The 47,028-nt window shown below is 62.5% G+C and carries 43 protein-coding genes and 1 tRNA gene; 24 read left to right on the top strand and 20 right to left on the bottom strand.

Annotated elements, in window-relative coordinates; genetic code table 11:
* From ACRECS_RS21330 to ACRECS_RS21315, 4 genes are all read left to right on the top strand, one after another.
* Nucleotides 1-227, top strand: a 227-nt coding sequence (locus ACRECS_RS21330) for a hypothetical protein (RefSeq protein ID WP_431584974.1), incomplete at its 5' end; no start/stop codon positions are given.
* Between the two features lies 1 nt (nucleotide 228).
* Nucleotides 229-1,413 carry an acyl-CoA dehydrogenase gene (locus tag ACRECS_RS21325; protein WP_431584973.1) on the top strand — a complete coding sequence of 395 codons (1,185 nt, stop codon included), beginning with the start codon at nucleotides 229-231 and terminating at the stop codon, nucleotides 1,411-1,413.
* A 2-nt stretch (nucleotides 1,414-1,415) separates the two neighbouring features.
* Nucleotides 1,416-2,561, top strand: coding sequence for a CaiB/BaiF CoA transferase family protein (locus ACRECS_RS21320; RefSeq protein ID WP_431584972.1), 1,146 nt, complete (start codon nucleotides 1,416-1,418; stop codon nucleotides 2,559-2,561).
* The gene (locus ACRECS_RS21315; RefSeq protein ID WP_431584971.1) at nucleotides 2,558-3,679 is read left to right on the top strand and encodes a CaiB/BaiF CoA transferase family protein; all 1,122 of its coding nucleotides are present in this window, start codon (nucleotides 2,558-2,560) and stop codon (nucleotides 3,677-3,679) included. The genes ACRECS_RS21320 and ACRECS_RS21315 overlap by 4 nt, the downstream gene beginning before the upstream one ends.
* On the opposite strand, the gene ACRECS_RS21310 is transcribed toward ACRECS_RS21315, so the two are convergent.
* Nucleotides 3,676-4,983 (bottom strand): sugar MFS transporter, encoded by a 1,308-nt coding sequence (locus ACRECS_RS21310; RefSeq protein WP_431584970.1) that lies wholly within the window; start codon nucleotides 4,981-4,983, stop codon nucleotides 3,676-3,678. The genes ACRECS_RS21315 and ACRECS_RS21310 overlap by 4 nt on opposite strands.
* Nucleotides 4,984-5,103: 120 nt before the next feature.
* A complete protein-coding gene (locus tag ACRECS_RS21305; RefSeq protein ID WP_431584975.1) occupies nucleotides 5,104-5,904 on the bottom strand; it encodes a DODA-type extradiol aromatic ring-opening family dioxygenase in 801 nt (266 codons plus the stop codon).
* A gap of 92 nt (nucleotides 5,905-5,996) precedes the next feature.
* On the opposite strand from ACRECS_RS21305, the gene ACRECS_RS21300 reads away from it, so the two are divergent.
* The 8 genes from ACRECS_RS21300 to ACRECS_RS21265 all read left to right on the top strand — a co-directional run bounded on the left by ACRECS_RS21300 (nucleotide 5,997) and on the right by ACRECS_RS21265 (nucleotide 13,683).
* On the top strand, nucleotides 5,997-6,536 hold the full coding sequence (locus ACRECS_RS21300) for a (2Fe-2S)-binding protein (protein ID WP_431584969.1): 540 nt from the start codon (nucleotides 5,997-5,999) through the stop codon (nucleotides 6,534-6,536).
* Nucleotides 6,537-6,684: 148 nt separating this feature from the next.
* Entirely contained in the window at nucleotides 6,685-7,680 is a 996-nt protein-coding gene (locus tag ACRECS_RS21295; RefSeq protein WP_431584968.1) for an RcnB family protein, read from the top strand.
* 136 nt (nucleotides 7,681-7,816) lie between these two features.
* Nucleotides 7,817-8,497 (top strand): prolyl hydroxylase family protein, encoded by a 681-nt coding sequence (locus ACRECS_RS21290; protein ID WP_431584967.1) that lies wholly within the window; start codon nucleotides 7,817-7,819, stop codon nucleotides 8,495-8,497.
* 52 nt (nucleotides 8,498-8,549) lie between these two features.
* A complete protein-coding gene (locus ACRECS_RS21285; RefSeq protein WP_431584966.1) occupies nucleotides 8,550-9,572 on the top strand; it encodes a M28 family peptidase in 1,023 nt (340 codons plus the stop codon).
* Nucleotides 9,573-9,972: 400 nt separating this feature from the next.
* A complete protein-coding gene (gene recJ / locus ACRECS_RS21280; protein ID WP_431584965.1) occupies nucleotides 9,973-11,736 on the top strand; it encodes a single-stranded-DNA-specific exonuclease RecJ in 1,764 nt (587 codons plus the stop codon).
* A gap of 23 nt (nucleotides 11,737-11,759) precedes the next feature.
* Entirely contained in the window at nucleotides 11,760-12,155 is a 396-nt protein-coding gene (locus ACRECS_RS21275; protein ID WP_431584964.1) for a VOC family protein, read from the top strand.
* A gap of 54 nt (nucleotides 12,156-12,209) precedes the next feature.
* Nucleotides 12,210-12,284 (top strand) — tRNA-Glu (locus ACRECS_RS21270).
* A 163-nt stretch (nucleotides 12,285-12,447) separates the two neighbouring features.
* Complete coding sequence (locus tag ACRECS_RS21265; protein WP_431584963.1) at nucleotides 12,448-13,683, top strand: tyrosine-type recombinase/integrase; 1,236 nt, start codon at nucleotides 12,448-12,450, stop codon at nucleotides 13,681-13,683.
* A gap of 52 nt (nucleotides 13,684-13,735) precedes the next feature.
* On the opposite strand, the gene ACRECS_RS21260 is transcribed toward ACRECS_RS21265, so the two are convergent.
* Both ACRECS_RS21260 and ACRECS_RS21255 read right to left on the bottom strand, forming a co-directional pair.
* Nucleotides 13,736-13,939: a helix-turn-helix transcriptional regulator gene (locus ACRECS_RS21260; RefSeq protein WP_431584962.1), complete on the bottom strand. Its 204-nt coding sequence runs from the start codon at nucleotides 13,937-13,939 to the stop codon at nucleotides 13,736-13,738.
* Nucleotides 13,940-14,393: 454 nt separating this feature from the next.
* Entirely contained in the window at nucleotides 14,394-14,570 is a 177-nt protein-coding gene (locus ACRECS_RS21255; protein WP_431584961.1) for a hypothetical protein, read from the bottom strand.
* Nucleotides 14,571-14,728: 158 nt separating this feature from the next.
* Here ACRECS_RS21255 and ACRECS_RS21250 point away from each other — a divergent pair, with 158 nt between their 5' ends.
* A complete protein-coding gene (locus tag ACRECS_RS21250) occupies nucleotides 14,729-15,367 on the top strand; it encodes a hypothetical protein (RefSeq protein ID WP_431584960.1) in 639 nt (212 codons plus the stop codon).
* Nucleotides 15,364-15,768, top strand: a complete 405-nt coding sequence (locus ACRECS_RS21245; protein ID WP_431584959.1) for a sigma factor-like helix-turn-helix DNA-binding protein — start codon at nucleotides 15,364-15,366, stop codon at nucleotides 15,766-15,768. Before ACRECS_RS21250 ends, ACRECS_RS21245 begins: the two co-directional genes overlap by 4 nt.
* A 195-nt stretch (nucleotides 15,769-15,963) precedes the next feature.
* Here the strand turns inward: ACRECS_RS21245 and ACRECS_RS21240 are convergent, their stop codons facing one another.
* Genes ACRECS_RS21240 through ACRECS_RS21230 form a run of 3 tightly spaced genes read right to left on the bottom strand, consistent with a single transcriptional unit; the run spans nucleotide 15,964 to nucleotide 17,127 of the window.
* Nucleotides 15,964-16,572 (bottom strand): class I SAM-dependent methyltransferase, encoded by a 609-nt coding sequence (locus ACRECS_RS21240; protein ID WP_431584958.1) that lies wholly within the window; start codon nucleotides 16,570-16,572, stop codon nucleotides 15,964-15,966.
* A complete protein-coding gene (locus ACRECS_RS21235) occupies nucleotides 16,557-16,799 on the bottom strand; it encodes a conjugal transfer protein TraD (protein WP_431584957.1) in 243 nt (80 codons plus the stop codon). The genes ACRECS_RS21240 and ACRECS_RS21235 overlap by 16 nt, the downstream gene beginning before the upstream one ends.
* Before the next feature lie 22 nt (nucleotides 16,800-16,821).
* Nucleotides 16,822-17,127 (bottom strand): conjugal transfer protein TraD, encoded by a 306-nt coding sequence (locus ACRECS_RS21230; protein WP_431584956.1) that lies wholly within the window; start codon nucleotides 17,125-17,127, stop codon nucleotides 16,822-16,824.
* Between the two features lie 171 nt (nucleotides 17,128-17,298).
* On the opposite strand from ACRECS_RS21230, the gene traA reads away from it, so the two are divergent.
* Both traA and ACRECS_RS21220 read left to right on the top strand, forming a co-directional pair.
* The gene (traA, locus tag ACRECS_RS21225; RefSeq protein ID WP_431584955.1) at nucleotides 17,299-20,172 is read left to right on the top strand and encodes a Ti-type conjugative transfer relaxase TraA; all 2,874 of its coding nucleotides are present in this window, start codon (nucleotides 17,299-17,301) and stop codon (nucleotides 20,170-20,172) included.
* A 9-nt stretch (nucleotides 20,173-20,181) separates the two neighbouring features.
* Nucleotides 20,182-20,832, top strand: coding sequence for a hypothetical protein (locus ACRECS_RS21220; protein ID WP_431584954.1), 651 nt, complete (start codon nucleotides 20,182-20,184; stop codon nucleotides 20,830-20,832).
* Here the strand turns inward: ACRECS_RS21220 and ACRECS_RS21215 are convergent.
* The 3 genes from ACRECS_RS21215 to ACRECS_RS21205 are packed head-to-tail and all read right to left on the bottom strand — an operon-like array spanning nucleotide 20,789 to nucleotide 22,841.
* Nucleotides 20,789-21,739 (bottom strand): transglutaminase family protein, encoded by a 951-nt coding sequence (locus tag ACRECS_RS21215; RefSeq protein WP_431584953.1) that lies wholly within the window; start codon nucleotides 21,737-21,739, stop codon nucleotides 20,789-20,791. The genes ACRECS_RS21220 and ACRECS_RS21215 overlap by 44 nt on opposite strands.
* 18 nt (nucleotides 21,740-21,757) lie before the next feature.
* On the bottom strand, nucleotides 21,758-22,150 hold the full coding sequence (locus ACRECS_RS21210) for a hypothetical protein (protein WP_431584952.1): 393 nt from the start codon (nucleotides 22,148-22,150) through the stop codon (nucleotides 21,758-21,760).
* The gene (locus tag ACRECS_RS21205) at nucleotides 22,143-22,841 is read right to left on the bottom strand and encodes an RHS repeat-associated core domain-containing protein (protein WP_431584951.1); all 699 of its coding nucleotides are present in this window, start codon (nucleotides 22,839-22,841) and stop codon (nucleotides 22,143-22,145) included. The genes ACRECS_RS21210 and ACRECS_RS21205 overlap by 8 nt, the downstream gene beginning before the upstream one ends.
* Nucleotides 22,842-23,182: 341 nt before the next feature.
* Between ACRECS_RS21205 and ACRECS_RS21200 the strand changes: the two genes are divergently transcribed.
* A complete protein-coding gene (locus ACRECS_RS21200) occupies nucleotides 23,183-23,728 on the top strand; it encodes a hypothetical protein (RefSeq protein WP_431584950.1) in 546 nt (181 codons plus the stop codon).
* On the opposite strand, the gene ACRECS_RS21195 is transcribed toward ACRECS_RS21200, so the two are convergent.
* Both ACRECS_RS21195 and ACRECS_RS21190 read right to left on the bottom strand, forming a co-directional pair.
* A complete protein-coding gene (locus tag ACRECS_RS21195) occupies nucleotides 23,717-23,962 on the bottom strand; it encodes a hypothetical protein (protein ID WP_431584949.1) in 246 nt (81 codons plus the stop codon). The genes ACRECS_RS21200 and ACRECS_RS21195 overlap by 12 nt on opposite strands.
* Nucleotides 23,963-24,436: 474 nt before the next feature.
* Nucleotides 24,437-25,396 (bottom strand): endo alpha-1,4 polygalactosaminidase, encoded by a 960-nt coding sequence (locus ACRECS_RS21190; RefSeq protein WP_431584948.1) that lies wholly within the window; start codon nucleotides 25,394-25,396, stop codon nucleotides 24,437-24,439.
* A 609-nt stretch (nucleotides 25,397-26,005) separates the two neighbouring features.
* Here ACRECS_RS21190 and ACRECS_RS21185 point away from each other — a divergent pair.
* Nucleotides 26,006-27,976, top strand: a complete 1,971-nt coding sequence (locus ACRECS_RS21185; protein ID WP_431584947.1) for a PAS domain S-box protein — start codon at nucleotides 26,006-26,008, stop codon at nucleotides 27,974-27,976.
* Between the two features lie 52 nt (nucleotides 27,977-28,028).
* On the opposite strand, the gene ACRECS_RS21180 is transcribed toward ACRECS_RS21185, so the two are convergent.
* The 3 genes from ACRECS_RS21180 to ACRECS_RS21170 all read right to left on the bottom strand — a co-directional run bounded on the left by ACRECS_RS21180 (nucleotide 28,029) and on the right by ACRECS_RS21170 (nucleotide 32,658).
* A complete protein-coding gene (locus ACRECS_RS21180; RefSeq protein ID WP_431584946.1) occupies nucleotides 28,029-29,612 on the bottom strand; it encodes a hypothetical protein in 1,584 nt (527 codons plus the stop codon).
* Nucleotides 29,612-30,970 carry a porin gene (locus ACRECS_RS21175; protein ID WP_431584945.1) on the bottom strand — a complete coding sequence of 453 codons (1,359 nt, stop codon included), beginning with the start codon at nucleotides 30,968-30,970 and terminating at the stop codon, nucleotides 29,612-29,614. The genes ACRECS_RS21180 and ACRECS_RS21175 overlap by 1 nt, the downstream gene beginning before the upstream one ends.
* A gap of 140 nt (nucleotides 30,971-31,110) precedes the next feature.
* Entirely contained in the window at nucleotides 31,111-32,658 is a 1,548-nt protein-coding gene (locus tag ACRECS_RS21170; RefSeq protein ID WP_431584944.1) for an FAD-dependent monooxygenase, read from the bottom strand.
* Nucleotides 32,659-32,823: 165 nt separating this feature from the next.
* Here ACRECS_RS21170 and ACRECS_RS21165 point away from each other — a divergent pair, with 165 nt between their 5' ends.
* Complete coding sequence (locus ACRECS_RS21165) at nucleotides 32,824-33,633, top strand: AraC family transcriptional regulator (RefSeq protein WP_431584943.1); 810 nt, start codon at nucleotides 32,824-32,826, stop codon at nucleotides 33,631-33,633.
* 33 nt (nucleotides 33,634-33,666) lie between these two features.
* On the opposite strand, the gene ACRECS_RS21160 is transcribed toward ACRECS_RS21165, so the two are convergent.
* Nucleotides 33,667-34,098, bottom strand: a complete 432-nt coding sequence (locus tag ACRECS_RS21160) for a hypothetical protein (RefSeq protein ID WP_431584942.1) — start codon at nucleotides 34,096-34,098, stop codon at nucleotides 33,667-33,669.
* Between the two features lie 75 nt (nucleotides 34,099-34,173).
* Entirely contained in the window at nucleotides 34,174-35,076 is a 903-nt protein-coding gene (locus ACRECS_RS21155) for a hypothetical protein (protein ID WP_431584941.1), read from the bottom strand.
* Nucleotides 35,077-35,452: 376 nt separating this feature from the next.
* Between ACRECS_RS21155 and ACRECS_RS21150 the strand changes: the two genes are divergently transcribed.
* The 5 genes from ACRECS_RS21150 to ACRECS_RS21130 all read left to right on the top strand — a co-directional run bounded on the left by ACRECS_RS21150 (nucleotide 35,453) and on the right by ACRECS_RS21130 (nucleotide 40,755).
* Nucleotides 35,453-35,869 carry a hypothetical protein gene (locus ACRECS_RS21150; protein WP_431584940.1) on the top strand — a complete coding sequence of 139 codons (417 nt, stop codon included), beginning with the start codon at nucleotides 35,453-35,455 and terminating at the stop codon, nucleotides 35,867-35,869.
* A 143-nt stretch (nucleotides 35,870-36,012) separates the two neighbouring features.
* Entirely contained in the window at nucleotides 36,013-36,717 is a 705-nt protein-coding gene (locus ACRECS_RS21145) for a hypothetical protein (protein ID WP_431584939.1), read from the top strand.
* Nucleotides 36,718-36,767: 50 nt separating this feature from the next.
* Entirely contained in the window at nucleotides 36,768-38,303 is a 1,536-nt protein-coding gene (locus tag ACRECS_RS21140; protein ID WP_431584938.1) for an ABC1 kinase family protein, read from the top strand.
* 26 nt (nucleotides 38,304-38,329) lie between these two features.
* Nucleotides 38,330-39,451, top strand: coding sequence for an alpha/beta fold hydrolase (locus tag ACRECS_RS21135; RefSeq protein ID WP_431584937.1), 1,122 nt, complete (start codon nucleotides 38,330-38,332; stop codon nucleotides 39,449-39,451).
* Nucleotides 39,452-39,504: 53 nt separating this feature from the next.
* Nucleotides 39,505-40,755 (top strand): alpha/beta hydrolase family protein, encoded by a 1,251-nt coding sequence (locus tag ACRECS_RS21130; RefSeq protein ID WP_431584936.1) that lies wholly within the window; start codon nucleotides 39,505-39,507, stop codon nucleotides 40,753-40,755.
* Nucleotides 40,756-40,810: 55 nt separating this feature from the next.
* On the opposite strand, the gene ACRECS_RS21125 is transcribed toward ACRECS_RS21130, so the two are convergent.
* From ACRECS_RS21125 to ACRECS_RS21115, 3 genes are all read right to left on the bottom strand, one after another.
* A complete protein-coding gene (locus ACRECS_RS21125; protein WP_431584935.1) occupies nucleotides 40,811-41,986 on the bottom strand; it encodes an alginate lyase family protein in 1,176 nt (391 codons plus the stop codon).
* Between the two features lie 109 nt (nucleotides 41,987-42,095).
* Entirely contained in the window at nucleotides 42,096-45,236 is a 3,141-nt protein-coding gene (locus ACRECS_RS21120; protein WP_431584934.1) for a TonB-dependent receptor, read from the bottom strand.
* A 659-nt stretch (nucleotides 45,237-45,895) separates the two neighbouring features.
* Nucleotides 45,896-47,028 (bottom strand): DSD1 family PLP-dependent enzyme (locus tag ACRECS_RS21115; protein WP_431584933.1); only part of this gene is annotated, 1,133 nt, incomplete at its 5' end.

Here is a 47,028-nt window from a genome sequence, read left to right as displayed (position 1 = left end):
CGCTTGGCAAGATCGATCGCGAGAATGTGAACGTCAGTCATGTGCTCCTCCTTCTCCAGCGCACTGTCGCGCCGGTCAGGCATCATACGATGCCGGGCGAAGGGGGCATCCACCCCATCAGTTCACACAGAAAATCGATAACAGGTACACCGTCCATCCGATTCACCCACACGGCTGGACAAGAACCCCGCCAAACTGGCAACGGCAATCCAGCGTTTGGAGACTGACATGAGCGGCATGGGCCAATTCGACTGGGCGGACCCCTTTTTCCTCGACGACCAGCTCGAGGATGACGAGCGGATGATCCGCGATACGGCGCGCGCCTATGCGCAGGAAAAGCTCGCGCCGCGCATCATAGACGCATTCCAGAATGAAGTGACCGATGTCGCGATCTTCCGCGAGATGGGCGAGCTTGGCCTGCTCGGGCCGACCGTGCCGGAGCAATATGGCGGCGTCGGCGCCTCCTATGTCGCCTACGGCTTGGTCGCACGCGAGGTCGAGCGAGTCGATTCCGGCTATCGCTCGATGATGAGCGTGCAGTCGAGCCTCGTGATGTATCCGATCTACGCCTATGGCTCGGAGGAGCAGAAGCATAAATATCTGCCCAAGCTGGCGAGCGGCGAATGGATCGGCTGTTTCGGCCTGACCGAGCCCGATGCCGGCTCCGACCCGGGCGGGATGCGCACCAAGGCCGAGAAGATCGACGGTGGCTATCGCCTGTCGGGTGCCAAGACCTGGATCTCCAATTCGCCGATCGCCGATGTCTTCATCGTCTGGGCCAAGTCCGACCATCATGGCGGCGGCATTCGCGGCTTTGTCCTGGAAAAGGGCCTGAAGGGCCTCGAGACGCCCAAGATCGAGGGCAAGCTGTCGCTGCGGACGTCGATCACCGGCATGATCATGCTCGACGGCGTCGAGGTCGGCGAGGATGCCTTGCTTCCCGAGGTGCAGGGCCTGAAGGGGCCGTTCGGTTGCCTCAACCGCGCGCGCTACGGGATCAGCTGGGGCGCGCTCGGCGCGGCCGAATTCTGCATGCACGCCGCGCGGCAATATGGCCTCGACCGGCATCAGTTCGGCAAGCCGCTCGCCGCCAATCAGCTCTATCAGAAGAAGCTCGCCGACATGGAGACCGAGATCGCGCTCGGCCTGCAGGCGTCGCTTCGCGTCGGCCGGCTGATGGATGAAGGCCGTTTCGCGCCGGAGATGGTCTCGATCGTCAAGCGCAACAATGTCGGCAAGGCGCTCGATATCGCGCGCCACGCCCGCGACATGCATGGCGGCAACGGCATTTCGGGCGAATATCAGGTGATGCGCCACCTGATGAACCTCGAGACGGTCAACACCTATGAAGGCGCGCATGACGTCCATGCGCTGATCCTTGGCCGCGCGATCACGGGGATTGCGGCATTCTGATCATGGGTGCGCCGCCCCTCACCGGCCTGAAGGTCGTCGAGCTTGCCCGCATCCTCGCCGGGCCTTGGGCGGGCCAAACGCTGGCCGATCTCGGCGCGGACGTGATCAAGGTCGAGAGCCCCGAGGGTGACGATACGCGCACCTGGGGCCCGCCCTTCATCACCAATCCCGACGGCAGCCGCGACGCGGGCTATTTCCACGCCACCAACCGCGGCAAGAAATCGGTCGTGATCGACTTCCGCACGCCCGAAGGCCAGGCGCAGGTCCACGCGCTGATCGCCGATGCCGATGTCGTGATCGAGAATTTCAAGGTTGGCGCACTGGCCAAATACGGCCTTGATTATGCCAGCCTGAGCGCGCTCAATCCGCGGCTGGTCTATTGCTCGATCACCGGCTTCGGCCAGACCGGGCCCTATGCACATCGTCCCGGTTACGACTTCATCATCCAGGGCATGGGCGGGATCATGGACCTGACCGGCGAGCCCGACGGCGCGCCGCAAAAGACCGGCGTCGCCTTTGCCGACATCTTCACCGGGCTTTATTCGGTGATCGCGATTCAGGCGGCGCTCGCCGCGCGCGAGAAGACCGGGCGCGGGCAGCAGATCGACATGTCGCTGCTCGACACGATGACCGGCGTGCTGGCCAATCAGGCGATGAACTATTTCGTCAGCGGCGTGACGCCGCCACGGGTCGGCAATGCGCATATGAACGTGTCGCCCTATGCCGTCTTCCCGACGCGCGACGGCTGGTTCATCCTCGCGGTCGGCAATGACGGACAGTATCAGCGCTTCTGTGCGGCCCTCGGGCTCACCGCACTGGCCAGCGATCCGCGCTATGCGACCAATGCCGGGCGGCTCGAGCACAAGCCGGCATTATTCGCTGCGATCACTGAAGCGACCTCGCTGCTTGATCGCGACCCGCTGCTCGCCACACTGGAGGGCGTCGGCGTGCCCGCCGGGCCGATCAACACCGTCGCCCAGGCCTTTGCCGATCCGCAGGTGGTGCATCGCGGCATGGCGCTGACACTCGATCGCGACGGCCAGACGCTCCCGGGACTGCGCACGCCGATCACTTTCTCCGAGTCCGGTCTTGCACTTGATCGTGCTGCACCGATGCTGGGGGCGGACAATCCGGAGATCGAGCCATGACCACGCCGCCGCTACACGGCATTCGCATCGTCGAGATCGGCAGCATCGGCCCCGGCCCGTTTTGCGGCATGATGCTTGCCGATCACGGCGCGGAGGTGATCCGTATCGCACGCCCGGGCGGCGCCAAGAGCGTCACAGTGGAGAGCACCGATCCGTTGCTCCGCTCGCGCCGTACGATCACGCTTGACCTCAAAGAGCCAGAGGCAATCGCAGCGGTGCGCCGGATCGCCGCGACCGCCGACGGCCTGTTCGAAGGGTTTCGGCCCGGGGTGATGGAGCGGCTCGGACTCGGCCCGGATGTGCTGATCGGCGACAACCCCAAGCTCGTTTATGGTCGCATGACCGGCTGGGGCCAGACCGGGCCGCTGGCCCAGGCTCCGGGCCACGATATCAACTATATCGCGCTGTCGGGCGCGCTGCACGCCTATGGTCCGGCCGGCGGCAAGCCCGGCTTCCCGATCAACATGGTCGGCGACTTTGGCGGCGGCGGGATGATGCTCGCCTTCGGCATGCTCAGCGCCATTTTGAGCGCGAAAGCGACCGGATGCGGTCAGGTGGTCGATTGCGCTATGACCGAGGGGTCGGCGGTATTGATGAGCATGATCTGGGGCTTTCGCGGGGCTGGTCGGTGGAGCAACGCACGCGGCACCAATTTGCTCGATGGCGGCGCACATTTCTACGACACGTACGAAACCGCTGATGGGAAATGGGTTTCGATCGGTGCGATCGAACCGCAATTCTATGCCGCACTCCGCCAGGTCATGGCACTGAACGGCGACGAATGGGCCTCGCAGTTCGACCCGCGCCGATGGCCATCGCTCAAGGCACGCCTGACCGAAATGTTCAGGACCCGCACCCGCGACCAATGGTGCGCCGCGTTCGAGGGTCATGAAGTGTGCTTCGCGCCGGTGCTCGGCTTCGATGAGGCAGTCGCCGATCCGCACAACGTCGCGCGCGGCGCGTTCGTCGAGGTGGGCGGGATCGTCCAGCCCGCCCCTGCCCCGCGCTATTCGGTCAGCGAGACCGTCATGCCGACGGCACCGAATGGCCCGGAGAGCGCCACGATCCTCGCCGAGTGCGGATTCTCACCTGACGAGATCGCCGCGCTGACCGCTTAGCTTGCAGCGAGTTCCGGCGCCGGACGGCGCGCATACAGGCCATAAGCGAAGATGATCGCGTAGCACGCCGCAGGCAGAATCATCGCGAACTGCAGCGTCGAATGATCGGCGATCAATCCGGTCAGCGGCGGGATGACCGCACCGCCAACGATCGCCATGGCGATGATCCCCGATCCTTCGGCCGCCCGCCGTCCGAGGCCTTCGCTGGCAAGGCTGAAGATGGTCGGGAACATGATCGAGTTCATCAGACCGATCGCCAGCAACGACCAGCCGGCGATAGCGCCCGTCGTATTGGTCGAGACGAGCAGCAGCGCGATGGCGCCGACCGACACGACTGCCAGCACCTTGCCGGGCGAGAAGACACGCAACGCAAAGGCTCCGATGAACCGGCCGACCATCGCACCGCCCCAATAATAGGCGACGTGCTTGCCGGCGGTGACCGCGTCGAAGCCCAGGACATTGGTCTGTTCGAGATAGCTGACGATCAGCGAGCCGATCGCGACTTCGGCGCCGACATAGAGGAAGATGCACATCGCGCCGATACCGAAGCGCGGCCGGACGAGCAGGCCGAATGCCTTCAGCACGCTGCCCGTATCGTCGACGACATTGCCGAGCCGGTTGCGCCGGGTCCATACCACGGCTGCGACAATGACCAGCGCCACTGCCAGCCCGAGATAGGTGCGCACCACCATCTGGGTTTCCGCCGTGCGATAGGCATCGAGTGCAGCGCCGCTCAGGGTCGAGACATCGACCGTCGCCAGCGAGCCCAGGATCAGGATCGAGCCGACAATCGGGAATACCGTGGTGCCGACCGAATTGAAGAACTGCGCGAAGGTCAGGCGGCTATGCGCGGTACGCGGCGGCCCGAGCAATGAGATCAGCGGGTTCGCCACCACCTGCACCGTGGTGATCCCGGCCGCGAGCACGAACAGCGCAAGCAGGAATACCGCAAAGGTGCCCGACTGCGACGCCGGGACGAACAACAGGCAGCCCGCCGTCATGGTCAGCAGGCCGATCGATGCAGCACGCATATAGCCGGCCTTGCGGACGATCGCCGCAGCGGGGATCGAGAAGATGAAATAGGCGGCGAAAAAGGCCGATTGCACCAGCAACGCCTGGGCATAGCTGAGCGTGAAAAGGTCCTTCAGCTTGGGGATGATCACGTCGTTCAACGATGTGATGCCGCCGAAGATGAAGAACAGCGCGAAGACGAACACCTGAAGGTCGGGCGCATCAACGCCCTTGGTCGCGGTTTCATCGACAGGCAATGCGCCTGGTGCCGTGGTGGTCGGATCAACGTGCATTCAGGCGCTCCCTATCTTCCGGCGTCTAAGGTACCGGTGACTCGCAAAGCACCTTGGCGCATTGCCGCACTATCTGGCAATCGGCCTCGCGCATAATCGCTGGGAACGTTCGCAATTCATCTAGCCGAAGCGATATCCCGACACGGCCCAGCCCAGCACATGGTCGCGATAGTCGCGCACCGCAGGACCATCACCGCCGGCTCCGAGCGCGACCATCAGCGGCAGCAGATGCTCCGCCTCGGGATGCGCGAAGCGGGCATGAGGCAATTCCTCCCATCGGATCACGCGCTCGGCCCGTGCCGCCGGATCGGGATCGATCACCGCTTCGGTCAGGGCCGCATCCCATTGATCGGCGACCGACGTGACCTGAGAACCGCGAACGCGCAGATTGTGGAAGCTCATACCCGAGCCGATGATCAGTACACCCTCATCGCGCAGCGGCGCCAGCGCACGGCCGATCGCGATGTGCGCTGCCGGGTCGAGATCCTTGCGCAGCGACATCTGCGCCAGCGGGATGTCCGCGTCGGGCAGCGCGACCATCATGGGGATGAACACGCCGTGATCCCAGCCCCGCGCCGCTTCCTCACGCACCGGGAAACCCGCCGCCGCCAATAGCTCGCCGGCACGGCGCGCGACGTCAGGCGCGCCGGCTGCGGGCCATTGCAGGTGATAGGTATGCGCGGGAAAGCCGAAATAGTCATACATCAGCGGCTGACCGTCGCCGACATGCACGGTGACGTCCTGTTCCTCCCAATGCCCCGAGACAAGCAGGATCGCCCGTGGCCGTTCGGGCAGCGAACCGATCAGGCCGGCGAGATAGGCCTGCATCGGCCGCCACATCGCATCGGGCGGTCCGCCGGCCGGGTCCATGAAGAAGCAGGGACCGCCCCCATGAGGCACGAAAAGAGTTGGCAATGTCATGGTCCGGATATCGGCCGCACCTGGTTCATGGGCAATGCGCCGTTCGGAAACGCCCCGTTTCGCAATGGCCGCCATGTCGCTAAGGTCGGTACATGACCCGTTTCACCGTCAACAATCAGCCGATCCAGTACCGGATGGATCCGTCGACGCCCCTGCTCTGGGCATTGCGCGACGCGTCCAACCTGACCGGCACGAAATATGGCTGCGGCAACGGCCATTGCGGCGCGTGCACGGTCGATATCGATGGTCAGGCGGTACGCTCCTGCCAGACCACCATCGGCTCGATCGAAGGAAGCTTCGTCACCACTATCGAGGGCTTGTCGCGCGAACGGGATCACCCGGCGCAGCTGGCCTTCATTGCCGAGAATGTACCGCAATGCGGCTTCTGCATTCCCGGCATGATCATGGCGACCGCCGTCCTGCTGAAGAAGAACGGCAACCCGACCGAGGACGATATCCGGGAGAATATCACCAATTTGTGCCGCTGCGGCATCTACCCCCGCCTGGTCGAGGCAGTATTACGCGCGGCGCGCGCGCAACGCGGCGATGAAACGATCCCCGCCGGCGTGCCATCCGGGATCGATCCCGCAGATGCAGCAAGACTTGTTCCGGCGCTGCTGCCCACCAAATAGGGAATTGTCCCGAAACCTTTCGCAATGCTGTCATCGTAATTCAGAAACGGCTCATCGGGAATGGCGCATACCCCGTCCATCAACCGGGCCTTTGTGCGCCGGTGCTATGGAAGGGTTCAAAATGCGTGCATCGATATTGGCGGCCTTGATGGCCGCAACAGCCCTGATCCCGTCGATGGCTTCGGCGGGGGACATGAATGGTCAACGTGAGGACCGCGGTCGAGAAATTCGCCAGGGTCGCGGCAATGACGGCGGCCAGCGGCCGGCTCCGCGGGCCGAAAGCCCGCGCCCGGCGCCGCAGATCCAGCAGCCTCAGCCGCAGCCGCGCCCGCAGACTTTCGAAGGTCGCGGCAATGGTTCGGGACGCGGCAATTGGGAAGGTCGCCCCCAGGGCCGGGGATGGGAAGGCCGGCCGCAAGCGCAGCGGCCCGATGTCCAGCAGCCCCAGCCTCAACCCCAGCCGCGGCCCCAGGTACAGCCGGGGCGCGGCGGCAATGACGGTCGTGACAATAATGGCGGCTGGCGCGGCAATCGCGGCGGTAACGACGGTCGCAACAACGGCGACTGGCGTGGCAACCGTGGCGACAATGACGGCCGCGACAATAACGGCGGCTGGCGCGGCAACCGCGGCGGCAATGACGGTCGCGACAATAACGGCGGCTGGCGCGGCAACCGCGGCGGCAATGATGGTCGCGACAACAACGGCGGCTGGCGTGGCAACCGCGGCGGCAATGATGGTCGCGACAACAACGGCGGCTGGCGTGGCAATCGCGGCGGCAACGACGGCCGCAACAACGGCGACTGGCGTGGCAATCGCGGCAATGATCACCGCGCCTGGAACCGCGACTGGCGCCGCGACGGCCGCTACAACTGGAACGACCGGCGCTTGCGCAATCGCAATGCCTATCACCTGCCGCGCTATTACGCGCCCTATGGCTGGAGCTATGGCTATCGTCGCTTCTCGATCGGCTTCACGCTGAGCTCGATCCTGTTCAACCAGAATTACTGGATCGACGATGCGGAAGGCTATGGCCTGCCGGAAGCGTACGGGCCGTATCGCTGGGTGCGCTATTATAATGACGCGCTGCTGGTCGATATCTACACCGGCGAAGTGGTCGACACGGTGTACGGCATCTTCTGGTAAGCCAACCTCGTTTCGTCAGGACAAGCCCGTCGGGGAAACCCGGCGGGCTTTTCTTTGGACGGAGAACGTCGGGCCGTTTGGGCGAGAAGTCCGGCGGGTCTTGCCTTTTGGCGATCGCTCGGCAAATTGCGCGGTCGTGACCCTATTCGCCAAAAAGCCCATCCTGGCCTCGCCCGTTCGCCAGCTTGCCGGAGCAACCACCGCGCGCCGGCTGGAGGCCAATCCCGCGATCAAGCGCGCCAAGATCGACGCCGCGCAGATCTATTACCATTCCGACTTTCTCAACCCGCTGCAGTGCGGCAAGCTGGTCAAGCTGATCGACACCAATCGGCGTCCTTCAACCCTGTTATCCGATCGGGCCGATGACGGTTTCCGCACCAGCGACAGTTGCGATATGGATCGCTGGTCGCCCGATGTGCGCCCGACCGACGAAGCAATCGCCAGTCTGCTCGGCATCGACCCCAGCCATGGCGAGACAATGCAAGGCCAGCGTTATGCGCCCGGCCAGCAATTCCGCGCGCATCACGATTATTTCCACCACGGCGAAAGCTATTGGGCGGCAATGCAGGCGAGCGGTGGGCAACGCACCTGGACCGCGATGATCTATTTGAACGATGTCGAGGAAGGCGGCGCAACCTGGTTCCCGCAGGCCGGTATCCGTGTTGCGCCGAAGCGTGGCCTGCTGCTCGCCTGGAACAATATGAACCCCGATGGCAGCCCCAATGACAAGACACTGCACGAAGGCATGCCAGTGGTGCGCGGGACCAAATATATCGTCACAAAATGGTTCCGCGAAGGGGCCTGGCTGAAAGGCTAGCACCGATGCGGGACGCTGCTACCGTGCGCGGAACGATAGCGGAGGGGCGCGGATGGTTCTGCAATGGATCGGCAATCTGAGCGAACGGGCGGTGAAGATCCTTGCGGCGTCGATTGTCGCTGCGATCTTCCTGCTCCCGGTGGCTGTGGTGCTGTGGATGACCGCGGTACCGGGCATCTCCCACACCGGAACGCTGCCGCCGCTGACCGCAGATCAGGCCGTGATGGCAGCGCGGTTGCGCGCGCATGTCGAGGCGATCGCCAGCACGCCGCATAATATCGAGCATGCCGAGGAACTCGAACAATCCGCCGCCTATATCGAGGGTGTGCTGAGCACGCTCGGTTACAAGGTGGAGCGCCAGCGGTTTCGCGCCGACGGGCAGATTGTGCGCAACATCGAAGTGGTGATCGAACCCATTCTCCCCACCGCCGGGACATTGGTGATCGGCGCGCATTACGACAGTGCCGGCCTGGCGCCGGGCGCGAACGACAATGGATCGGGCACGGCGGGAGTGATCGAGCTGGCGCGGCGGCTCGCCGACCTGCGCGGCACGGCGCGGTATCGCATCAGGCTGGTGCTGTTCGTCAATGAGGAGCCGCCCTATTTCCAGACCCCGCTGATGGGCAGCCTGGTTTACGCCAAACGGCTGAAGCAGTCCGGCGAGCGCGTGATCGGCATGATGTCGCTGGAGACCATGGGTTTCTACAGCGACCGCGCGCGCAGCCAGCACTACCCCGTCCCGCTCGACATGCTCTATCCGGACAGGGGCGATTTCATCGCCTTTGCCGGCACGGTTTCTTCGCGGTCGTTCGTGCGCAAGACGATCGGATCATTCCGGACGCGAACCCCCTTCCCCAGCGTCGGCGGCACGGCGCCAGCCTTTATCCAGGGGATAGACTGGTCGGATCACTGGTCGTTCGGCCAGGTCGGCGTCCCGGCGCTGATGATCACCGACACCGCACCGTTCCGCTATCCGCATTATCACACCGCGGCGGACACGCCGGACAAGGTGGATTATGAGCGGCTGGCGCGAGTCGTGTCGGGGCTGGAGCGCGTGATCCGGGATTGGCGCTAAAATCCACCCCTGTTTTCCGCTGTTATTCGCCTTTAAAAAAAACGCTGCCGTTTCACCCCTGTTATGTTGGATTTTCCTGGAGTATTTACGCCTACATTTCAATAACTTGACACCAACGACCCCTGTTATCGAATAACAGGGGTGGAACAGCGGTCGATTTCTGCCGGAACAGGGGTCGATCGCGATCATAATTTACAACAATGAGAAAGAGCCGGCGGCGCGTGAACACCATGTCCAGCTTCACTTTGGACGAACGGCAGTTCGCATTGAATCGGGCATCGGGCTGTAGCGATATCGGCACCCTGCGATCCGCGTGCAGAACAAATCGTGCCAGCGCGGCGCAAATATGCCAGTGTCGGCCGATGCAGCTTTTCCAGATCATTCCCGTCGCGTTACCCCGATGAGCACTGTCCTCAACATCACCCGCTCTATCCTTGGCCAGCCATGGCGCTGGCGTGCGCTGGAAACCGACACGCGTGATCCGGGATTCGCGCCCGACGATCTGGTCACGCAATTGCTGCTTGCACGTGGCTGTCCGCGCGAGGAGCTGGAGGCGCACCGATCGCCGAGCATTCGCGGTTTCATGCCCGATCCGTCGATCTTCCACGACATGGACAAGGCGTCCGAACGGCTGGCCGATGCGGTGCAGTCGGGCGAGGCAGTGACGATCTTCGGCGATTACGACGTGGATGGCGCCACCTCCGCGGCGCTGATGATCCTGTTGCTGCGCGATCTCGGGCTGGAGGCGAAACCCTATATTCCCGACCGGCTGATGGAGGGTTACGGCCCATCGGGTGCGGCGCTGGTGCGGCTGAAGGCGGAAGGGGCGAGCCTGATCGTCACGGTCGATTGCGGCGCGCAGGCGTTCGACGCGCTCGAGCAGGCGCGCGTCGCGGGCGTCGATGTGATCGTCGTCGACCATCACAAATGCGCGCTTGCCCTGCCCCATGCTCATGCGCTGGTGAACCCTAACCGGCTCGATGAAACCGAGGGCGCGGCACACGGCCATCTCGCCGCGGTCGGCGTCGCCTTCCTGCTCGGCGCGGCGCTGATCCGCACGCTGAAGGCACGCGGCTATTTCGAGCGGCGTGAGCCGCCGCGCCTGCTCGACCTGCTCGATATTGTCGCGCTCGGCACTGTCGCCGATGTCGCGCAGCTGAAAGGCCTCAATCGCGCGTTCGTGTCGCAGGGGCTGAAGGTCATGGCGCAGCGGCGCAATATCGGGCTCAATGCGCTGATCTCCGCCTCCCGCCTGACGCGTGCGCCGACCGCGACCGATCTCGGTTACGCGCTGGGGCCGCGGATCAATGCCGGCGGGCGAGTCGGCAAGTCCGATCTCGGCGTGCGGCTGCTGACCACGCGCGACCCGCAGGAGGCGGCCGATATCGCCGCCGAGCTCGACCGGCTGAACGAGGAACGCCGCGCGATCGAGGCGCTGGTCCAGGAAGGCGCCGAGACGCTGGCGCTGAACAAGAGCAACCAGGCGGTGATCGTCGTCGCCGGCCAGGGCTGGCACCCCGGGGTGATCGGGATCGTCGCGGGCCGTCTGAAGGAGAAATATGGCCGCCCGGCGATTGTCATCGCAGTCGACGAACATGGCATGGGCAAGGGATCGGGCCGCTCGATCTCCGGTGTGGACCTCGGCGCCGCGGTGCTGTCGGCAAAGGATAGCGGCCTGCTGGTCGCGGGCGGCGGCCATGCCATGGCGGCGGGGCTGACGATCGACGCGGGCCAGCTCGACGCGTTCGCCGAATTCCTCGAATCGCGCCTCGCCGATGCAGTTGCGCGGTCGATCGGCGACCGTGCGCTGCTGCTCGACGCGCTGCTCGCGCCGGGCGGCATCACACCGGCCCTGGTCGAGGCAATGGACCTTGGCGGGCCCTACGGCATGGGCTGGCCGCAGCCTCGCGTGGTGGCCGGGCCGGTCCGCATCATCAAGGCGGATATCGTCGGGAATGGCCATGTCCGCGCGGTCGTCGTGGGCGATGACGGACGCACGATCAAGACCGTGGCATTCCGCCAGGCCGATACCGCGCTGGGCCTTGCCTTGCTCGGTGCACCGCCACATCGCAAATTATGGCTCGCTGGGCGTGCACGGATCGATGACTGGGGATCGCGCCCGGCCGCCGAACTTCATCTCGACGACGCGGCGTGGGCGGATTGACGGAACAGGCTGAGGAGAGAGGCGTGTTCAGCCATATCACGCTGGGCAGCAGCGACATCGATCGTTCGCGGGCCTTTTACGAACCGGTGATGGCAGCTCTTGGTATCGGTCAGCCATTCCAGCTTGACGGCGGGCTCGCTTTTGGCGACCTGGCGGGACAGAAGCTGTTCATCGGCACGCCGTTCAATCAGGGTGCACCACATCCCGGCAACGGACCGCATGCCGCCTTCCTTGCGGCCGATCGTGCGGCGGTCGATGCGTTTCATGCCGCCGCGCTGGCAAATGGCGGCAGCGACGAGGGGCGGCCCGGCCTCAGACCGCACTATCATGCCAATTATTACGGTGCCTATGTGCGCGATCCCGACGGAAACAAGCTTCAGGCGGTATGTCATCGCAAATATGACGACACAGCGGCTTGACCCGCGCGTACCATTTCCCTAGGCGCGTCACCTGCTCATCCCGCTCGCGGGTACGGCCCCTTCGTCTAGCGGTTAGGACGCGGCCCTTTCACGGCTGAAGCACGGGTTCGATTCCCGTAGGGGTCACCAAAATCCTCTCCCAGGGGGTTCCAGAATATGCCGTAAGCGGCGGATTTCTGCGGTTTTTTGTGGTATAGGTATCCCATACGGAGCGGTCTTGGACCACCGGATACCAGCATGTTGATGGTATGTCTGATGGTAGCGCGGCCCTCCCCGAAACGGAGATACCATCATGGCGCTCACCGCCGCTGCGATCAAAAACGCCAAGGGCCGGGCAAAGCCCTATAAACTCACCGATAGCGATGGCCTGTTCCTCTATGTGACCCCCAATGGCGGGCGCTACTGGCGGATGAACTACCGCCACTTCGCCAAGCAGAAGACGCTGGCGTTCGGCGTCTATCCCGACACCGGCCTTGCCGACGCCCGCGAGCAGCGCGATGCCGCCCGCAAGGTGCTGGCGCGCGGCGACGACCCCGCCGAGAAGATCAAGCTGGACCGGATTGCTGCCACCGTAGCCGCATCCAACAGCTTCAAGGCCGTCGCCGACGAATGGCTGGTGAAGGTCGAGCGCGAAGGCCGCTCCACCGTCACGATGAAGAAACTGCGCTGGCTGCTGGACTTCATCAATGCGTCGATCGGCAAGCGCCCGGTCACCGCCATCACCGCACAGGAGATTTTGACCATGCTCCGCAAGATGGAGGGCAAGGGCAAGTATGAGACGGCCAAGCGGCTGCGCAGCACATGCAGCCAGATATTCCGCTACGCCATCGCCACGGCGCGCGCCGAGCGCGATGTGGCAGCGGACCTGCGCGGCGCGCTGATCGCTCCCCAGCCCGTCCACAGGGCCGCTATCACGTCATCGGATAAAGCAGGCGGTCTGCTACGCGCGATCGAGGCGTTCGAGGGTTTCGCCAACACCAAGGCGGCGCTGCGATTGTTGCCCCATGTGTTCGTCCGCCCCGGCGAGCTACGCCACGCCGAATGGGCCGACGTGGATTTCGACAAGGCGCTGTGGACGATCCCGCCGCACAAGACGAAGATGCGGCGCGCGCACAGCATCCCCCTCTCCGCCCAGGCGCTCGCCATTCTCGGCACCATCGAGCATGACGCCGACTATAGCCGCTTCCTGTTCCCGTCGCTGCGTTCGACCGATCGGCCCATGTCGGAAAACACGGTCAACGCGGCCTTGCGTCGGATGGGTTTCGCGCAGGACGAAATGACCGGCCACGGCTTCCGGGCGATGGCGGCGACGTTGCTCAACGAGATGGGGCAATGGCATCCGGACGCGATCGAGCGCCAGCTTGCCCATTGCGACAATAACGCCGTGCGGCGCGCCTATACGCGCGGGGAATATTGGGACGAGCGCGTCCGCATGATGCAGCATTGGTCCGACCATCTCGACTTCCTGCGCGATGGCCAGAAGATCGTCACAGGCAAGTTCGGGAAAGCGAAGAGCGACGCCGCCTGATCGGAAACCGTGCCCTCCCCGACAATCGGGGAGGGCACGGCAACGGCGGGCATCAGACGCCCCGCTCCTCCCGGTAGCCCAGCGGATCGGCCATCCACTGATTGACGGCGGACTCGCGCCAGCCGGTGCCGTGGACGCTGATCTTGAGGTTCTTCGGGAAAGTTCCCTCGCCCATCTTGCGATAGAGCGTCGTGCGGGAAAGGCCGGTGCGGTCAAGGACGGTCCTCAAACGAATGATACGATCGTGATTGTTCATGGGGAAGTCTCGTCAATCATGGTGTTGCGCGCCCCTATGGATCAACATCGGGCAGTCTGGTGCGCCGGACAAGAGCCGTTCCGGGGCACCAAGAGCCCTTTGCAGAACAACAGTAGGACGCTGGCGGAGATCAGCGGCGACTGGCGGCGACTGGCGGAAAATGGCGTAGGTCCGCCGAAGTCGCGGCGATCCATTTTTTATCCCACTGTGTCCCGAATAGCGCGCCGGTCAGTGCCCTTCAGGCAGATCGGCTTGCGGCACGGCGCATGGGTCAGGTCGAATCGTTCACGGCAACGCTCCAAAACTTTGGAGGTCTGCCCGCCAGCAATCAGGCTGCGCCAGGTGATCCCGGCCCGCAAGGGGGGAGGCACTGTAGTGCCGCTTTAGCCATTCCTGCGCCTATTCTTACCAATCAGACACCCGAAGCGAATCGAACGCCCTCCAGAGATCGGATTCAGCGGGATTGGTTGGCTTGATCGCCCAGCTTCTCAAGTCGCTCGACTTCGCGTTCAAGCACGCTGCGAATGAACGCCGCGCGCCGCTGGCGGCCCACCAGCTTGTCGATACGACCGCCAAGGCCCTCCGGCAGACGGACGTTGGTTGATTTCACGTTGAGCGGCGGCCTTCCCATACCAGCGTCGTAACCGGGCCCGGCGGGTGTTCAATCGGAAGCAATATAAGCGGTGCCGGTTATTGCATATTTCCTGTCAATCAGGTTATAAGCGGTGCCGCTTAATCGCTCGGAGGTGCAAACACGCTCCCGGATGACCCGATGACGAAGGCAGGCCGATGACCTCACGCGATCTTGCTCCCGGCGATTCGATAGGCGGCACGTCGCGCCGCGCGTTGCTCAGCAGATTGGTCGCCATACCTGTCGCGGTCCCGGCGATTGCCTCGCCCTGGACCGAGGCGCTGGCGGCGCTTCACGAACGTTACGAGGATGCGCCCGCCTTGCTGCGCCGTAGCCGGGAGGGGCGAAGCTTGAGCCGCGACCGCTATCACTGTGCGGAAATCTCGTTCTCCCCGATTGAGGCAGGTTTCTTCTCCGATCTCCGCTATGTCCGCGAAACGCTGCATCAGGCGGGCGGCATCGCCAAGCTGGCGCTGTGCGCGCATCTGCTCGACGTTGGCTTTCCCGATGCGTGGAACGCCGAGCATATCCGGCAGGACATCGCCAAGGCGCTGGCCTACGCCAACACAACCGGGTTCGGGCATGTTTGCCCCGACTTGGCGCGGCTGGCGGTCATTCTCTCGCCCTATTGGAAATGGGGCTATCCGCACCTGATCGGCGACCCGCCGATGGATGATGGCGGGTTCACCCCGGATCAGGTCCGCCCGCTCATCCGCACACTGCTGGACCGCGTTCATGATGTCACCGGGCATCCTCGGCCTGCCGGTCTGCGTCGGGGATGCGGAGGCGCGGCGTGACGGTGCGCGCAGACACGGAAACGCTCGCCCTCTACGAGGAGGCAGTCGATCGGCTCCCGCCGCTCTCGCGCGTCGTGTTCCTGCTGCACCGTGTGGACGACCTTTCCTATGTCGAGATCGCCGATGGGCTATCGATCACAATCCCGGTCGTGGAGGCCTGTATCGTCGAAGCCTTGTCGGTAATTTGCGCGACGGTCGATCGCACGATGTACCGGCCCCGACCGCGCCAACTGATCGCCGAGGCGGAAGCCACGTTGCACCATCGCTATCGCGCTCATTGCCACAGAAGGTTGAATGAAGTCGGCATCGCCGGGTGGACATTGCGCGTCATCCGGCGCGTCACCGGTAAGCGGCCGACATTCGAGCAATGGTTGTTGGGCTTGACGAGGCCGCGCGCGTAGAAGCGTGCGCAGATTGATCCTAACGTGTTGCCGCGATCGAGCGAGAAATTGCGGAAGCGAAAGACCAATACCGGCGGGGATCGATGAGCGTTTTTGATGGCTTCACGAAGCCTCCATGCGCCGAGACGCTTGGGTGGGAACTGCTGGAAGCCGATGAAGGCAACAAGCCTATCGTCTCCGATGTGGAGCGTCTTGTTAGCGGACCTTTTCGAACGCTAGCCAAGTCCATGATACGCCCATCGCTCGATTACCGGCTTGGACGGAGTTGGCATCCTGCCTGCGTATGAGGCGGAACCCACACGCCGATGCCATTTCGACCGTCATGTCGGACGATACTGGAAACACCCTGCGGTTGACAGCGCCGGGGCCATGACGAAGCGACATAATGAGGACTCCGCACGAGGCGGCGACCGTTGCAAGACGAGGCATGGCGATTGCCCGATCTTCGTCGGTAAGGTGTTGCCACACGGCGCATAGAGTCACGAGATCGAAGGTGCCGTAGGGCACCACTGCCCCAAGCTCTGGCAAGCGATCATCTAACCACCTGATATTCGTGGCGGTGTGAACCGCCTGACCAGCCTCGCGAAGTTCTCGCACCGGCTCGATGGCAAGCACGTCGTGTCCTTTGTCCGCAAACCAAGCCGCATCTCGGCCCGTTCCGGCTCCAATATCGACGATCTTGGCATTGCGGCTTGGGAATAGGTCGATAACGTGCTCGTATATGCTTTCTGGCGCGAGTCCGTCATACGCGGCGATGAAGTCCGCTGTGGCGGCGGCGGCGTATCCCTTCAGAACGTCCTGCATCGGTCTTCCAATTCTGCCTCGAATGCGCGCTTACCCTTACGCTTCCACAGCGCAAGCGCACTGTCGCGTTCGTCGCCGCGCAGTCTGTCCGCGACGGTAAGAAACGCGCCGTAGAGTGTGGCACGGTCATCATCGGTCAGATCGACCAGCCCCGCCTTGATGACGATGCCGCCCAATTCGATCAGATGCCGCGTTCGCTCGCGGCGTTTGACAGCCCAATCGCGCATGTCGGTTCGCGCCTTTCGTGCCTCAAGCCGATGCCGCGCCGCCGTTGAGCGGGAGAGCGCCGCTTTGCTGGCCAGCAGGTCCGCCCGCAGGCTTGCGTTCCTTGCTGCGAAAGAACGCCGCGCCCGCCTTGCGCCAGCCCTCCTTGGTCGCGGCGTCCTTCATCGCGGCGGCATGGAGCAGCGCCCCGGCGAACAGATCGGCGTCGAGCGCATCGGCACCCGTCGCCGCGACCAGTTCGCCAAGCTGGCGCACCCGGCGTTCCTTGAGTTGGCGGGCCTTGCCGGCGAGCGCTTTGAGTTCCGAATCGAAGTCGCGAATTTTACGCATCGAAAGTCTCCGTTGAGTGATGATGACGCTATGATAGAAGAATAGCGGCGGTGAAGCAGTAGAGTCGCCGGGACGGTGTGGAACCACCTAGTCCCTTCGGAGAAATTTTCGAGAAGGGCGCGCTTATACGTCGTGCCGACGTGCTGCTTTAAGTGTAATTGGATTGCCGTCATGGCGATCTACCATTTCTCGGCCAAGGTGATTTCCCGCGCCAACGGATCGAGCGCGGTTGCTTCCGCTGCCTATCGTTCGGCCTCCCGGCTGCATGACGAACGGATCGACCGGCATCACGATTTCTCGAATAAGGCTGGAGTCGTCCATTCCGAGGTGATGTTGCCGGAGGGCGCGCCTGCGCATCTGTCCGACCGCGAGCGGCTGTGGAACGAGGTCGAGGCGGGCGAAAAGCGGATCGACGCGCAGCTTGCCCGCGAGATCGAGTTTGCGATTCCGCGTGAACTCGATCAAGCCGAGGGTATCCGGCTCGCACGCGATTTCGTGCAAACAGAGTTTGTTGATCGCGGCATGATAGCCGACCTCAATGTCCATTGGGATGTTGGCGCGGACGGAATGCCCAAACCCCATGCGCATGTCATGCTGACGATGCGCGAGGTGGGCGAGGAGGGATTCGGCCCGAAGGTCCGCGAGTGGAACCGCACTGAACTTTTAGAGAATTGGCGCGAGCGCTGGGGTGAGCACGTCAACCAGCGCCTTGCCGAACTCGATGTCGACGCACGGATCGATCACCGCAGCCTTGACGCGCAGGGCATCGAGTTGGAGCCGCAGAACAAGATCGGCCCCGCCGCATCGCGCATGACGGCGCAAGGGCTGGAATCAGAGCGGCTCGACGAACACCACGACATCGCGCGATCGAACGGCGACAAGATCATCGCCGACCCGCGCATCGCGCTCGACGCGATCACGCGGCAGCAGGCGACGTTCACCAAACGCGATCTGGCGATGTTCGCGCACCGCCACAGCGACGGCAAAGATCAGTTCGATCAGGTAAACGCCGCCGTGCGGGCCTCGCCCGATCTAGTCCAGCTGGGGAAGGATGGCCGAGGCGAGGAACGGTTCACCAGCCGCGACATGATCGAGACCGAACAGCGGCTTGAGCGCGCAACGCAGGCGATGGCCGAGCGGACCGGGCATGGTCTTTCGGCGGCGACGATGGACCAAGCCATTGCCGCCGCCGAAAGTCGCGGCCTCATACTCGGGGGAGAGCAGCAGGCCGCGCTCGCGCATGTAGCTGGGGGCCGCGATCTTGCAATCGTCACCGGCTATGCTGGCACAGGTAAATCGGTCATGCTGGGTATTGCTCGCGACGGATGGGAGAGCGCTGGCTACCGCGTGTATGGCGCGGCGCTCTCCGGCATCGCGGCGGAGAATCTGCAAAGCGGATCGGGCATCGCGTCGCGAACAATTGCGAGCCTTGAGCACCAATGGGCGCAGGACCGCGACCTCCTCAATGCCAATGATGTTCTTGTGATCGACGAGGCCGGGATGATCGGCTCACGTCAGATGGAGCGCGTCGTCAGCGAAGCCGAGAAGCGAGGCGCAAAGGTCGTGCTGGTCGGCGATCCCGAGCAGTTGCAAGCGATCGAGGCGGGTGCGGCGTTCCGCTCGATTGCCGAGCGCCACGGCGGCGTCGAGATCACCGACATTCGCCGCCAGCGCGAGGACTGGCAGCGTGACGCGACGCGCCAGCTTGCCACCGGGCGCACCGGCGAGGCGATCGGCGCCTATGACGAGCGCGGCCATGTTCATGCCGCCGAAACCCGTCAGCAAGCGCGCGCCGACCTTGTCGAGCGTTGGGATCGCGACCGGCAGGCGCGACCCGACGCGAGCCGCATCATTCTCACCCATACCAATGATGAGGTTCGTGACCTTAACCTGGCCGCGCGCGACCGGCTGCGCGCGTCCGGCGCGCTTGGCGAGGACATCACGGTGCGAACAGAGCGCGGTGGACGAGAGTTCGCCACCGGCGACCGGATCATGTTCCTTAAAAATGAGCGCAGCCTTGGCGTGAAGAACGGCACGCTCGGCACGATTCAGAACCTTACCACCACACGGGCAGCGGTGATGCTCGACGATGGCCGATCGGTCGCGTTCGACGTGAAGGAATACAATCAAATCGACCACGGCTACGCCGCGACCGTCCACAAGACGCAGGGCGTGACGGTCGATCAAACACATGTGCTCGCTACGCCGGGCCTTGATCGCCAAGCCGCCTATGTCGCACTGTCGCGCCACCGCGATGATGTCGATCTTCATTATGGCCGCGACGACTTCGCCGACCAGGGCAAGCTGGTCAGGACGCTATCGCGCGACCGGGCGAAGGATATGGCGTCCGACTACACCCGCGACTTTGCCGACCGGCGGGCGATCAACGTGCCATCGCCAGCGAGGGCCGCGAACGAACGAGCGCTCCCGCAAAGCCCACCACCCCAGCGCGGGATGTTCGATGGCCTCAAACTGAGCGCGCAGCCGGTTGTAGCCGCACCCGACCGAACACCCCTCGATCGGGCGGTCGAGCGATTCGCCCGCGCGGCGCAAGCCATCGTGGCGGTGCGCAGCCGAGGTGGCGAAGCGTTGCCGCATCAGGCGACCGCGCTCGAAACCGCAAGCAAGGCGCTTGACGCGATCCGTCCCGGTGCAGCTCGCGACATGCGTGAAGCGATTTCCCGCGATCCTGGCCTGATCGACGACGCGGCCAAAGGCCGCACCGGCCAAGCGATCCGGGCGATGGCGCTCGAAGCCGAGGTGCGCATCAACCCAGTGTCGCGCGCGAACCGCTTCATCGAGGATTGGAACAAGCTCGCCAATCGCGAACAGGCGTTCCGGCGCGACTATGACGACCGCGGCGTCGCGCGCGTTCGTGCCGACATGGGCATGATGGCGAAGAGTCTGGAGCGCGACCCGCAGATCGAGTCGCTGGTCCGTCAGCGCTTGCCGCAGATCGGAATCCGTGTCGATTCCGGCGCATCCTTGTCCCACGACCTCCAGAAATGGCTCAGCCGCTCGCGCGACATTGGCTTGAGCCTGTAGGGTTGCGGCATGGACAGCCAATTCCCGCAACCGGACCCTACCGACGATCCAGCCACAGCCTTCGCGGCACTACGCGGCGAGGTGAGTTTGCTCCGCCGCGCGGTCGAGGGTTTGACGGCCGAGCGACAGGACGCGCCCGACTATACCGCGACCCTCGACGCCACCGCCAATCGGCTCGCCGAGATCGGAACCTTCATGCGGACGATCGCCGATCGTCCGGCGATGAAGTTCACGCCAGACAGCTTTGCCGCCGAAATGGTCCAAGCGAGCGCGAAGGCGCGCGCGGGCGACCGCGACAATCTCGACCGCGCAAGCGCCGCCCTGAAAGGCTCGATCACGAGTATCGACGGTATTGTCGAGAAGGCTTGGACCGCCGACCGCCAAAACCGCTGGCTCGTTGGCGCTGTGTTAGCGGGCGCGATTGCCGGAATCATCTTGTGGTCGGTCCTACCCGGCGAAATCGCGCGCGCGCTTCCCGCCCGTTGGAATGTCCCGGAGAGAATGGCGGCGCGCCTGATGCGACTGGACATGAACGAGGCGGGTCAGCGCTTAATCATGGTCGCGCGTCGCCGCAACGCCGGCGCGCCGGTGGAGGCGCAGCCGCAGACCGTGGAACCTACTTCGCCGGTTCCTGCCAGCCCAGCGCTTCGGCGTCCTTGAACGCCTTTGCGTTCGCAGCCGCGAGCATTTGATAGCGTGGCCGGAGCGCTGCGGGAATCAGGGCAGGGTTCGGATATTTGTCGATGAACTCGACCTGCAACTGCCCTGCGAGCGCGCTACCTTTCTTGACCATCGTATAGGCGTCGCGCGGCACGATACCCAAAATCACATCGGCAACGTCGATCGCTTCCTGATAGCGGCGCTGGTCGAGCAGGTAATCCATGACCGTGGTTGCCATTTCGGCGATCGTCTCGCGCTTGGTCAGGGTGCGCATATAGGCGCCGCTCTCGATCGCCCGATCGGTCATCGGCAGATTCTGACGATACCACTCGGTGCGTGCTTCATGGCCGCCGCTGGTCGTCTCAAGATTATGATCGACCCCGCTCGGATCCGTGTAGCGGATGAAGAGATGCAGCGGCGCTGTCGCGAGGTGGACGTTCAAGCCGATCTTATCGGCAATGATCAGAAACAGCGTCGGCATCGAGACGCAGTTGCCCTTGCGCGTCTGGATGTAAGTCGAGAGCAGGCGATTCTTGATATGCTGCCCGAGCGGATCGTCGAGATCGTAGCTGAATGCGCGATTGTAGTTCCATGTACCGGCGACGTAGATTGCCTGGCGCGTCGCCGAGAGTTTGTAGGAGTCGGTGGGCTTTGGTCCGGCCATCTGTCGAGTGGCATCGACCAGACGAGCAATCGTCGTCTGAGTAGAGGTTGCATCGGTTCTAGGATCAATCAGCCTCTCGAACGCGATAGTCGCCTTCAGATAGTCAAGCTGTGATTCCGGTTGCAGAAGCGTCTGACGAATAATTTGAGCAGGAGAATTGGCCGGTGTGGACGGTGCGGCTAACGCTGCTCCGGATGAAATCATCAGCAGCGTGGCGGCGAGCCAGCGGAGGATTAACGTCATAAACCGCGCTAACCCCGTCTATGTTCTACGCTTACTTTTGAACTTATATAAACAGCCAGAGTCTTTGCAGATGCCCGTTTGTTCAATTTCTCGAACTAAACGCCTGTATTTTTTACAGTCTGCTTGCGCAACCAACAGCAATACCCTCGGATGCGGCTGAAGAGACGCGCTATCATGAAGGTCAGTTAATAGCGCCGGACGATCAATCTTTTTTCCGTCACGGAATATCGATCCTTGTCGGTATTCAATATTCATAATAGGTGAACTAAGTTCCAGCCCACGTTCATCCAGTCGATACCAAGATTTTCCAAATACTTTGCAAGGAGAAGCGTTGGCGGTTAGACAAAATCCAACGGCTATAGGCACAAAGATGGAGAAGCGTATTTTTCTCACCACTATATAGCTATTCATCTGGTGTGTCGTACACGGACACAGAGCCATATGCCTTGTTCACCAGCTTGCCCGTATCCTTCGCATCTCTCTCGTAACGCTGTGTGTCACGCATATAGGAATCCGGAGTCATGCCGTTCCGGTATTGATAAACGTGCCTGCCTTCGTGCACGAAAATTCCGGATCGTTCATCTCGAGGGGAAAGCCGACTAAAATCCTTGCCGAATTTTGCGCCGGGGTAGCCGTCATAGAGCGTTCCGAAATTGTTATTCAGCCGGATATTGATTGTACCCTTCGCGCCTTGCTCCGTATAACCGATATCCGAGCGACCGTTGGTAGCACGTGCAATGGCGTTACTGGACGCAAATCCAACATTAACTCCGTTGGCTTGACCCGGTCTACCTAGGGCGGTCAACGCGCCCTGAAGCTTCGTCCGATCCGCTTTCGACAAATTGTCGCTCTTCAGCGCCGCAGCGGCTCTGTTGTACGAAGCCTCCACGGCACCGCATTGAGACTTGCTGCCGGTACACTCATACAAGCCGGTCGGATCAGTCTTATTGGTCGGATCGTTGTCAACGTAGGTGTAGAGATTGACCTGATCTTTGTAGCCGACTGGATCGACCTGCAAAAAACGCGCACTTGCTACGCTGTTGCCGAAGCACGCTACAATCACAGCAGTGGCTGTTGCGACCAACCAACGACTCTGCACCATCCCCAGGCCCCCATGTTAAGTTGCGAGTTGAACACGCAAAACGAGATGCGTCAATCGACGATAGCGTCGATTTGGTTTGGACCCGGCGCGCGAGTGCGGCTCAATCAATGCGTGGGGCAATATGTGGGACGGTAATCGCCCAAGATACAAAAATTGCCTTCAAACCAAGCCATTAGGGCTTGACGATGGTGACCCCTACGAAACGCCGTTGGATCGGCGGCCCGAAGGCGGTTGCTGAGATGGGCTTGAAGCATTTTGGTAAAACGGGTCAACCTTTTGTTGACACTTATTCGTCAATGCATCATTGACCGATCGTCAAGATATGGTTGACGGAGAGTGTGATGAGAATTGCGGAACAACAGGCTATCAGGAGCAAGACGTCCGCTATAGTTTTGGAATGGGCTGAGGGCCGCGATCCCCCATTTACAGGAGAGGCAGCAGAAGGCTTCGTCGATGCAATTGTCGCTGCCGACCTTGTCGCCAACGAAGCTAAGGTCATTCTGCACCGCTGGATCGGCGCTGCGCGGCGAACAGGGTTGAGCTGGATAGACATCGGCAATGCACTCGGCATCTCGAAGCAGGCGGCGCAGCAGCGTTTTAAGTCAGTGGATACTAACGAGGGAATGCCCTGCCAAGGCGAAGAGGAAATTGTTCGCAGGCGAGTGAGCGCCATCAACGAGATGAGCATTCTTCGCGAGGAGGGAGAAAAAGGACACGAACTCATTCGGACCGAACAGCTTGCCTTAGTATTTCGACCTACCGATCGAATTTGGGAATATCGCAGGCGCATCGCACTGGGTTCGGTCATTACCCAAATGACTAAGAACGGCTGGACATACGTTTCAACTTGGTTTCCCCTTCTCTACTTCAAGCGACTAGCACCATAGAATAAGATAGCTGAGCAGCTTTGCACCCGAAGCATGCCATTGAATGACCTTTACTCCGATCCCGAAAATGGACGCGGCGTCGGGCGCGGGGCTGGCGACCGCCAACAGAGGAAGCCTACCAACTCGTGGTTCTTCAGCAGCCCATGCCAGCAACGCGGCGGGGGTTTGCGTTAAATGTTGTGTGCCAGCTGCGTCGCGAACGAGATAGCGCAGCATGTCGATAGCCTCGATCAAGGATTACTCCTCAAGGCTCTCGGATTTGAGATACCGTGTCTGAAGTTTACCGAGAAAGGTCGACCAGCAATCGTTGCGGAACCAAGAAAAGTGCGCGCCGGGATAGATATCGCCGGTGCTCAGTTCGTTGAGCGTCGGGGTATCGACATGCACGCCGTGGCAACGCATCCGCCCAAGAAGCATCGTTCAGGTCCACACAATCCCGATGGACAGTTGGCACTTATGATGGTACGGAATCCGAGTCGGAGTAAAATACCGACGTTAAATCAATACCTTGCTACGATTGCCGGGTGCCGTAGGGGTCACCAGCATCAAGCCGGAATTGTACATATTCCGCGCTTTTGGTGAGGCGGTGAAAGCGGCGCCCACTCATCGCTTGATTCAGCCGCGACCAGGCGGCTGCCATTCCCCCAGTCAGGAAGCAATCTTGTGGCGCGGTGGAACCGACTTGCGCTCCACCGCGCCACTGATTGATTAAGCGTCGCAGGCGTAGCGATATGAGCCATCGAGTGCGAGCGGCAGGACGAGCGTCCGGATATTGGCTGCCTTGGATGCCTTGCACAGCTTGTCGCGAGCGCCGCCAGTATTGTTGCGGTATTTGGCAGCATATTCAGCGTTGAATACCGGCTTGCTCGCGGAGACGAAGGGACGCAGGGCATCGCATTCGCTATACTGGGCACATTGTTCATTCACGGCGAAGTCGAATGAAGTCACCAACGCGCCGACCTGATCGAGATCATTCTTCAATCCGATTGCCAGGCCGCGCCGATGGGCCTCGGTTGCCAGAAAGCGGTTATATGACAGCTGATCGTTCGCGGTCAGGCTCAAGCCATTCTCATTGGCATAGCCGTCAACATTGTCGGGCTCGACGCCATCACATCCGCGTTGAACGGCGAGGTCGAGCCGCTTCTGCATGATGCTGCGAACATTCTGAGACCTGGTATTCACCCAACGCTCACCTGCCCAGCCATCCAGCGGAGAGCCCAGGTCGCTGGCCGTGAAATTCTTGAAGTCGGCGCGCCAGTTCTCGGAAGAGCCGGCCGAGAAATAGCATATTATTTTGCGGCCCTGTGAATGCAGCAGCGTGAGGGTTGCATCGGGAGCGTCGAACAAATCGATGTCATATACTTTGACATTATAGCTGGTTTTGATCGTGCCGGTGAGTTGCCACTGCCACGTATCGCTTAGCGTGGGCTTCCACCACGTCGAAGCAGCGGCCTGAATCTGGGCCGGGGCGCTATTGGCGCGCTCCGCCGCCGGGGATATCGTACGGGCGACGGCCGCGGCGGGCGAAGATCGGGCTGTCGACGCCGGGCCCGGCACGACCGTGATGGGATCGGGCTTGTGATCTACCGCGGAACGCTGTCCGCCGATCGCGGCGAGCGCCAGGGATCCGATGCTGGCGATACCGGCTGCCAGAATTGCTTTACGCATTTCGCTTCTCCTCAGTTTCAACGTGATTGGATAAATCGTCGGGAACTGAACCTTCGAGGTCGAAGGCCGGCAACGATGCGCAACTTTCTCCTTGCGCACACACGGCAGATAAGTTTCATTACCCATACATATAGATCAATTGGGCAGGTATTACTCCGATATCCGACTCGTTATCTTTCGTTTTATATACATTGATTCTTTGAGACATCAAATAAAAATAAAATGAAAGTTTTTATCACTCCTCAACTCGGTGATTTGATGGAGAAGGCTCGAGGTTGAGCCGATTGCCAGGCGCCACGCTTTCTTTCGATCGCCGTTTCCGCTTTCGAGAGCTCGTGAATCGTTAATAATGACTCGCAACCGATATGCTTCTGGAACGAACCCCTCTCTCGCCGGGTTCAGTCTTCAATCACGGGAGAGATATCATCGCCGACAGACAGAATGCTCCCGGAGACCAGCTGCGAGTCCGGAAGGACGCGCTCGTTGCGACCTGCTGGGCGAGCGGCCTGCCCCGACTGCAGCGCAGGACGTTCGTCGAGGTGACGGTTTGATCCATTGGCAAACCAGCATCATGCTTCATTTTGCGCTGACACCGAATCGGCAAGCCGCATGAGCGATCCGCATTTGAGCGACACGCTGAGCGCGGATCGACGCTACCGGCTGCTTGTCGATGCGATCACCGACTACGCCATCTATATGCTCGACCCTGAGGGACATATCGCCAACTGGAACGCCGGTGCGCAGCGCTTCAAAGGATATACCGCCGAGGAAGTGGTCGGTTCACATTTCAGCCGCTTTTACGTCGAAGAAGATCGTGCTGCGGGTCTGCCCGAACGCGCGCTGCATACAGCGGCGACCGAGGGAAAGTTCGAAGCGGAAGGATGGCGCGTCCGCAAGAATGGCGAGCGTTTCTGGGCGCATGTCGTCATCGATCCGATTCGCGATTCCAGCGGCGAATTGATCGGTTATGCGAAGATCACTCGCGACCTGACCGAACGAAAACAAGCGGAGCAGGAACTACGCTATAGCGAGCGGCAGTTCCGCCTGCTCGTCCAGGGCGTCACCGACTATGCAATCTATATGCTGGATCCGGACGGACGGGTGATTAGCTGGAATGCGGGAGCGGAGCGCATCAAGGGCTATTCCCCCGAAGAGATCATCGGTCAGCATTTTTCGCGCTTTTATCTGCCTGAGGATATCGCGGAAGCAGCACCCGCAAAAGCGCTGGCGATCGCGCGTGCAGAGGGTCGATTTGCCAGCGAAGGCTGGCGCGTCCGCAAGGACGGAACGCGTTTCCGAGCCAGCGTGGTGATCGACGCGATTTATGAAGACGATGGCAGCCTGGCCGGATTTGCCAAGATCACGCGCGACGTGACGGAGCGCGAAGAAGCGCAGCACGCGCTGGAACTGTCACGCGAAGTGCTGCTCCAGTCCCAGAAGATGGAAGCGATCGGCCAGCTGACGGGCGGCGTCGCGCATGACTTCAACAATCTGCTGATGGCTATTCTCGGAAGCCTCGAGCTGCTGCGCAAACGGCTACCGGACAATTCGCAGTCGATCCGATTGCTGGACAATGCAGTGATGGGCGCGGAGCGTGGTGCGGCGCTGACGCAACGCATGCTTGCCTATGCGCGGCGACAGGAACTCAGGCCCGAACGAACCGATATCGTTACCCTGGTGCGCGGGATGACCGACCTGATCGAGCGCTCGCTCGGGCCGGCATGGACGATCGAAACGCGATTTCCACTCAATCTGAGCGCAGTCATCACCGATGCGAACCATCTGGAGATGGCGCTCCTCAATCTCGTAGTGAATTCGCGCGACGCGATGCCCGATGGCGGGCCGATCACCATCGAAGCCCGTAACCACCAACTGGGGCATGATCATCCTTACGGTCTTGCCACCGGCGCCTATGTCTGCCTGAGCGTAAGGGACCAGGGCGGGGGCATGGACGCCGATACGCTCTCGCGCGCCACGGAACCCTTCTTCACGACGAAAGGCGTCGGCAAGGGCACCGGGCTCGGATTGTCGATGATCCATGGCTTCGCGAAGCAACTCGGCGGCACTTTCGTCATCGACAGCACGCTGGGTGAGGGAACTACCGCAATGATCTGGCTTCCCGCCACCAGCTCATGCGTCCCGGCCTCATGCGCGGCGGCGATTTCGACGGCAGATGAGCAGATAGCCCCACTGGAGATCAAGCCCATGATCATTCTCGCGATTGACGACGATGCTCTGGTGCTGATGAACACGGCGGCGTTGCTTGAAGATGCCGGCCATGTCGTGATCGAGGCCAGTTCCGCGGATGAGGCGCTGGAGATTTTCCATCAGCGTCCGGACATAGAACTCATCGTGACGGATCAAGCCATGCCGGGAATGACAGGCATGCAATTGGCCTGGGAGATACGCCGGATCAGGCCGGATTTTCCGATCATTCTTGCCACCGGCTATGGCGAATTGCCGTCAGATGCGGATGAAGCGGTCCTGCGGCTAGGCAAGCCGTTCAACCAGGCCGACCTCACGCGTGCCGTCGCCGATGTCCTTGTCGCGAGATCCGACGTGGTTCCTTCGGTAGTCTGACGGGAAGGACGGAATCGGCACCGGGACGTCGGACAATTGCTGTGGTACGCCTTCAAATAATCGGCAATGAGGTACATGCGCCGGTATTGTCCGCGTCGAAATCGGCAGCACTGCTGTTGCAGGTCCACCCCGCGTACCAGCGATCGGCCGCATCACGCACAGCACCGATATAGCTGGTGGTGTCGAAAAAGCTGCTCAGTGCCCTGACATCGTACGCCGGCACGCCGGTCTCGTTCGCCCCGTTGATGTATCCGCCTGTAAGCGTGGGTGTGAAAGCGTCGCTGTTGTTGTTTGCTCCATTGCCGAACAGCAATGCCACGACCGAGTCAGTCACGCCGCCCGTTCCGATATAATGCGGCGTACCGCATTGCATGACCACCGAGCGGAACAAGGGCGGACCGGCCTCATCAGCTGCGGGGTCAACGGTGGTCGAGGCCGTTTGCACGCCATTGATGCGCAGACACGGATTGGCGCTGCTGACCAGAATGCCGTTTGCCATCGTGTAGTCGGTGCCGCCGCGCAGCAACATCGAGGCACGGTTCGAGGCTGCGTTGGGCGACTGGTCGATCAGCGTGAAGTTCGCGAGCAGCGTGTTTTGTCGCGGCACTTGCGGGAAGGATGTGTCGTCGGTGTCGGCCTCGATCAGACTGTCGCCAAATCCGGGGCGCTGGACCGCAAGCACATACTGTAAATTCGCCTTTACGCCCGAATCCGTGTCGATCGAATCGTCCTCGGCGCCGACCGCGACGAAATATTTCATGTTCACCCGACCGCCGAAGATTTCGACCGCGTCGTCCGAGCTGTTGTACGACATGATATGGTCGAGAACGGTGCCGCTGCCCACGCCTTCGGCGGTCAGTGCCTGAAGCTCCTGATTGGCGGATAGCACGAAGCCCGAATAGCGGATCTGGACATAGCTCAGCCGTCCGCTGCTGTCGGCCGGGGTGCCGCCGCCATAGCGCGCCGGATCGACCGCACCCTCGGTCTGTGCCTGGCATGACGCGGTACCGGGCGTCGCACCGGTTGTTGCGCAGTCGCTGATCGGAGCACGCCCCATCAGGACCACCCCACCCCATTGGCCGGACGAATTGTCGAGGTTGGTGCCAAGCACATTGTCGCGACTGGTGAACACGATCGGCGCCGTCGCGGTACCAATCGCCTGAAGCTTGTTGCCGCGATTGACCGCGAGCCAGGAGGCATCGACGCCGAACACGACCACGCCGGCATCGATCGTCAGCGTGACATTGGTGTCGGATGCGGTTGCCGTCGGACCACCGTCCCGGCCGATGTCGACGCGCCCGGGCAATTCGTACAGCACACCGGCAATCCGGGGCAGCCGCGTGCTGACGGTCACCAGGCTCGGCAGGACGCACACGCGGTAGGTGCCTGTCGGCCCGGTAATCGTCCCCGCGTTGGTTAGCCCCTGCGGGTCGGCGATCGACGGGCAGGATGCCGCCGGGGTTGCCGGCACGCGCGGGCCGCTCGGGGTCGGCGTTGGCGTCGGCGTGGCGGATGTCGGCGTCGGCGTGGGGGTGTTGATCTTCTCGCTGTCGCTATAGCCGCCGCAGCCTGTGATCGCCGCCAGCGCCAGTGCAGCGACGCCTGCCCGGCCCCATTTCGCCAGACTGCGGTTCATCAGAAGTCCACCTGCGCACGCACCGTCGCGGTGTCGACATCGGCATTGGGCGGGAAGCCGCGGTAGAAGAAGTGGTTGTGAACGTAATCGCCGATGAAGCGGACATTGGGCAGCGGCGTCCACACCAATGATCCGCCGATCGATTGCTGGCGACCGGCAAAGATGCTGCTGTTGTCGGTCAAATCGAGATAATCGTAGCGCGCATTGAGCTCAATCGCGCCGATACCGTCGCCGAGCGGATGGGCCGGCACCGTCCGGTCGAACTGTCCGGCGCGATAGCCGCGCGTATCGGGTGTGAGAAATAGCCCGATTTCGGCATAGCCGCCATAATAGGTCGGCCGGATATTGTTCGCGCGCAGCGACTGGAACGCCGAAAACTCACCCACGACATGCGCCCGCCGGCGGATCGCGCCGAATTCGAGCCCGTAATTGCGCTCGTCCTCGATATTGACCGTGTCGGTTTCGATCGGCCGGATCGTGGTGGAGAAGAAATAGGGGCGGCTGCGATACCGCGTCGCGTTCGGTGTGGGGTAATCGAAATAATGCCGGATATGCGCCGAGGCGCCGAGATGCAGCTGAATGTCCTCGAGCTTGGGCATCCACACCGCCCGGGCATCGAACCCGATGCTGCGCGCACCATCGGGCACCACGTCGGCGATGCTGTCGCCGAACACGCCCGCGTTCACCATCCATGTATTACGGGTATAGCCGGCAGCCAAGCCGATGCGACGACGATAGTTGAAAGCACCGGTGAACGCGGCGCGCTCCGTGAAGCTGGGGAACAGATCGGACGACATCTGCTCGATTCCCAGGAACGGATAGATTTGCCCCACGGTAATATTGAGCGGACCGCGGTCATAAGCGAGATAAAGGTCCGCCCATTCCGGCGTTTTTGGCGCCAGGTCGATCTCGGCGCGATAGCTGAACCCGCCGGGAATCGTCCCCTGCGCGCCAATGAAGGCGCGGCGCAGCACCGCTGCATAGCGTGGTCCGTCCACCGCGGAATCGATTGAACGCGCCGCATCGATATACCCCGCGTCGAACTGGATTCGCCCACGCGGCTTAAAGCTCCACCCGTCCGCCGATTTATATTCGGGCGCGCCCTTGAAGGCGACCTGCACCGCTGACGGTGCAGGCTTGGGTACGACGGCGGCGGAGGCAGTTGCGGGAACGGTCTGCGCAACGGGCAAAGCCGGCTGCGGACTGTCCGCAGCAGCCGTCCGCGTCGCAGCAAGCTCGGCGCGCAGGGCCTCGACCTGCTGACGCAGCTCCTCAACTTGCCGCGCCAGCGTCGCCGTATCGGGCGCGTTCTGCGCTACGGCCGGCACAGGTAACAGCGCACATGCGCCCACGGACACCAAGATCAGCTTTCCGCGTGTCATATCAGCCCCCGCGCAGGATCATGGGCTCAATTCTGGCAGGACTTTGTGACAGTCTTGCGCTGCATGGTAATTCCGCGGGTGGTTCAAAGCGGTCTCGAGATCTTCTGACCAGCCTCTTAGGAGGTCCCGTGCGCTTCGCCGGGTCTACCGAACCACCGCGACGCGGCCTCAGCCGCTTCCTCAGAATCAGGAACAGTCTCGCCAACCCAGGCGACGACGCCATCCGGGCGTATGAGCGCGGCACTGATGCCCAGGCGATCCCTGGCGTCGTTTGCGATATAGGCGATCCGATCGCCCCAGCGGCTTGCCAGCACCTGAAGTGGCGGGCGGGCGTCGAAGTCCAGGAACAGGCCCTTTCCCTCCCCGAGATGCTCGCCCAGCCTCGTCCCATCGACCAGCTCGAAATCCGGGACGCTGCGTCCCACCAGCGGGTGGTCGCTGCCCAGATCGTAACGAAGCGAAACACCCCAGACGCGTTCCGCGAAGTATGTTGCGCCGTCGCGCGTGTCGATCAGATCGCGGATGATTGTCTCAAGCGCGCGCGTGCCCGGGCTTGGCCGCATCAGCGCGACCTGCGCGCGCGACCAGTCGAGGATCTGCGCGCCCACCGGATGCCGCTCTCCGGTATAGCTGTCGAGCAGGCCATGCGGTGCATCGCCGCGGATGGTGGAGGCGAGCTTCCACCCCAGATTCATTGCATCGCCAAGGCCTAGATTGAGGCCCTGCCCCCCCAAAGGAGAATGGATATGTGCGGCATCGCCCGCGAGGAGCACTCGCCCCTTGCGGTACTCCGTCGCGTGAAAGGCGCGATCCGTCCAGGTGGTCGCAACGTCGAGGGCGGTCACGGTCACATCAGTGCAGGAGATATGGCGCAGCACCGCCTGAACATGTTCGAGCGTGATCGGCTGGGTCCGGTGGTAAGCGCCGCCGTCGAAATCGACCATCGCGATGATGCCGGGCTTCTGGTAAGTATACATGCCTGTCGGCGTATAATGGCGGCCCGGCTTGAGCTGGTCGGGATCCGTCATTTCGATTTGAACCGAATAGCCGGTGAACTCGGGATCGGTGCCGACAAAGGCAAAGCCGCCAGCCTTGCGCACCGTGCTTCGTCCACCGTCGCAGCCGACCAGCCATTGTCCGCGAAAAATCTCACCGCCGGCGCGAACGGCGACGTCCTGTTCCGACTGGTCGAAACCATCGACGCCGAGGCCGCGCCGGATCTCGACACCTATGGCGAGGGCGCGAGCGGCCAGCACGGCTTCGAAGAGCTCCATCTCGACCGCCATGCTGGTGCCGGCCGGACCTGCCATGCGATACGGCCATTTCAACGTGTCGATATTGTCCAGATAGAATTGGATGCCGGCGAAATGACCGCCCGGGCGGCGCGACTGTCGCATCCAGTGTGCGGTATTCGCGGCGGCGCCGCCGCCACCGTTATCTTTCGCGGGTTGCGGCGCGGCGACGTCCTGCAGCAAACCGCGACGGTAAAGGGCTTCAATGCTCGGCGCGGACAGGCCGCGCATGCCGAACGGAAGCCGCTTGAAGGGAGAGCGCGGGTCATCGGCCTGCTCAAGCACCAGCACCGATAGCCCTGCGAGACGCAGCTCGCAGGCGAGAAACAAACCGACCGGGCCGGCACCGGCAATCACGACATCGTAGATCAAGACAAACTCCTCCAGTGCCCGGCCCGACATGGGGTGTCGGACTTCAAACGGGCTCGACTGGCTTGCGCAACGGGAATAAACGCAGCCGCCTGTGGCGTCATTCAGAACTCCGGACAGAATGTTATTCATTTCCGCCAAAGCGGCGCGGTGAGGCTGAAGTAAGCGATGCCGATTTTAAACGATCCGCCCACCCAGTCCGACCGGTTCGATCCGGATGATGTGCGCCGTCCGATCGTGACGGTCGGCATCGCGATCGCGGAGGTCGGCAAGATCGAAATCGACTTCCACCGCCACAGAAAGGGCCAGTTCCTGCTGGTGCAACAGGGCGCGCTCAGCTGCGAAGTCGAAGAGGGGCTATGGATCGTGCCGCCACGAAGCGCGGTGTGGATCCCCGGGGGCGCGCTGCACGCCGTCAAGGCGAGCGGGGCACTGGAAGGCTATAACGCCTTTGTCGATCCGGATCTCGATGTTCGCCTGCCCAAGATCTGCTGCGCCGTCGCCGCAACACCGTTGCTGCGCGAGCTTCTGATCCGTTCGGCAACACTGCCCGCCCTTTATGAGGAGGGCAGCGCGGAGGCGCGCCTGGTGATGGTGTTGCTCGACGAGATCGCGTCGGCGCGGGCCGAGGATCTCCATTTGCCGATGCCGTCCGACAAGCGCCTCCGCAGGATCGTCGAGCTGATGATCGACGCTCCGGCGGATCGGGCAACGATGGATGTCTGGGCGCGGCGCGCGGGGTTGAGTGAGCGCAGCCTGGCGCGGCTGATCGCCCGTGAGACGGGCATGAGTTTCAGCCGCTGGCGTCAGCAGCTCGGCGTCATGCTCGCGGTCAAATGGCTGGCCGGCGGCGCATCGATCAAGCAGGTGGCGAACGATCTCGGCTATGAAAGCATACCCAGCTTCGTGACAATGTTCCGCAAGGCGACCGGCGTGTCGCCGGGACGCTATATGGCTGAACGGCACGCCGTGCGATAATGGGATAGCCTGACCGAGGACCGGCCAGCTTCACTACAGACTGGCGACCACACCGGGACGCTCATTGTCCCAGATCATGCTGATCACCCGCCACCCATTTTCGTCCTTGTAGAGCTGGATCGAGTTGATGCCGCGCCGATCCAGGTCCTTGGCGTCGATCGAGCGCCGCGCCTCGTAGATGCTCCACACATGGGCGATATTGCCGAAGATATTGATCCGCCGTGCGGTTTCGATTTCGTAGAAATCATTCTCCGCGAAAAAGGGCGTGGTGTCGGCGGCATAGCTTTCGGGGTCCATGATCTTGATCGCCGGCTTGCCGTCGACATCGATCCAGGTGCGCATCTGCCGGCTGTCGTCATGGAAGGTGGTGCGCTGCCGCGACCAGTCACGCGGGCCGGCCGGGCCGGAAACGGTATCGTAAAGCACATCGAGCACCTTGCCGATGTCGATCTCGTCACTGGTCATGTGTGCGCCCTCCTCCTGAACCCCTGAGCGTTAGCGAGTTGCGAAGGGCACTGTCGACCGGAAGCTGCAATTGCTTCAGTCCGCCATGCGGCTTTCGATTGGTGCCCGGCCTGCAAGCCAAAGGGCCAGATTCCGGACATAGTGCCTGATCGACCGCTGCGCTTCCGGCGACCGCGACAGCCCATCACCCGGCCTCTCGCTGACGAAGCTCGGGCAACCGGCCGCCGGATCCCAGTTATAGTCCGCGAAATGGTGGAATGTGGACTGGGCCACGGCCGGACCACCAGCGCCGGACGGCTCGAAGGCGACGGCAATGTTGAATCGCCGGTCAGTCACCTTGCTCGTGCCCGTCGCGATCACCCGGGCGGACGGATCACCAGCGGGTACGCCGACCGCGCCCTCATGGGGATGCGCGGGAAGAAAATGGATGAGCCCGTCATCGGCCGCAGGATCCTGCAGCACGGGGTGCGCCGGGGCGACAACGGCGATCTCCTGGAAATCGCCGTTCGCGCCAGAATGATAGTTCGGCCAGGAAATATAGGTGGTTTCGCGATCGTCGATGACATGCCGCGTCTTATCCGGGTCGATATGTTTGCTGTGGAAAAAATGCGCATTGCCGACGCCGCCGAGCGAGCAGACGGAGCTCCCGAGATCCATATGGTCGCGGGTCACCAGCAGCCCCCCGCCCCGCTCTCGAAAGCGGCCAATCGCCGCACAATCCTCGGGATCGAGACCATCGCCCGTGTCGACCGCAAACAGCCACAGCTGATCGAAGTCCGACCGGTCAAGAGTCGATAGTACAGGATCGGGCGCGCCCGGCATCGTGCGATCGCGCGTCGTCACCGCGCATAGCGGGGCGCCGTCCTGATCGACAAGCCCCGCCAGGTGATCGCGCAACATCGAGAAGCGCCCGATATGCCAATCGTCGGCGATCGACGGGATCGTGGTCTGCAGCAGGATCTGTATCGGTCGCCTCATGATGATTCCTTTCGTGAGCCGCAAAGAGCCGGGCAGGTTGGACACTCGACCGCCATTTCGCAGCCACGGCGAACCGGCGGCTATCTATGCTCGGGAACGACTATTCTCACACCGGCGGCGAGCGGTGGCTCAACTGATTTTCGAGGCGGGCCAGTTTGTTCGGCGTGCTCACCCTATGCTCGGGTATAGTGCACTGCCCCCCTGCCTCCCGCCCGACGGAGATGCTCCGCAACGTCCCGCCTGAGCGGGATTCCCTGGATTTTTCGACGGAAAACCGCGCCTTTCTGTCTTGCGGGTGTCACAGAGCCGGTCTATCGTCTGCGAATAAGTCGCAAAAAGCGAGTCAGGTTAAGGGGAATGTCAAGAAGGCCTCCCCATGCGTGTCGCATCCGCCCCCTCCGCCGTCTGGACCATCATCGAAGGCGCAAGGAGCTGGCGCATCGCGCGCGATACCGGTGAGCCGGTGCAAGTAAGCCTGTACCGGCGTCTCGAATCACTGGGGGCCGGCCTGCTCGCGCCGGTGCTCGACAGCGTGATGATGCTGTTTGAGGCGCGGTTCGGACGACGGTTCCAGGCAGGCGGCCCATCGGACACCGCCTTCACGCGTGACGAGCTGCACCTGCTCGACATGCTGGAGGACGATGATGCGGCACCGCCAGCCGACCAACTCCACCCCGACCTCGCCAGCATGATGCGGATTGCGCTGCGCTCAATGCGGATCATGCTGCTGTCGGTCGCGGGCGAAGCGGCGAATGTCGTCATGCCATTCCCGCCATCGCCCCGTCCGGCGTAGCGGATCGTGCCTCCACGATGGGCAACGGTGTAAAGGCACTGGTTGCGGTGATCTCGCTTTGAACGGCGAAAGCTACTAGGCAAGCTGAAGCTATTGATCGTCATTGTGCCGACGGCGACCACCAGACCATCCAGGAACTCCATATGCCGATCACCATGGCCATAGGGCGCCCGATAATTGCCTGTGCGGCGGCGATGCTCGCCATCGCTCCCGCCGTTGCCATGGCCGAGACACCGCGCGAGCTGCTGTCTGTGGCCGCCTTTCAGACCACTGACAAAGCCAAGGCGCTGGCGCTGATCGGGCGCGCGATCGCTGACTCGGACCGGATATTGGCCGCCCGCCCCGGCGACCATGAAGCGACGCTCCAGCGCGGCGTCGCGATCGGTTACCGCGCCAAGCTCACGCGTAGCCGGTCTGATGCGCGTACGTCGCTGGCGATATTCGAAGCACTGGCGGCGCGCGACCCTCGGGATCCCGAGGCGCAGATGGTCATCGCCGGCTGGCATCTTGACGCGATCGATCAGCTGGGCGGATTCATGGCCCGGACGATGCTGGGCGCCAAGGCACAGGCAGGTGACGTCGCGCTGGCCCGCGCCGTTGCGCTTGGCGGCCAGAGCGCCTTCTATCCCGGGCTGGCGGCGATGATGCGGATCCGATCCGACAGCAGCAACGTCGCGGGCGCGCGCACCCTGGCCGAGGCGGCGGCTCGCGGCACCACGGTCACGCCCCTCGATACCCTGATGAAACGCAGTGCCGTGGCGATCCTGCCGGCCCTGCGCGCCAATAACGGCAAGGCGGCCGCGGCGCTGGCGCGAAAGCTGCTGCCCTTTGGAAGAATGGCGGGCTGAGGCGCGCTCCTGCCTCGCCTCCTCCCTGATCATCCGCTATCCATCGCCGCATGATCAAGACACTCATGGTTGCGGCCCGGGATCGCAATCGCCTCGCGGAGATCGTCGGCATTGCCACGCGCTACGGGCTCGACGTCCTGCTCGTGCGGCTGGGGCTCGAGGGCAAGGCGCGCGAAGTGGATGGTGCGATGGACGCCGACACCCTGCCCCATCGCACCCGGCTCGCGCTGGAAGCATTGGGTCCGACCTTCGTGAAGCTGGGACAGATTCTCGCCACTCGCGCCGACCTGCTGCCACCGCAATGGATCGAGGAGCTGGAGCATCTGCACAGCCGCGCCCCGACCCTGAAGTTCGAGACCCTCCGCGCGGACGTCGAAGCAGCGCTTGGTCAGCCGCCGGAGACCGCTTTTGCCGGCTTCGATGCCGCACCGCTGGCCGCCGCGTCGATGGCGCAGGTGCACCGCGCCACGCTTGCCGATGGCCGCCCGGTGGTGCTCAAGATCCGGCGGTCCGGCATTCGCCCGGTCATGGAAGCCGATCTCCGCCTGATCGCGCAGGTCGCGGCGATCGCCGAGAACGGCAACGCTGAGGCACGCCGCTTCGCCCCCGTCGCGATGGTCAGGCAATTGACGCAGGCAGTGCTGGAAGAACTGGATTTCAGCAATGAGGGCCGCAACGCCGACCGGCTGCGGGATGATTTTGCTGGTAACGACCGGCTGGTTATTCCGGAAATCCACTGGGAATGGACCTCCGAAACGCTGCTCGTCATGGACTATATCGACGGCGTGCCACCCCGCGATGGCGACACGCTGCGCGCCGCCGGGATCGACCCGGCCGAGATCGCGGGCCTGAGCGCCGACGTCGTGCTCGATATGGTGCTGATCAACGGTCGCTTCCATGCCGATCCGCATCCGGGCAATCTCCTCTGCCTGCCCGGCAATCGACTTGCCCTGCTCGACATGGGCATGATCGGCCATGTCAGCCCACGCCGGCGCGAAGAGTTTTTAAGCTTCGTCCAGTCATTGACATCGGGCGATCCGGCCGCGCTGGCCGACACGCTGATGATCTGGTCGAAGGACAGCGGCGCGCCGCGCGAACGCATCCTGGTCGCGGCGGAACAGCTGGTCGCACGGCACGGCGGACAGCGCCTCATCCTCAGCGCGATGGTGGCCGATTTCCTGCCGCTGCTGCGCAAGGAAGGCTTGATCATGCCGCCCGACCTATTGCTGATCTTCAAGGCGCTGGTCACGGTCGACGGCGTACTGACCGGCATCCAGCCCGGCTTCGATCTGTCGGAGGCGATGCGCCGCTCCTATATGCGGATCGTTGCCGCCCGCCTGTCGCCGGGAAGCTGGGGACCGGCGCTTGGCGCGCTGCTGTGGGAACTCGCCCGAATCGGCGACGACGCCCCGCGCCTGCTGCGCGCTGCGGTCCAGAAACTCGAGGGTGGTTCGACGAACACCGATGCGAACCAGCAGGATGTCGCTCAGGCGATTGCCGCGACCGGACGATGGATCGGAAGAGCCATCCTGCTCGCGGGCGCGACGATCGCGTTCGGGCTGATCGCGGCCGCCTGGCTGCGATGAGGGAATAAGTAGGGGATCTGAAGTTAATGTTGCGATCGCTTGTGTTGCTCGGCCTGTCGTTAAGCGCCCTCGACTCCGCCTCTGCGCAGTCGACACCTCCGATCAAGCCCGCCACGCGCGCCGATGCGACTGCGATCATTGCCGAGGCACGCAGGATCGTCGCGCCAGGAGGCATCGAAACACTGGAGAAAGTGCGCATCGGCGGGATCGATCAGTTCGTATCGGTCCGCGGCGTCGATCGCCGCAACCCGGTGCTGCTCTATATCCATGGCGGTCCGGGCTATCCGTCGATCCCGATGAGCTGGTGGACCGCGCAGGGCTGGCCCGAATATTTCACGGTCGTGCAATGGGATCAGCGCTCGACCGGCAAGACGCATCTGTTGACCGACCCAGCCGTCGTCGCGCCGACACTGACCAATGAGCGGATGGTCACCGACGCGGAGGAAATGGCGCAATGGGCGCGCAAGACGTTCGGCAAGCGCAAGATTTTCGTGCTCGGCCATTCCTATGGCAGCTATATCGGCCTTGAACTGGCGCAGCGGCATCCGGATTGGCTCCATGCCTATATCGGCGTGGCCCAGGTCACCGACCTGCTCGAAAGCGAGCGGCGCGGTTGGCGCTACGCGCTGGATGCGGCGCAGCGCGAGGGCAATGCCGAGGCGATCAGCGCGCTGCAATCGATCGCGCCCTATGCTGCCCCGGGCAAGCCGCCCAGCATCGAGCAACTGTATGTCGAGCGCAAATGGATGACCCATTTCGGCGGCGCGATGGCCTATCGCAGGAATTATGACGCCGATCAGGATCTCTCCAACCTCTCACCTGACTACACCGACCGGGAGATCGCGCATCAATGGGACGGGAACGTCTTCTCGACCCCGTATCTGTTCCCCGAACTGCTCCGCCGCGACCATATCGCGCCGAAGACGCTGGCCGTGCCGCTGATCCTGTTCGAGGGCCGCCATGACAAGAACGTCAATGCCGATGTCGCTGCGGAATGGTTCGACCGAGTAAAGGCGCCGGAGAAGCACCTCGTCTGGTTCGAGCATTCGGGGCACATGATCATGACCGAGGAACCCGGCAAGGCGCTCGTATCGCTGGTACGCTATGCCCGGCCCCTGGCCCAGCGCGTCGGCGACGTGGCACCATAGGGTTTTTCCATCGGCAGACGTCAAGTTTGAAACCACAACGCCCGAGGATTTCAGTGCCGTTCTTCGTCAGATCGATCATCGTCCTGCTCGCCCTTATGCCGGCGATGGCTAAAGCCGCCTGCCCGACCGGCGCCTATCATTCGCCGGCGGGGGATTTCGTCGTCATCGCGCCTCCGGCGAGTGATGCCGGAGCACAGCGTTATCTCTTCCGCGATGGGCGGCGCGGGGCGATCGGCGACCAGGCCGGGCACATCGCCTGCAATGCCGATGCCGTGTTGGTTGACGGGACACCGTGGAGCCGCATCGCGCTGACCGAGACGCTCACCACATTTGCCAGCGATGGCGCGATGCTGCGCGGCAAGCTGATCGCGCCGACCGGCAAGGAACGGCAACCGCTGGTCGTCATGGTCCATGGGTCGGAGCGCACGTCCGCCGTCACCATCTCGATCTACCCTTATGTCCTTGCCGCGCAGGGGATCACCGTTTTCGTCTATGACAAGCGTGGCACCGGCGGATCGGAGGGCGAATATACGCAGAATTTCGAATTGCTGGCCGACGACGCGGCGGCGGCGCTTGGCGCGGCACAGGGTATGACCGCCGGCCACTTTACCCGATCGGGCTATTTTGGCGGCAGCCAGGGCGGTTGGGTCGCGCCGCTCGCCGCAACCCGCAGCAAGGCGGACTTTGTCGCGGTCGGCTTTGGACTGGTCGCATCGCCGATCGAGGAAGACAGGGAGCAGATGATCTCCGAAGCGCGCGCTGCCCATTATGGGGACGCCGTTATTGCGGATATCGACCGGCTGTCCCGCGCCACCGACACGCTGGTGTCATCGCATTTTGCCAGGGGCTATGAGCAGCTTGAGCAATTGCGGCGTGCGTTCCACGACCAGCCATGGGCAAAATCGATCCGCGGCGAATATAGCGGCGACATGCTGCGCTCAAGCGATGCCGATCTCCGGCGCGTGGGTCAGGCGCGGTTCGATAATCTCGAACTCATCTGGCATTATGACGCTGCGGCCGCGCTCAGAAAGCTGAAAATACCGGTGCTATGGGTGCTCGCGGGCGAGGATCGGGAAGCGCCGATTGAGACGACACAGAAAGTGCTCACCGGCCTTGCTCGGTCGGGTCAGCATATCGACCGTTACCTGTTTCCGGACACCGACCATGGCATGGTCGAATTCACGCCCCTGCCGGATGGGTCGCGCAAGGCGACCCGCATCACCGACGGCTATTTCCGGCTGCTGGGCGACTGGATCAGGGGTGCCGCCAACGGATCCTATGGGCGCGGCCAGAGGCTACCATAGGATTGCCGATCGCCCTTTTCCTCCACGGTACGCGGATATCCCAATCCAGGCATACTCAGAATAGCGTAATCCAGGCAGGCGGGCCTCGCTTGCTGTCAGTGGCCAGCGCAGCGCCCAGGCTGGCAAACCGAGGATCGAGCAAGGCGGCGAGGTTGAAGGTCTGCAGCGCATTCCCCGGCGCCCAGGCATGTGGGGCATATTCTGCCTGACCGGCGGCGGCACGGTCGCGATCGAACTGAATCTTCGACCGGGCGAATTCGATATGCGTACGGGTGCCGCGCGCAAAATCGGCCAGCCAGTCAAGCGAGTGCGGCAAGCTTGCACCACCGGGTGCGCTCCAATTGAACCAACCCTCGCCATGCGCCCTGGCCGATAGCGCAGCCATCATCAGCGGATCGAGGTTATAGGTGACGTAATGAAGCGCGTCGCGCTCCTCGAAATCGAAGGTCGAACCATCGGGCCGCAGATTGGCCGCGATCTGCTTGCGATAGGCGGCACGAGCGCGGTCGATCAGCTTGCGATCGCCGGTCTGGAATGCCGCCATCGTCGCCAGCTTGATGCGGTGGCTCTGCCAGTTGGTGTTGGCGTTCTTGGGCCCTGCATCCATCGCGTCGAGATAACCGACTGCCATCCGGCGCCAGAACACGTCCAGGCGCGTCCGCGTTTCGGCCGGCAGATCGGCCTCGGTCAGGTCATAAGCCATGGCCAGCATGTCGAACCCGGTCTCGTCGATCGGGTTGAACGACATCTGATAAATGCGTGCCCAGGCATCGAGATAACGGCCGGTCTGGTCGAGGAATGCTCGTTCTCCGGTCAGGCGCCATGCAATCGCGAGATCAAGTACGATCGGCTGGTCGCGTTTGGCGACGAGGCTGATCTCGCGAATGCCCTTGCCGGGCAGCGTACCCTCGGTATGCAGGCGCGGGATCGCGCCGGGCGGGCGGGTCAGCGCGGCGCGCGCGCGCGCGATCGTCGCCCGGGCAGCATCGCTGTCGGCCTTGCCGGTCGCGAAGGTCGGGCCGAGCAATGCATAGCCGATGGTTGCCGCCGGCTGGGCGCTTGGCGGGATGGTATCGGCGATCGGCAACGGCGTGGCGGCTCCTCCCGCGCTGGAAGAGTATAGCAACAGCGTCACAGTCACAATCAGGGCGCGCTTCGCGATTCCGCGGCCGGAGCGCGCTGGAAGAGGTTCGGCGAAGCCCTCACTCTGGAAACCGGTGTCAGACATCATACGCAACTCTCCAGGCTGACAGAATGGCCAAGGCAATGTGCCAGTTCCAGTCAAAAAACGGGGCGGTCGTCGAGAAATCAACGGCCGCCCCGCAGGTCGCAGAGCCCTGCTAGAAGGAGGCGCGCAGGGTGGCTTGATAGGTTCGGCCGTCATAATCGATGCGCCGCGGCAGCATCGGATCGCTCTCATATTCTGCACGCGTCGCATTGGTCAGATTGAACGCGTCGAACGACAGCGAAATCTTCTTGGTGATGTTAATCGACGCCGAGGCATCGAGCTGACTGCGCGCCTTGACCGAGCGTGCGTCGCCAACGAAGCTGTTGCCGGCGGCCAGGTCATATTTGCCGCGCCAGTTATAGACCACGCGAAGGCCGAACAGCTTGGTCTCATAATAGCCGATCAGGTTGATATTATCGCGCGAAACGCTGGGGAGCGTGATCGGGTTGCCGGCCGGATCCTTTCCGGAAATCGAGGTATAGGTATAGTTCGCTGCACCGCCGAAATTCTTCAGGAAGCCGGGCAGGAAATCGAAATTCTGCTGGATGGCAAATTCCGCGCCGCGCACCCGGATCGGCCTTTGATTGGTGACGCCGCTGATCAGGACGCGAGCGTCGGTCGGATTGCCACTCGCTCCGCGAATCTGGTTTGAGCTAAAGCAATCGATGCCGTTGCGCCGCAAATTACCCAGGCCGAAATCGAGCCCGTTGATCAGACCGTTGGCAGGACATAACAGATTTTGATCGGTGATCGGACCAATATAGTCCTTCACATTCTTCTGATAGAGCGCGATCGCGAACAATCCGCCCGGGCGATTATACCATTCCAGCGACAGATCGAACGAATCGGCACTATAGGGTTTGATATTGGTGGCGCCGATGATCACCGTATAGACCGGATCGGTCGCCGGCGTGGCAGGGGGATCGACAAACAACCCTTCCGGCAACGCGACGGAGGTGATCGGCACGGTATCGCGCGGCTGCGGACGGACATAGGTTTTATAATATGCGCCGCGCAGCAACAGCTTGTCGCTCAAGTCCGCCGCGAACATGAAAGATGGCAGCCAATAGCCATAGTCCCGCTCGTAGGTTCGTTCCGTCACCTGATGGTTGACCGGCCCGGCAAGGTTGGACAAGGCCACGGCGCAGTTCCGGCAATCCAGCGCGATGATCTTGTTGTTGGTGCGCTCGTAGCGAAGGCCGACGCTCCCGCGGATCTTGATACCACCGAGGTTGCCGTTGAACTTGGCAATGCCATAGGCTGAGAGAACATTGGTGCGATTGACGAAGTTATTGTTCCAGTAATTGGCGTCCCAATAATTGTTGACCAGGCCGTAAGGGGTCAGGAAGACGCCTGTCCCCGGGCCGATGACGAACTGGCCCGGCAAGCCGTTCGGGTTGGTGGTCGTGTTGCGCGGCAGCGTATTGACCGGTGTGATCGCTGCAAGAACCTGATCGACGCTGAGCGAACGCCAGGCGCTCGTATATCCCCCGGCCGTGCCGCCGAAAAAGTCGTTCACATAGGGATTCACCACCGACATGCCCGGCGTGATGTTCCCGGCATTCGTACCGAGCGAGGTATTGCGCGAACCGGTCGAGGTATATTTGTTCTGTTCATACCGGGCGCCGACGGCAAACGCGGATAGAAAACTGCCCTCGAAGCTGCGCTCGATATCGATTTGCCCGGCATTGAGCTGATTGAGCCCCCGGCCGTTAGTGCCGGTAATCCCGAAGCGATTACCCTGGATGTTCGCGGCTTGGCCCGGCATCGGCGCGCCGGCCTGTGTCGCCTGGTTGGCAGCCGAGGGGAGCGGATAGCCGCCGAGCGGAATATGCGAAGCGTTGGGTGTGTTCAGCTTGATGTTGAAATTGGAAAGGTCCGTGCCGCCGGTGAAGACCGAGGCCGTGATACCATTCAGCCCCGCTGAACCAAGATTGCGGTAGGGATTCTGGATGATATCGAGTTCGATTTGGTTGGCCAGCACCTCGGCCCGCGAAATAGTACCCTGTAGAGCGACACGCCACTTGTCGTTCTTGAATTCGGCCGTGGGCGTGATCGCCCATGTCTTCTGCTTGGCAGGTTCGGACCGGATCGAGTCGAACGTGTTGATATTCTCCGCGGAGAATTGGTTGATATAGGCCCGGCGTCCAGCCGCCGTGTCGACCGAATAGGGCGTACCGAGGTTGGTGATGTGCGCCACCGCCGACCCCGCCACCAGCCCCGTGTTCGTATTGTTGCCGGGGCCCGCATCGACATAAAGCAAATGGTTCGTACCCTGCGACAAATTGCGCTCGGTATAAAAACCGGTCGTGCCGAATTTGAGCTCGTCCGACGCCTGCCATTCGAAACCACCGGCACCCGTCAGCAAATGGCCTTTGTTGAACCTGACGAACTGACGCATCTGGCTCGGATAATAGACTCCGCCCGGATATTGCGCGGCAAGCGCATCATACACCGGGTTGAAGCCGGCCGCTGCCTGATTGCCGACCTGAATAGCGCCCAGCCGATTGCCCCAGCTGTTGACCGAGATCGAATCCCGGCGGAACTTCTCCTTCTTGTAGGCGACCACCCCGAACACCGCGAAATCAGGGGTGATATGGGTGCTATAGCCGCCGGAGAATTGCGGACTGCCGAGGTCGCCAAGGTCGTTATATTCGTAAGACGCCTTAACGAAGCCGCCTTCCTTGCGGGACAGCGCCGGCGCGATCCGCAAATCGATATTGCCCGAAAGGCCACCGGCCAGATTGGACGCATCGGGCGATTTGATCACCGTGATCGATGAAAAAATGTCGGAGTTGAAAGCGCCCAGCGGCGTTGATGCGGTGTTGCTCGCACTCGACAGGATCGGGTCGGCAAAGCCGACACCGTTCAGCGTGGTACGTGCAAACGTCCCGGGCAAGCCACGCAGGCTGATCGTCGCATTGCGTGAATCCGCCTCGCGGTTGATCTGCACGCCGGGAAGCCGCTGGATCGCCTCACCCACATTGAGGTCGGGAAAGCGGCCCAGGCCGTCCGACGAAATCGAGTCCGTGATCTGCGTGGACTCCCGCTTGGTGCGGAGCGCATCGGCATAGGATTGGCGAAAGCCGGTAACGACGATGTCGTCCTGCGAACCCGATGGTTCCGACTGAGGTAATTCGGCGTCAGCCGGCGTGGCCGGATCCACTTGCGGCGGCGCGTCCTGAGCCCAGGCCGAACTCGCTACGAGCAAAGCGCACACAGCCGCACCGGTGCGCAGACCAACTGTCCTCATAATCCCCCCCTGTTGCCCGACCCGGATGCCAGCTCGACTCTCGCGAACGTCTTGTCACCGGTGTCAGCGCTAATCATCTCCGATACGCAATGCATGTCAACAGGAAATTCGATAATTTGTACGACAAATATGGCCCACTTGGAGGAATCTCCTCTCCTGTGAACCTTCCGAGCAATGAGCATATGCAAAAAATGGCGGGGTTATCCGCTCATCCGCGCATCGCATCATGCTCCGCCAATCCATTATCGAAACCGGGAGAAGAATGGCATCATGTCGAAAAACGGGAAGATTCGACGTGGGATGCACCGCAATATGGTGCAAATTCTGACACCGGTAGACAGATGATCCGCGCGGCTGTTCAGATCAACATATGGGATGCCCGGATCACTGTGCGTTTGATCCGATCCATCCGTAACCCGCGATGGTCCAGAATTCACGGCTCTGGCCTTCAGCGGTGCCCTAGGCGACCCATCCCCAATTTAAGTGTATGATATATTAGGAGTTATATAGGCCTGCGCCGAAAGCGGCGGCAGCAGAGATATGCAACGACCGGTGTCCCATATCTCTGCCGCTCGCCCCGGCTGCGCAGCGCCGACGGCCCTTCCTGATTGTCGAAACGGGATTGCCACGGCGCGACCGGTGGCTCGTTCTCTAAACCCTCACCGCGACCGTCCGCGCGCCGTGACCGGCCAGATATCGATCAGCGTATTGCCGCGCACCACATGATAGGCATCGTACAGATTGACAGTCGGATCGCAGTGCGGAACCTGCAGGCTCACCACATCGGCCAGCCGCCGTCCCTCCCCTGCGGGAAAGATCGCGCCATGTTCGTCGCCCATGAAGCGATAGGCCGCCCCCTCGGGCGCGCCCGCGACCACCACCGGTGATCCGCCATCGGTGGCGAATGCCTTGTAGCCGGCGTCGATAGTGACCATGCCCGGCATATTGGCACTGACAACGCGGGCGTCGACAACCAGCGCGGTTTCGTACAACTGACCGCCATCGCCACCCAGGTCGCATTCGGCATATTGCCGGTCCATGAAGACATAAGAGCCGACCTGAAGCTCGGTAAAGACACCCAGATCACCGTCGATCCGATGCGTACCGGTGCCGCCCCCGCTAACGATCGCGGCCGGCGTACCGGCCGTTTCAAGTGCCGTGACGATGCTGGAGAGGTAGGCAGTGCGCTCCTCGATCGCCGTGCGACGATCGGCATAAGCGGCGATATGCTGGTGAATGCCGCAATAATATTGCAGCCCCTTGAAGCTGAGCGAGGAGTGCGCCGCGATGTCGCTTGCCAGGGTCAGTGCAGCGTCGAGCGAGCCAACGCCGGTGCGATGGATGCCGGGGTCGATGTCGATCATGACGCCCAGCGGACGATCAGCGGAAAAGGCTGCCGCCAGTGCGCGGACATTGTCGGGATGATCGACAACCACCATCAGGTCGGCGATCCGCTCATGGAGTGCCGCCAGCCGGGCAATCGCCGGGGCCGATACCACCGGTGAGGTGATCAGCACGCTGGCAATCTCGCCGCTTTCGGTCAGTGCTTCGGCCTCGCCCAGCTTGGCACAGCAAATACCGACCGCTCCCGCCGCGAGCTGGAGGCGCGCGATATCCAGGCTCTTGTGCGTCTTGGCATGCGGCCGCAGCGTCACCCCCTTTTCGGCAGCGAAATCGGCCATGCGCGCGAGATTGCGATCGAGTGCATCGCGATCGATGACCAGCACCGGCGTGTTGAGCGCGGCGCGCGAACCCTGCTGATCGATAAGGCCTTCGTGGAGGTGAAGGTCAG

Source organism: Sphingomonas sp. (assembly GCF_050725575.1).
GTDB lineage: Bacteria > Pseudomonadota > Alphaproteobacteria > Sphingomonadales > Sphingomonadaceae > Sphingomonas.
Note: the sequence above shows the minus strand (reverse complement) of the source record. Positions and strands in the feature narration are given on the sequence as shown.

Bases quoted from the DNA above. Each gene is read 5' to 3' on its own strand.
- ACRECS_RS21325 (WP_431584973.1), top strand. From the start codon at position 229: ATGAGCGGCATGGGCCAATTCGACTGGGCGGACCCCTTTTTCCTCGAC.
- ACRECS_RS21320 (WP_431584972.1), top strand. From the start codon at position 1,416: ATGGGTGCGCCGCCCCTCACCGGCCTGAAGGTCGTCGAGCTTGCCCGC.
- ACRECS_RS21315 (WP_431584971.1), top strand. From the start codon at position 2,558: ATGACCACGCCGCCGCTACACGGCATTCGCATCGTCGAGATCGGCAGC.
- ACRECS_RS21310 (WP_431584970.1), bottom strand. From the start codon at position 4,983: ATGCACGTTGATCCGACCACCACGGCACCAGGCGCATTGCCTGTCGAT.
- ACRECS_RS21305 (WP_431584975.1), bottom strand. From the start codon at position 5,904: ATGACATTGCCAACTCTTTTCGTGCCTCATGGGGGCGGTCCCTGCTTC.
- ACRECS_RS21300 (WP_431584969.1), top strand. From the start codon at position 5,997: ATGACCCGTTTCACCGTCAACAATCAGCCGATCCAGTACCGGATGGAT.
- ACRECS_RS21295 (WP_431584968.1), top strand. From the start codon at position 6,685: ATGGCCGCAACAGCCCTGATCCCGTCGATGGCTTCGGCGGGGGACATG.
- ACRECS_RS21285 (WP_431584966.1), top strand. From the start codon at position 8,550: ATGGTTCTGCAATGGATCGGCAATCTGAGCGAACGGGCGGTGAAGATC.
- recJ (WP_431584965.1), top strand. From the start codon at position 9,973: ATGAGCACTGTCCTCAACATCACCCGCTCTATCCTTGGCCAGCCATGG.
- ACRECS_RS21265 (WP_431584963.1), top strand. From the start codon at position 12,448: ATGGCGCTCACCGCCGCTGCGATCAAAAACGCCAAGGGCCGGGCAAAG.
- ACRECS_RS21260 (WP_431584962.1), bottom strand. From the start codon at position 13,939: ATGAACAATCACGATCGTATCATTCGTTTGAGGACCGTCCTTGACCGC.
- ACRECS_RS21255 (WP_431584961.1), bottom strand. From the start codon at position 14,570: ATGGGAAGGCCGCCGCTCAACGTGAAATCAACCAACGTCCGTCTGCCG.
- ACRECS_RS21250 (WP_431584960.1), top strand. From the start codon at position 14,729: ATGACCTCACGCGATCTTGCTCCCGGCGATTCGATAGGCGGCACGTCG.
- ACRECS_RS21240 (WP_431584958.1), bottom strand. From the start codon at position 16,572: ATGCAGGACGTTCTGAAGGGATACGCCGCCGCCGCCACAGCGGACTTC.
- ACRECS_RS21235 (WP_431584957.1), bottom strand. From the start codon at position 16,799: ATGCGCGATTGGGCTGTCAAACGCCGCGAGCGAACGCGGCATCTGATC.
- ACRECS_RS21230 (WP_431584956.1), bottom strand. From the start codon at position 17,127: ATGCGTAAAATTCGCGACTTCGATTCGGAACTCAAAGCGCTCGCCGGC.
- traA (WP_431584955.1), top strand. From the start codon at position 17,299: ATGGCGATCTACCATTTCTCGGCCAAGGTGATTTCCCGCGCCAACGGA.
- ACRECS_RS21220 (WP_431584954.1), top strand. From the start codon at position 20,182: ATGGACAGCCAATTCCCGCAACCGGACCCTACCGACGATCCAGCCACA.
- ACRECS_RS21215 (WP_431584953.1), bottom strand. From the start codon at position 21,739: ATGACGTTAATCCTCCGCTGGCTCGCCGCCACGCTGCTGATGATTTCA.
- ACRECS_RS21210 (WP_431584952.1), bottom strand. From the start codon at position 22,150: ATGAATAGCTATATAGTGGTGAGAAAAATACGCTTCTCCATCTTTGTG.
- ACRECS_RS21205 (WP_431584951.1), bottom strand. From the start codon at position 22,841: ATGGTGCAGAGTCGTTGGTTGGTCGCAACAGCCACTGCTGTGATTGTA.
- ACRECS_RS21200 (WP_431584950.1), top strand. From the start codon at position 23,183: ATGAGAATTGCGGAACAACAGGCTATCAGGAGCAAGACGTCCGCTATA.
- ACRECS_RS21190 (WP_431584948.1), bottom strand. From the start codon at position 25,396: ATGCGTAAAGCAATTCTGGCAGCCGGTATCGCCAGCATCGGATCCCTG.
- ACRECS_RS21185 (WP_431584947.1), top strand. From the start codon at position 26,006: ATGAGCGATCCGCATTTGAGCGACACGCTGAGCGCGGATCGACGCTAC.
- ACRECS_RS21180 (WP_431584946.1), bottom strand. From the start codon at position 29,612: ATGAACCGCAGTCTGGCGAAATGGGGCCGGGCAGGCGTCGCTGCACTG.
- ACRECS_RS21165 (WP_431584943.1), top strand. From the start codon at position 32,824: ATGCCGATTTTAAACGATCCGCCCACCCAGTCCGACCGGTTCGATCCG.
- ACRECS_RS21160 (WP_431584942.1), bottom strand. From the start codon at position 34,098: ATGACCAGTGACGAGATCGACATCGGCAAGGTGCTCGATGTGCTTTAC.
- ACRECS_RS21155 (WP_431584941.1), bottom strand. From the start codon at position 35,076: ATGAGGCGACCGATACAGATCCTGCTGCAGACCACGATCCCGTCGATC.
- ACRECS_RS21150 (WP_431584940.1), top strand. From the start codon at position 35,453: ATGCGTGTCGCATCCGCCCCCTCCGCCGTCTGGACCATCATCGAAGGC.
- ACRECS_RS21145 (WP_431584939.1), top strand. From the start codon at position 36,013: ATGCCGATCACCATGGCCATAGGGCGCCCGATAATTGCCTGTGCGGCG.
- ACRECS_RS21140 (WP_431584938.1), top strand. From the start codon at position 36,768: ATGATCAAGACACTCATGGTTGCGGCCCGGGATCGCAATCGCCTCGCG.
- ACRECS_RS21135 (WP_431584937.1), top strand. From the start codon at position 38,330: ATGTTGCGATCGCTTGTGTTGCTCGGCCTGTCGTTAAGCGCCCTCGAC.
- ACRECS_RS21125 (WP_431584935.1), bottom strand. From the start codon at position 41,986: ATGATGTCTGACACCGGTTTCCAGAGTGAGGGCTTCGCCGAACCTCTT.
- ACRECS_RS21120 (WP_431584934.1), bottom strand. From the start codon at position 45,236: ATGAGGACAGTTGGTCTGCGCACCGGTGCGGCTGTGTGCGCTTTGCTC.